General features: G+C 37.9%; 42 protein-coding genes and 1 riboswitch (1 of these 43 only partly in view). Of the genes, 38 read left to right on the forward strand and 4 right to left on the reverse strand.

Annotated features, from left to right (window positions below; genetic code table 11):
* Positions 1 to 78: 78 nt before the first annotated feature.
* The 21 genes from ACLI50_RS20745 (at position 79) to ACLI50_RS20845 (ending at position 26,336) form a co-directional block, all read left to right on the forward strand.
* On the forward strand, positions 79 to 1,074 hold the full coding sequence (locus ACLI50_RS20745; protein ID WP_110011530.1) for an outer membrane protein assembly factor BamD: 996 nt from the start codon (positions 79 to 81) through the stop codon (positions 1,072 to 1,074).
* Positions 1,075 to 1,116: 42 nt separating this feature from the next.
* A complete protein-coding gene (locus ACLI50_RS20750; protein WP_029298198.1) occupies positions 1,117 to 1,440 on the forward strand; it encodes a DNA-directed RNA polymerase subunit omega in 324 nt (107 codons plus the stop codon).
* A 123-nt stretch (positions 1,441 to 1,563) separates the two neighbouring features.
* The gene (gene coaBC, locus ACLI50_RS20755) at positions 1,564 to 2,769 is read left to right on the forward strand and encodes a bifunctional phosphopantothenoylcysteine decarboxylase/phosphopantothenate--cysteine ligase CoaBC (protein ID WP_411414554.1); all 1,206 of its coding nucleotides are present in this window, start codon (positions 1,564 to 1,566) and stop codon (positions 2,767 to 2,769) included.
* A 36-nt stretch (positions 2,770 to 2,805) separates the two neighbouring features.
* Positions 2,806 to 3,711 (forward strand): type IX secretion system protein PorD, encoded by a 906-nt coding sequence (porD, locus tag ACLI50_RS20760; protein WP_202840088.1) that lies wholly within the window; start codon positions 2,806 to 2,808, stop codon positions 3,709 to 3,711.
* 175 nt (positions 3,712 to 3,886) lie between these two features.
* A complete protein-coding gene (locus ACLI50_RS20765) occupies positions 3,887 to 5,536 on the forward strand; it encodes a DNA repair protein RecN (protein ID WP_411414555.1) in 1,650 nt (549 codons plus the stop codon).
* A gap of 823 nt (positions 5,537 to 6,359) precedes the next feature.
* Positions 6,360 to 8,006, forward strand: coding sequence for a T9SS type A sorting domain-containing protein (locus tag ACLI50_RS20770; protein WP_411414556.1), 1,647 nt, complete (start codon positions 6,360 to 6,362; stop codon positions 8,004 to 8,006).
* A 10-nt stretch (positions 8,007 to 8,016) separates the two neighbouring features.
* The gene (locus ACLI50_RS20775) at positions 8,017 to 10,794 is read left to right on the forward strand and encodes a hypothetical protein (RefSeq protein ID WP_411414557.1); all 2,778 of its coding nucleotides are present in this window, start codon (positions 8,017 to 8,019) and stop codon (positions 10,792 to 10,794) included.
* Positions 10,795 to 10,799: 5 nt separating this feature from the next.
* Positions 10,800 to 14,504 (forward strand): DUF6443 domain-containing protein, encoded by a 3,705-nt coding sequence (locus ACLI50_RS20780; RefSeq protein WP_411414558.1) that lies wholly within the window; start codon positions 10,800 to 10,802, stop codon positions 14,502 to 14,504.
* 11 nt (positions 14,505 to 14,515) lie between these two features.
* The gene (locus tag ACLI50_RS20785) at positions 14,516 to 15,148 is read left to right on the forward strand and encodes a hypothetical protein (RefSeq protein ID WP_411414559.1); all 633 of its coding nucleotides are present in this window, start codon (positions 14,516 to 14,518) and stop codon (positions 15,146 to 15,148) included.
* 61 nt (positions 15,149 to 15,209) lie between these two features.
* Positions 15,210 to 16,262 (forward strand): RHS repeat-associated core domain-containing protein, encoded by a 1,053-nt coding sequence (locus ACLI50_RS20790; RefSeq protein ID WP_411414560.1) that lies wholly within the window; start codon positions 15,210 to 15,212, stop codon positions 16,260 to 16,262.
* A gap of 12 nt (positions 16,263 to 16,274) precedes the next feature.
* On the forward strand, positions 16,275 to 16,811 hold the full coding sequence (locus ACLI50_RS20795) for an STM3941 family protein (RefSeq protein WP_411414561.1): 537 nt from the start codon (positions 16,275 to 16,277) through the stop codon (positions 16,809 to 16,811).
* A gap of 381 nt (positions 16,812 to 17,192) precedes the next feature.
* Positions 17,193 to 18,260, forward strand: coding sequence for an RHS repeat-associated core domain-containing protein (locus tag ACLI50_RS20800; protein WP_411414582.1), 1,068 nt, complete (start codon positions 17,193 to 17,195; stop codon positions 18,258 to 18,260).
* 540 nt (positions 18,261 to 18,800) lie between these two features.
* Positions 18,801 to 18,953 carry a hypothetical protein gene (locus ACLI50_RS20805; RefSeq protein ID WP_411414562.1) on the forward strand — a complete coding sequence of 51 codons (153 nt, stop codon included), beginning with the start codon at positions 18,801 to 18,803 and terminating at the stop codon, positions 18,951 to 18,953.
* Positions 18,953 to 19,621 carry a hypothetical protein gene (locus ACLI50_RS20810; protein ID WP_411414563.1) on the forward strand — a complete coding sequence of 223 codons (669 nt, stop codon included), beginning with the start codon at positions 18,953 to 18,955 and terminating at the stop codon, positions 19,619 to 19,621. Before ACLI50_RS20805 ends, ACLI50_RS20810 begins: the two co-directional genes overlap by 1 nt.
* Complete coding sequence (locus tag ACLI50_RS20815; protein ID WP_411414564.1) at positions 19,618 to 20,058, forward strand: hypothetical protein; 441 nt, start codon at positions 19,618 to 19,620, stop codon at positions 20,056 to 20,058. The genes ACLI50_RS20810 and ACLI50_RS20815 overlap by 4 nt, the downstream gene beginning before the upstream one ends.
* A 782-nt stretch (positions 20,059 to 20,840) precedes the next feature.
* Positions 20,841 to 22,307 carry a DUF5687 family protein gene (locus ACLI50_RS20820; RefSeq protein WP_411414565.1) on the forward strand — a complete coding sequence of 489 codons (1,467 nt, stop codon included), beginning with the start codon at positions 20,841 to 20,843 and terminating at the stop codon, positions 22,305 to 22,307.
* A 3-nt stretch (positions 22,308 to 22,310) separates the two neighbouring features.
* Complete coding sequence (locus ACLI50_RS20825) at positions 22,311 to 23,027, forward strand: ABC transporter ATP-binding protein (protein WP_202840078.1); 717 nt, start codon at positions 22,311 to 22,313, stop codon at positions 23,025 to 23,027.
* A gap of 18 nt (positions 23,028 to 23,045) precedes the next feature.
* Complete coding sequence (locus ACLI50_RS20830; RefSeq protein ID WP_110009954.1) at positions 23,046 to 23,984, forward strand: Dyp-type peroxidase; 939 nt, start codon at positions 23,046 to 23,048, stop codon at positions 23,982 to 23,984.
* A 122-nt stretch (positions 23,985 to 24,106) separates the two neighbouring features.
* Positions 24,107 to 24,667, forward strand: a complete 561-nt coding sequence (locus ACLI50_RS20835) for an RNA polymerase sigma factor (protein ID WP_411414566.1) — start codon at positions 24,107 to 24,109, stop codon at positions 24,665 to 24,667.
* Positions 24,654 to 25,265: a hypothetical protein gene (locus ACLI50_RS20840; RefSeq protein ID WP_411414567.1), complete on the forward strand. Its 612-nt coding sequence runs from the start codon at positions 24,654 to 24,656 to the stop codon at positions 25,263 to 25,265. Before ACLI50_RS20835 ends, ACLI50_RS20840 begins: the two co-directional genes overlap by 14 nt.
* A gap of 30 nt (positions 25,266 to 25,295) precedes the next feature.
* Positions 25,296 to 26,336 carry an outer membrane beta-barrel protein gene (locus tag ACLI50_RS20845; protein ID WP_411414568.1) on the forward strand — a complete coding sequence of 347 codons (1,041 nt, stop codon included), beginning with the start codon at positions 25,296 to 25,298 and terminating at the stop codon, positions 26,334 to 26,336.
* Between the two features lie 75 nt (positions 26,337 to 26,411).
* On the opposite strand, the gene fumC is transcribed toward ACLI50_RS20845, so the two are convergent.
* Entirely contained in the window at positions 26,412 to 27,806 is a 1,395-nt protein-coding gene (gene fumC, locus ACLI50_RS20850) for a class II fumarate hydratase (RefSeq protein WP_202840074.1), read from the reverse strand.
* Positions 27,807 to 28,031: 225 nt separating this feature from the next.
* Here fumC and ACLI50_RS20855 point away from each other — a divergent pair, with 225 nt between their 5' ends.
* On the forward strand, positions 28,032 to 29,639 hold the full coding sequence (locus tag ACLI50_RS20855) for a fumarate hydratase (RefSeq protein WP_202840072.1): 1,608 nt from the start codon (positions 28,032 to 28,034) through the stop codon (positions 29,637 to 29,639).
* Positions 29,640 to 29,732: 93 nt separating this feature from the next.
* Positions 29,733 to 30,017, forward strand: a complete 285-nt coding sequence (locus ACLI50_RS20860) for a hypothetical protein (protein WP_170872059.1) — start codon at positions 29,733 to 29,735, stop codon at positions 30,015 to 30,017.
* Between the two features lie 93 nt (positions 30,018 to 30,110).
* Here the strand turns inward: ACLI50_RS20860 and ACLI50_RS20865 are convergent, their stop codons facing one another.
* On the reverse strand, positions 30,111 to 30,983 hold the full coding sequence (locus ACLI50_RS20865) for a helix-turn-helix transcriptional regulator (RefSeq protein WP_411414569.1): 873 nt from the start codon (positions 30,981 to 30,983) through the stop codon (positions 30,111 to 30,113).
* Between the two features lie 154 nt (positions 30,984 to 31,137).
* On the opposite strand from ACLI50_RS20865, the gene ACLI50_RS20870 reads away from it, so the two are divergent.
* From ACLI50_RS20870 to ACLI50_RS20940, 15 genes are all read left to right on the forward strand, one after another.
* Positions 31,138 to 33,216, forward strand: coding sequence for a T9SS type A sorting domain-containing protein (locus ACLI50_RS20870; protein ID WP_411414570.1), 2,079 nt, complete (start codon positions 31,138 to 31,140; stop codon positions 33,214 to 33,216).
* Between the two features lie 193 nt (positions 33,217 to 33,409).
* Entirely contained in the window at positions 33,410 to 36,247 is a 2,838-nt protein-coding gene (locus tag ACLI50_RS20875; RefSeq protein ID WP_411414571.1) for an alpha-amylase family glycosyl hydrolase, read from the forward strand.
* Positions 36,248 to 36,506: 259 nt separating this feature from the next.
* Positions 36,507 to 36,611, forward strand: a riboswitch (SAM riboswitch).
* A 93-nt stretch (positions 36,612 to 36,704) separates the two neighbouring features.
* Positions 36,705 to 39,158, forward strand: a complete 2,454-nt coding sequence (locus tag ACLI50_RS20880) for a TonB-dependent receptor plug domain-containing protein (RefSeq protein WP_411414572.1) — start codon at positions 36,705 to 36,707, stop codon at positions 39,156 to 39,158.
* 7 nt (positions 39,159 to 39,165) lie between these two features.
* Positions 39,166 to 40,464 (forward strand): APC family permease, encoded by a 1,299-nt coding sequence (locus tag ACLI50_RS20885; RefSeq protein WP_202840063.1) that lies wholly within the window; start codon positions 39,166 to 39,168, stop codon positions 40,462 to 40,464.
* Between the two features lie 147 nt (positions 40,465 to 40,611).
* Entirely contained in the window at positions 40,612 to 41,697 is a 1,086-nt protein-coding gene (prfA, locus tag ACLI50_RS20890; protein WP_062676053.1) for a peptide chain release factor 1, read from the forward strand.
* A 72-nt stretch (positions 41,698 to 41,769) separates the two neighbouring features.
* Positions 41,770 to 42,447 carry a hypothetical protein gene (locus ACLI50_RS20895; protein ID WP_202840061.1) on the forward strand — a complete coding sequence of 226 codons (678 nt, stop codon included), beginning with the start codon at positions 41,770 to 41,772 and terminating at the stop codon, positions 42,445 to 42,447.
* Positions 42,448 to 42,533: 86 nt separating this feature from the next.
* A complete protein-coding gene (locus ACLI50_RS20900; protein ID WP_202840059.1) occupies positions 42,534 to 44,636 on the forward strand; it encodes a prolyl oligopeptidase family serine peptidase in 2,103 nt (700 codons plus the stop codon).
* Positions 44,637 to 44,773: 137 nt separating this feature from the next.
* Positions 44,774 to 47,809 (forward strand): reprolysin-like metallopeptidase, encoded by a 3,036-nt coding sequence (locus ACLI50_RS20905; protein WP_411414573.1) that lies wholly within the window; start codon positions 44,774 to 44,776, stop codon positions 47,807 to 47,809.
* A gap of 138 nt (positions 47,810 to 47,947) precedes the next feature.
* Positions 47,948 to 50,065 carry a methylmalonyl-CoA mutase gene (gene scpA, locus ACLI50_RS20910; RefSeq protein ID WP_202840055.1) on the forward strand — a complete coding sequence of 706 codons (2,118 nt, stop codon included), beginning with the start codon at positions 47,948 to 47,950 and terminating at the stop codon, positions 50,063 to 50,065.
* A gap of 57 nt (positions 50,066 to 50,122) precedes the next feature.
* Positions 50,123 to 50,623 (forward strand): P-loop NTPase family protein, encoded by a 501-nt coding sequence (locus ACLI50_RS20915; RefSeq protein ID WP_411414574.1) that lies wholly within the window; start codon positions 50,123 to 50,125, stop codon positions 50,621 to 50,623.
* A 445-nt stretch (positions 50,624 to 51,068) separates the two neighbouring features.
* Positions 51,069 to 51,806 carry a hypothetical protein gene (locus ACLI50_RS20920; RefSeq protein WP_202840052.1) on the forward strand — a complete coding sequence of 246 codons (738 nt, stop codon included), beginning with the start codon at positions 51,069 to 51,071 and terminating at the stop codon, positions 51,804 to 51,806.
* Between the two features lie 27 nt (positions 51,807 to 51,833).
* Entirely contained in the window at positions 51,834 to 53,225 is a 1,392-nt protein-coding gene (locus ACLI50_RS20925; protein ID WP_411414575.1) for an RtcB family protein, read from the forward strand.
* A gap of 68 nt (positions 53,226 to 53,293) precedes the next feature.
* On the forward strand, positions 53,294 to 53,992 hold the full coding sequence (gene prfH / locus ACLI50_RS20930; RefSeq protein WP_411414576.1) for a peptide chain release factor H: 699 nt from the start codon (positions 53,294 to 53,296) through the stop codon (positions 53,990 to 53,992).
* Positions 53,979 to 54,488: a tetratricopeptide repeat protein gene (locus tag ACLI50_RS20935; protein ID WP_411414577.1), complete on the forward strand. Its 510-nt coding sequence runs from the start codon at positions 53,979 to 53,981 to the stop codon at positions 54,486 to 54,488. The genes prfH and ACLI50_RS20935 overlap by 14 nt, the downstream gene beginning before the upstream one ends.
* A 223-nt stretch (positions 54,489 to 54,711) precedes the next feature.
* A complete protein-coding gene (locus ACLI50_RS20940) occupies positions 54,712 to 57,291 on the forward strand; it encodes a T9SS-dependent M36 family metallopeptidase (RefSeq protein WP_202840044.1) in 2,580 nt (859 codons plus the stop codon).
* A 48-nt stretch (positions 57,292 to 57,339) separates the two neighbouring features.
* Here the strand turns inward: ACLI50_RS20940 and ACLI50_RS20945 are convergent, their stop codons facing one another.
* Both ACLI50_RS20945 and ACLI50_RS20950 read right to left on the reverse strand, forming a co-directional pair.
* A complete protein-coding gene (locus ACLI50_RS20945; RefSeq protein ID WP_227942672.1) occupies positions 57,340 to 57,627 on the reverse strand; it encodes a c-type cytochrome in 288 nt (95 codons plus the stop codon).
* Positions 57,628 to 57,647: 20 nt separating this feature from the next.
* Positions 57,648 to 57,671: the final stretch of a c-type cytochrome gene (locus tag ACLI50_RS20950; protein WP_137904801.1), read on the reverse strand. 270 nt of this gene lie beyond the right edge of the window; the window shows 24 of its 294 coding nt (coding positions 271-294); the start codon falls outside the window, past its right edge; its stop codon occupies positions 57,648 to 57,650.

Raw genomic sequence — 57,671 nt, forward strand, 5'->3', positions numbered from 1 at the left:
AAATCTATTGGCAAAAAAGTTATATTTTTGCAAATTAGTAAATCGGCTGTATAATCCGAAAACTGTTGAATTTTATATATGAAAAAATATATTTTAGGTCTTTTTGCTGTAGCGGTGATTACATCTTGTGTAAGTCAGCAGGAGAGAGCAATGAGAAGTGCTGATAAAGAATTTATCTTAAAGGCAGCTAATGAAAATTTTGCCAAGAAAAAATGGAAAAATGCATTGGCTCTTTACGACAGACTTGCCAATCTTGTGGCGGGAACAGATGATTTTCCTAACGTAGGTTTCAATACAGCTTATGCCAACTATTATGACAAAAGTTATAAGCTGGCAGGACACCAGTTTAAGAATTTTGCAGTAAGTTTTCCAAAAGACCCGAGAGCAGAAGAAGCAGCATATATGTCTGCTTTATGCTACTATGAAGGTTCTATGGATTACAACCTGGATCAGTCGAGTACAGAATTGGCCATTAATGAACTTCAGGAATTCCTGAACAATTATCCCAACTCTGAAAGATCTAAGAATATCAGCCAATTAATTGATGAATTGTCTTACAAGCTGGAATTTAAAGCTTATGAAAATGCAAGACAATACTACAAAATGGGTGAGTATAAAGCAGCAAACGTAGCATTTGATAATGTTCTGGAAGATTTTCCAAGTACAAAGCTTCGTTCAAAAATTTATGATTATATCATGAAAGCACGTTATGAACTGGCGATGAAATCTGTTTATAATCTTAAAGATGAACGTATTGAGAGCGCGCTTACGTATACAAAGCTTGTAGAGAAAGAGCTTCCTAATACAGAATATTCTAAAACTGCAACAGATCTTAGAGAAAAACTGGAAAAAGAAAAACAAAACTTCGCAGTTGTTAAAAAACAAACTGAAGCCAGAATGGCGGCTTTAACGGCAAGACAGAAAAAAGAAGCTGAAAAACTGGCTGATAAGGATAAAGCTGACCAGCAGATCAAAGATCAGATCAGCAATGAAAAGAAAGCAATGCAGTTACAGAGGGACAGTGCAGCACTTAAAACACCTCCGCCGGCAGCGACTTTCAAAATTCAAAGATAATTCGTAAATTTGCCATCTTAAAATAAAAATAATTTTCTCAAAATGAGTGTAAAAGATACAAAAGCAGAAGTAAATACAATTACTTACGATAAAGATAAGATTGAAGATAAAGTAGGTTCAATCTATGAAGCTATTGTTATCATGGGAAAGAGAGCAGAGCAGATCAATGCGGAGATCCGTACGGAGCTTCACAACAAACTGGATGAATTTGCCGTTCACAATTCTACATTAGAAGAGGTTTTCGAAAACAGAGAACAAATTGAGATCTCTAAACATTACGAAAAGCTTCCAAAGCCAACTTCAATTGCTATTGAAGAATGGTTAAACGGAGATGTTTATTTCAGAAAAACAGAAGAAAGAAAGTAATCTTCTGTGTTTTAATAAATCAAGGTCATAAAGGAATTCACTTCTTTTATGACCTTTGTTGTTTTAAAACCTCATTGTGTGGGAAAAAATAAGTACTTTAGTGTTTCCAAAAATTAGAACTTAATGAGTGTTTCCGGTAAAAAAATACTTATCGCTGTCTCCGGAGGAATTGCGGCATATAAAATCCACTTTCTGATCAGGGATTTTGTGAAAAAAGGTGCCGAAGTACAGGTTATTATGACTCCTGATACAGAAAACTTTGTGACGAAACTAAGTCTGTCTACATTATCCAAAAAACCGGTGTATTCGGATTTTTACAGTGATAACGGAACATGGAACAGCCATGTGGATATGGCTCTGTGGGCAGATGTTATGATTGTTGCCCCATGTACGGCCAATACGCTGTCTAAAATGGTTCACGGGATGTGTGATAATCTCGTTATTGCAACCTATATGTCTGCAAAATGTCCGGTATTCATTGCGCCTGCAATGGACCTTGATATGTATGCACACCCTTCTACAACAAAGAATCTGGAGCTGGCAGAAAGCTTTGGTCATACTATTATTCCTGCGGAAAACGGAGAGCTGGCCAGTGGACTCATCGGGCAGGGAAGAATGGCAGAGCCGGCAACAATTTTTAATGCTGTTGAGCATTATTTTAATTCAGATATCCAATCCCGAAGCCTTGAAGGAAAAACGGTTTTAATTACTGCAGGACCTACCTATGAAGCGATAGATCCTGTAAGATTCATCGGAAACCATTCATCCGGTAAAATGGGATTTTCTCTGGCAGAAGAAGCTTCAAAAAGAGGAGCAAAAGTTATTCTGATTTCCGGTCCAAGTTCTCAGACTATAAACAATCCGAATGTTGAAGTTCATAAAGTGACTTCAGCAAAAGAGATGCTGGCCAAAGTATTTGAATTTTATGATAGAATAGACATCGGAATTGCCAGTGCTGCAGTAGCAGACTATGCTCCCAAAGAGGTGGCTAAGGAGAAAATCAAGAAAAACGATGAAAACCTGACGATAGAGCTGGTTAAGAATCCCGATATTCTTAAAACAATGGGTGAAAAGAAAACCCATCAGTTTTTGGTAGGATTTGCCTTGGAAACGCAAAATGAAGAAGAAAATGCCAAAGGAAAATTGGAAAAGAAAAACCTGGATATGATTGTTCTGAACTCTCTGCGTGATGAAGGAGCCGGTTTTAAAAATGATACCAATAAAATCAAAATATTTACCAGAACAGAGAAGAAAGAATTCAATCTGAAATCCAAGGATGATGTAGCGAAAGATATTCTCAATTTTGTTGAGACTCAACTTTTAAAATAATTTTAATAAATTTCCGTTCTCAATTTTTAATAGACAATGAAAAAAATTATAAGTTTATTTTTTCTGTTATTTCTATACACCCAAAGTTTTTCTCAGGAGCTGCTGGCAACGGTGCAGGTAAACGCCAATCAGCTGGGAGGAAGTAACCAGCAGGCCTATAAAGCGTTGGAGAAAAGTCTCAGGGATTTTATCAATAACACCAGCTGGACCGGTAAAAGACTTCAGAATTTTGAAAAAATAAAATGTGCTTTTTCTATTGTTATTTCGGAAAGAGATGTTAACAAATTCAAAGGAACGATTGTGATTCAGGCAGTAAGACCTGTGTACAATACAACCTACGAATCTCCTTTAATTAATCTTCAGGATCAGAGATTTGGCTTTGAATATATTGAGAATGAAAGTCTTATTTTTAATGAAAGACAGTTCTCCGGCAAGAATCTTACGGATGTGGTCAGTTTCTATATTTATGTTGTTTTGGGTCTGGATGCAGATAGCTTCCAGTCTATGGGAGGATCACAATGGTATGCGAAAGCGCAGCAGATTGCACAGAATTCCCAAAACAGGAACTATGAAGGCTGGAACACTATCAATGAGCCGAGAAGCCGTTCTATTTTGATCAACGAAATTATGAACCCTAATTGGAATCAGTTACGTTCCACCATTTATACCTATCACAGAGCAGGTCTGGATAACCTTTTCAACCAGGATCAGACTGCCGGGAAAAAAGTCATTTTCGATGCACTGATGCAATTAAAAATGTATGAGAATAATTTCCAGCAGGCATTCTTCTTTAATCTTTTCATGGATACCAAAAGCGATGAAATTTTCAATATTTTCAATTCCGGGAATAATGGAGGGCTGATTCTAAATGATCTTAAGCAAACAATGATCATCCTCTCACCGAAGAATATAGATAATAAGTGGAATAAATGGAAGGTCTAAAAATTGGTGGATACATTGAAGATGGGCGGTTGATTATTCAAGAGTCAAAAAAACATTTTGTTCCTTCACTAACAACCACTGCCTGCTAATTATGCTTTAATTTAATCGGAGAAGAATGGAAAAAAAACTTATTTTTACAGTTCAAACTCAAATTGGATTATAACCCGGATTATCAATGCTTTCGAGAATTTACATTAAAAACTTTGCCCTGATTGATACCCTTGAAGTATCATTGAAGAATGGTTTACAGGTCATTACCGGAGAAACCGGGGCGGGTAAATCGATCATCTTAGGTGCTCTCAGGCTTATTTTAGGTGAAAGAGCAGATGTAAAATCAATCGCCAAAGCTGAAGAAAAAAGTGTGGTGGAAACCGAGTTTTCCCTCAATAACAAGTTTAAAAAATTCTTTATAGAGAACGACCTGGACTATGAGCTGCAGACTATTATCCGAAGAGAAATACTTCCTTCAGGGAAATCGCGGGCATTTATCAATGATGTGCCGGTAACGCTGGATATTCTTAGAGAGCTTTCCTCACAACTGATCGATATCCATTCCCAATTTGAAACATCCAATCTTTTTACTTCAGAATACCAGTTTAAAATTATCGACGGACTTTCTGAAAATAAAAAAATCATTGAAGAGTATCAACAGGAATTTTCTGAGTTTCAAACGCTGAAATTGTTGTTGAAAAAATTAAAGACCCAACTTTCAGAATCTAATAAAGAAAGCGATTATAAAGAATTTTTGCTCAACGAACTGGAAGAGCTTAAGCTTGATGATGTTGATTTTGAAGATGTTCAGAACCAGCTTTCCATTCAGGAAAATGCGGGAATGATCTCTGAAAATGTAGGCCAGATCTTATCCAGATTTCATCAGGAGGAAATAGGAATTCTGTCATTCTTTAACGAAGCGACCAACAAACTGTCAAAAATTTCCGAAGTTTCTACGAGTTTCGCAGAGCTTGATGAAAGACTGGAAACCACTTTTGTAGAGCTTAAAGACATCATTTCCGAACTGGAACATGAAGCGGAAAGGGTGGAAATTAATCCTGAAAACCTGGTCTACCTTACCGAGCTTAATAATAAAATCAACGCTTTATTCCTTAAGCATAATGTTTCAGATCTTAATGAACTGATTGAGATCAGAAATCAGCTGGCCGGGGAACAGAAAGGAGCTTCAGAATTAGAAGAACAGATTGAAGAAACTGAGGAAAATATTTCTCAGAAAGAAAAAACACTTCAGAGCCTTGCTGCAAAACTTTCAAAGAACAGACACAAGAATGTTCCTGTTTTCATCAAAAAAGCAGAAGGACTTCTTAAAAAGCTAGGTCTCGAAAAGGCAAAAGTGGATATAGAATTATACGATGCAGATGAATTCAACCCGTTTGGGAAAGAAAATATCCAGCTGTTGTTTCAGGCCAACTCCGGTTTCCCTTTAAAACCGATCCAAACGGCCATTTCCGGAGGAGAAAGATCAAGAGTAATGCTTGCCGTAAAGAAGATTATTGCAGAAAGTGATGAACTGCCAACCTTGATTCTTGACGAAATAGACACCGGAGTTTCAGGAAAAGTAGCTGAAGAGATCGGAAATCTGATGCGCGAAATGTCTGAAGACATGCAATTGATTGTTATTTCCCATCTTGCACAGGTCGCAGCCAAAGGAAATGATAATTACAAAGTGGTGAAACAGGATATTTCCGGCAGAACACAATCTACTATTATTCCTTTGAGCAGTGAAGAAAAACTGAACGAGATTGCCCAGTTGCTTTCCGGAAGCAAAATTACGGAAGCAGCGCTGGCACAGGCTAAAGAATTAATAGGCTAATTCAGCCAGTTATAAACCCGATTTCTCATCAAACTATTAGTATTAGCGATGTCATCCTGAGGCTGTCGAAGGATTTACTATTTCCCTAACTCTTCAATTCTTTTTCAGAGCTTCTATTGCTGCATCTTTTTGCTGGATTTCATTTTTTCAGCATCTCAATGTAACGCATAATTAGCAGGTCGCTACTTCGGTGTTATAATTTTAAAACAAATACGTCCTGTTAACTGTTAGCTTCCAGTGGAGATTAATCTGGTCCCATCGGGATCTGCTGTTAATAGAAAAATGAAATCCCCGTAGCCCATAAAGCTCCGTAGGAGCGACCTGTTAATTCATGCCGAAAATATTGCAATTTTCAATGTATTGATACTTTTATCACACAGTCATGTTTCAATACTATATTTTTTTTACAGTGGCGAAAATGTATTTGTAATACGACATGTTCTGTCGCTTTGAGAGAATATTTTTGTATTAAGTTAAAGCAATATTTACATAATTGTGTTAAAAAATGTTAAATTTGTCGGGTTTATATTAACGGGTCCATTATGGCTAAAAAACAATAACTATGAAATTTTTATTCGATTACATCCATTCGGTGTATATTCTTCAATTATTTCTAAATATTTAAAAATCACATTCGTATGTACAAATTCAGATAAATTTTTATGCATGTGAAATACACTATTTTTTGCATCAAAGAATATTATATTTGAAATATTCTTTATTCTATAAAGGGTCTGATTCTCAGAAACGATAAGGATTAAAAAGAACCGGATCTAACCATGATCTATCATAATAACAATGTTAACTTAAAATAAACACAGGAATGAAAAAAATCTCTCTCAGTGCATTCATTCTATGCACAGCATTGGGCGCATCTGCGCAGGAAGTGGTATGGCAGAAAGACATACAATCCTCTACCCAGGATTTTCTGAGCCAGGTCACGACAACCATTGATCAGCAGTATCTGATCACAGGAAGCTCTATTCAAAGCAATAAGCAACAGGCTTTAGGCAGTAAGCAAAATAACGGTTACGATTTTCATTTAGTAAAACTGAACCAGCAGGGACAAGAAGTCTGGGAGAAATATTTCTCAGGACAAAACCATGATTATCTGTCTGCTACAGTGACTACACAGGATGGCGGATTTCTTTTGGCTGGAACTTCTTATTCAGGAAAAGGATTGGATAAAAAAGAGGATTCCAAAGGAGGTTCAGATTTTTGGCTGATCAGAATCAATGAATTTGGTGATGAACTATGGCAAAAAACTCTTGGAAGTTCTTCTGATGAAGAAGCCAGAGCGGTAATTCAAACTACAGACTTAGGATTTTTTGTTGCAGGGAATGTCCAAAACTCATCCAAAGGCTATGGATCCAAAGATGTTTTAATCACAAAACTGGATAAAGACGGAAAAGAACTTTCCCAATTGATCTTAGGTGGAAAAGGTTTAGACGAAGTAGAGAAGATGATTCCAACTAGAGACGGAGGAGCTTTATTAGGAATTTATTCGAGAAGTTCATCTGTTAAAACGAATAATCAGCAATCAAAGATCAACACTAATACTTCGACTGATGAACCTGCAACCTATAACCTGTTATCTGCAACCTCAAAGCAGAGCGACAATTTCGGTGAAGGCGACTACTGGATTGTCAAGTTGGACAAAAATGGAAAAATTGAATGGGAAAAGAACTTTGGAGGCAAAGGAGATGATCATATCAGAACGCTGGCATTAACTTCAAATGGTTTTATTATCGGCGGAGAATCCAGATCAGAAAGATCAGGGAATAAAACTGTTGGATTGGAAGAAGGAACAGACCTTTGGCTGATTGCCTTAAATGAAAGAGGTGATGAGCAGTGGCAGAAATCCTACAATTTCAAGAACCGTGATATCCTGATGGGAATGAGAGTTCTTCATTCAGCAGATGATAAATCTTCCAAAGGAATCTTATTGGGAGGTTACACTCAGGCAGAAGGAAGAGTAGAAACCGATGATGAGACCTTCTGGATGCTCTATCTTGACCAAGACGGAAATGAGCAGTGGAGAAAACACGTCAAAGGAGAATCCAGAAAAAAGGAAGAAAGACTTTCTGATTTAAAGCTTAACAGAGACGGTTCTATTATTCTGGCTGGAACCAGTGCAGAGGAGCTAGGTAAAGAAAACTGGAAGATTGTGAAACTGGGAGATAAACAGGTTGATCAGTTAATCGAGAAATACGACATCAAGATCTATCCAAACCCTGTTTCAGATTATGCTTATGTGGAAATCGGTTTTGATCCTTCGACAGGCTCAGGACAGGGTTTTAAGGATGCAGAAATTCTCTTATATGATATGAGTGGAAGACAGCTTCAGAGTATTAAAACAAGGAATAAAGTGACTAAGATCAACACCCAGGCTTTGGTTCAGGGGGCTTATCTGGTGACGATAAAAACGGATAACAATAAAACGGCAAATGCCAAATTAATTAAGAAATAAACACAAGATCATGAAAAAAACTATGATTTCACTTGCAATTCTTGTTGCCGGTATAGGGCAGCTGTATGCCCAGCAGGAAATTAATTTCGGAGATTTTTCCAGACCTGTGCCCTCCGTTTCCTCTCTTGCTACCTATGCTAATACTCCGATTTCCAACGCAACCGGTCTTCCTGATATTTCATTTCCTTTGTTAGGATTACCAACTTATAACAGCGGGATGAGCTTAAACGCAGGCTTATCTTACAACCCTATGAATGTTTCCGAAAGCGAACCAGCCAGCCAGGTAGGTGCCGGATGGTCTTTATTTGCCGGAGCTGTGATTTCAAGAAGTATAGAGTATGACATTGACGAAATGTATGATGATGCAAGCCGTCCTTATTATTACAAGAATGGTTTTGATGATATTTATTATTATAACCTTCCGGGAATTTCCGGCAAATTCAAGTTTAAAAGAAACCTTGATACCAATACTTTTGAACTCGTTAATCTTTCTTCCAATAAAATTAAAATTGAGTATACCCGTTCAAGTAATACTGCAACGCTTATTCTTGAATCATTTACAATAACCGATGTCAAAGGAATCAAATATTATTTTAATGATTACAGCAGAAGTAACCGCCAGCAGCAACTGGAATCCACGGGAGGTAAACTTTACAAATCAGCATTCTTCTTGACACAGATTAAAGATGCCAATAATATAGAGCTTGCTCAATTTTCTTATCAGAAAGATACAAAGTATAAAAATAACAATACTACGGTACTCTACGAAACCTGTAAGCTAAAAACAATTTCTTCTCCCGGGTTTGGAAAAATAGAATTTGCATACGTATACGATTCATCTAAAGAAAATACGATGAATGATCCGTATCAGATCCAGAAAGTTACTTTAAAGGATAATTACAACCACCTTATTTCGGGATATTCTTTTGAGTATACAGGTTCAAAGAGAACTCTCATAAAGCTTAAAAAACTGGATAAAAATGAGGCCGTTTCTGAAACAACTGAATTTGAATATGGTGATTATTCTGCTGCTACTCCTTCTTATGGGATGACACCGGCTGCTTTATGTGATCAATGGTGGTATACCGCACCACCACCACCGGTTCGGAGTATCTTAAAAAAAGTAATCACTCCAGCCAAAGGAGTCATAGAATATACCTTTGAATCCAATCAATTTTACAAGAATCGCAATGAGCCGAATTATGTTAATTCTATTTTGAGCGGCGATCGCTTTATAGATCCGGTGGTACAGTATATTAATACCTTCCGGGAATTACAGTACAATACCAAACAGGCTGCTAATTATACGTTTACCATTTCAGGAACACAGCCTAAAAAAGTATACCTTGTCTTTGGAGTGGATGAATTGTTTCCTGCCCCGCCATATTGGGATCCCAACACTCCTACTACTGTCGGGTATGTGATTAAGAACAATGATGGATTTATTTACGGAAATGTCTGTGGATCTTCCCAGTATCAGGTAGCGGAATATGATCTGTCTCCCGGAAATTATACCTTTATGGTAACAGGATCCGGAGGAAGAGGTATGGCACAATTCTTCGGAATAGAACATATTGCACAGCCTTTTCCCAATACCGTTACAGGAGGTGGTATAAGGGTAGCCAGTATTAAATATTACAATAGTATTACTGATATAACGCCTGTAAAAACCACAAAATACGAATACAATACTTTTGGAGATGCCCAAACCTCATCGGGCGTTTTATTCTCTCCGGAATCGGATATTAATGCAGACAGTTATCCAGTATATAAAAACGTTAAAATAACCGAAGCTGATAACAATAACGGGCATGTGAAATACTATTATAAAAATCCTGATGATTATCCTAAAAATGGAAGTTACTGGCCTTATTATTCTTTAACAAGCGGTGGATTATTAGATAAAAAAGAAGTGTATAATGCACAGAATAAACTTCTGGTTTCTGAGCAGAATAGCTATACTTTTGAAGAAATTCCCGGAGCCCAGGATTATCTGCTTTGGAGCAATAACACGTTAACTTCCAAACCGGCATGGCTCAAAAAATCTTCTGTTACTTCCACCAGTTATTTTGATAACAATCAAAGTATTGAAGAACAGTCTGAAACCAATTTTAACGTGTTCAATTTTGATGTGGCTTCTACTAAAAAAGTAGTGGATGGAAACACCATAGAACAATTCTATACTTATCCTGAGACAGGATATGCCAATCTTGCCGCGGCCCATATCCTTAATATTCCTGTTATTATAGAGGAAAAGACAGATGGTAAGCTTGTTTCCCGCACAGAAACCAGGTTTACCAACCCGGCTTCCACGCGCCCTACTGCCGTGATGACTTCCAATATCGGGAATACTGCACAAAAAACAGCCACCATAGATTTGTATGATGAAAAGGGAAATGCCATTCAGTTTACTTCTCCTGCGGGAATATCAACAACCGTGATCTATGGTTATGACAAAACACAGCCTATTGCTAAAATAGAAGGTGCAACATATGCCCAGGTTTCCCCTTATGCTCAGGCTATTATAGATGCTTCCAATGCGGATGCTCAAAACCCGGCCAATGAACCGGCACTCCTTACAGCATTGGATAATTTCAGGAAAACAACTGCATTGAAAGACTTTCAGATGACCACCTATACTTATGATCCACTCATTGGAATGACAACAACAACCCCGCCCAATGGGATCAGGGCAATTTATAAGTATGATGACCAGAACAGGCTACAAAAAATTGTAGATATGAATGGAGTAACCCTGAAAGAATATCAATACCACTATAAAAACTAAACACAATGAAAAAAATACTCCTACTCCTCAATTTGCTGGTGGTTGGTTTTTCCTATGCACAGACCAACTTTACTCAGACAGAAAACTATATCTACGAGAAAAACTGTTTAACGGAAGACTGTTCCAAAAAAACAGAATCCGTACAATACTTTGACGGGCTTGGAAGGGCCAGGCAGAATATAGCGGTAAAAGCAACACCCTCCGGAAAAGACATTGCAGTTCCCGTAGAATATGATGCCTATGGAAGACAGGTGAAAAGCTACCTTCCCGTACCGCAGTCAGGGACACAAAATGGGGCTTTATATGCCAACCCGCTTTCCAATGCTGCTTCCCTTTACGGAAGTGAAAAAATCTATGCTGAAAAAGTATTGGAACCTTCTCCGCTGGGAAGACTACAGCAGCAAAAAAACATCGGTAATGAGTGGAATACCAAACCGGTACAATTTGGATATGATACCAACAAGGTCAGTGAGGTCTATCTACATCTGATCTCCACGACCTGGGAGGATGGAGTAACTAAAAATGTTCTGAGTTTATCACCAACAGAAACTTACGCTCCCGGCCAGCTCTATAAAAGTACTGTAAAAAATGAAGATGAGATTGAAACAGTAGAGTTTAAAAATAAAAAAGGCCAAACAATATTGGTCAGGAAAATGCTAAGTGCTTCTGAGCAGGTAGATACCTACTATGTCTATAATATATTTGGACAATTGGTTTTTGTACTTCCACCTAGCACCCTCCACAAACCTATTACAGACGACCTTCTGAATGATCTTTGTTATCAGTACCGCTATGACACCTGGGGACGCCTGGTGGAAAAAAAGATTCCGGGAAAAGGCTGGGAGTACATGGTCTATGACAACCAGAACAGACTGGTAGCTTCGCAGGATGCCAATCTTAAAGAAAAAGGACAGTGGATGTACACCAAATATGATCAGTTTGGTAGAGCTGCTTTTACCGGAATAGCTACCGGTGGAGACAGAAAAACAGAACAGGGACTTGTTGACGGAATTACCAATAACAATGTGAAAATGACCAGTACGGTTGTCTTCAACAGGCAGGGAATGGATGTCTTTTATGATCCTGCCACTTCATATCCCCATGCTTCCAAATGGGTCACTTTGTTATCCGTGAATTATTATGACACCTATCCTTCGTACAGTTTCAATCCGGCTTTTCCTTCTTCCATTATGGGAAAGGTGCCGCTATCTGATAATTCAGCAGCCAATGCAGTAAGTACGAAAGGACTTCCGGTGATGAGTCTTGTAAAGAATATTGAAGATGATAACTGGACCAAAAACTATATTTATTATGACCAGAAAGGAAGAACGGTAGGTTCATACAGCATCAATCATCTTGGAGGCTATACAAAAACAGAATCATTGCTTGATTTTGCAGGCGTTACCAAACAGAGCAAAGCGTATCACAAAAGGCTGGCAGCAGATCCCGAAAAAGTAATTACACAGACTTTCACCTATGACCACCAAAACAGGCTATTGGTACATAAACACCAGGTGGATACGAATCCTGAAGAAATTCTTGTACAGAATGAGTACAATGAACTTTCACAGGTAAAAAACAGGAAACTGGGAGGAACCAATCCGGCACAGCCATTACAGAATATTGAGTATACGTACAATATCAGGGGCTGGCTTACCAAAATCAATGACCCTTCTAATCTGAACGGGAAGCTGTTCGGGTATGCGATGAAATATACCAATCCGGTAAATCCCAATGTGGCTCCGGGGAAATTCTCAGGAATGATTACAGAAGTAGACTGGAAAAACGCTTCCGAGGACGTGCTGAAAAGATATAATTATGCGTATGACGCATTGGGCAGGCTAAAGGATGCGGTTTATTCTGAACCCAATGCCACTGTCCCTTTTAATAATAATTATAATGAATATGTGACCTATGACCTGAACGGAAATATTAAAACCCTGAAGAGAAATGCTTTCCCTGCAAGCGGAGGCACCACATCTGCTCAGGTGGATGACCTGATCTACAATTATACCGGAAACCGTTTAACGAAAGTGACAGAAAATGCTCTGAACGATACCGGATATGAAGGCGGAAACAATATCATTTCCTATGACCTGAACGGAAATATGAAAGATATGCTGGATAAAGGAATTCAGTCTGTTCAGTACAATTTCCTGAACCTTTCCAATGCGTATAGTGTTCAGCAGTCAAACGGATTTGAGCAGATAATGAATAGCACGATGAGCTATCTTTATCGTGCGGACGGAACAAAGCTGCGTAAAACCTATTCCAGTGCTCCGCCAAGAGGAACTGTTACCACCCGTATCACAGATTATCTGGATGGCTTCCAGTACAGCTACACCGAAGGAGGCGGTATCTGTCTTGAATGCAGAACGGAAAGCGCCTATGAACAGCAGGCTTATAAAAATGCATCGTTTATATTGCCGGGAACGCTTACTCCCCAGTGGAAGCTGGATTTTGTCTCCACAGCTGCGGGGTATTACAGTTTCACAGAAAACCGCTATATTTACCAGTACAGAGACCACCTTGGAAATGCCAGGGTAACCTTTGCCAAAAGCAGCGCAGGCGTTCCTGAAATTATCGATACCAACAATTATTATCCTTTTGGGCTGAACCATATCTCAGCATCGTTCAGTACTTCAGGTTTCGGAAGTTTTTACAGCTATAAATACAATGGGAAAGAACTTCAGGAAACAGGATTGTTTGATTACGGCTGGAGACAGTATATGCCGGATTTGGGAAGATGGAACGGGATAGACCAGCTGGCGGAAAGCTACCTTTCTACCAGTCCCTATGCTTATGTTGCAAACAACCCGGTTTCGCAATTTGATGTAGACGGAAGATGGTTTAATGCGGACGGTTCTATTGATACTTCAGGAAGAACTCCCGGATTTACCAGTGGCAGACAGATGTATAGCCAGTTTCTGGGATATAGACCCGGAGATGGCGGCGGCGGAGATGTCGCTGCATTACTGGCGAGAGCAGGAAGCCTGGGAGGAACATGGAGTAATACAGGCTTTGGCTTTATGGATGGTGATGGTACTCTTTTGGGGTATGATGGAAGTTATAAAAGCTTAAATGCTAATTTTAATGAAGGCGGAATTGGTGATCCAATCAATTATCTTGAAGAGGTTTTTGTTACAGGAAAAAAAGGTGGAGGTTTTGGAGAAGACTCTTACAATGGACTGCTGATGTACAGCAAATTTACAGGGGTTCTGGGTAGATTTACGTATAATCAGAATAGCTCTATATTAGCTGATGCTGTAGAAAATACCAAAGTAGGCCAATCAGTATCTGCGGCTGAAAATTTCATGTTTCTGGAGCTGCCAGCGTCACTTGCCGGAGGGGAACTCTTAGCTGCGGGTTGGCGAGCAGCCGGAGCTGGAAGATATTTAGGAAGAGCATATAATTATGTTACTAAAGGAGGTCCAACTTTTGCTGAATATAGGGCTGCTTATTGGGCTAAAAATGCAAAACCTGTTTTACAAGCTTTGGAAAATCCCGAAACAGGACAAGTTTGGAAACAATCAATGGAACTTCATCATAGATTTATTCCTCAGAGAGCTAAGTGGGCTCCTAATTGGCTTCTAAACAATCGTATTAACCTACAGCCTGTTAGTAGTTTAGAACATGCTTTAGCAGACCCCTATAGAGCTCGATTTGCACCAAAATGGGTAAAAGAAATGTATAATTTAACTTGGAAATAATTATGTTTAGAATGTTTAAAAAACAAAAAATACAACAGTTTACAGATAAAGAAATAACTTTCTTTAAGGAGATTATTAAGCGTTTACCTACCCGTTACCATTATATTCTAAATCAGTTGAATAAAGATTTTTTAATAAGTTTTAAACCAAATGATTTAAATTTTAAAGATTGGTATAGTGTTCAATTAAATGCAAAATTAGAAAAAGAATTTAGTAAACCGAATTTAGGGTACTTTCAATTACAGAACATTTTTATATACAATAAAAAAAGCAAAGTAAAAGAAAAAATTAATATTTCGTTTCTTGAGGGAATGTTTATTGGTTTTTTTATTCAAGATATAAATTTTGATAATTACATTTTAAACCAATATGATACCTCCGCTTTAAAAGAAAAACATTTTAAAAATGAAAAAGATATGGAAGATCTTTTAAGAATAATTAAAGATGTTAATAAGGATAAGTTAGCTGGGCTAGACATAGAGGACACATTTAAAATAGAGGTTCCTGAAGGAATTTTTTACACTATTAAAAGTTTAGGAGAGGGAAATTATTTAGCTGTTGATAACCAAGGTATAGTTTATGAACTATTGCATGATCCGTACAGCGTAAAGAAAAAAGCGACTAGTATAAATGATTTACTATAGATAGCTCAGCAAATCTTGATAAAGGGTAATTTTCCAAACGTGTTGATAATAAATTAGAGTGTTGAAAATCAATACTCTAATTTTAAAATACAACGGCAAAGAGCTTCAGGAAACAGGATTATTTGATTACGGCTGGAGACAGTATCTGCCTGATCTTGGAAGATGGAACGGAATAGACCAGCTTGCCGAAAGCTATCTCTCTACCAGTCCCTATGCATATGTAGCCAATAATCCAATTTCTAATACAGACCCTGATGGAAGATGGATTAATGAAGATGGTACTATTGATACTTCAGGAAGAACGCCCGGGTTTACCAGCGGAAGGCAGATGTACAGCCAGTTTCTGGGGCAATATCCCGGACAAGGAGGCGGTGGAGGTGATGGATATAATTTTACTGGAAAGGATGCAGTCACCATGTTCAGCTATTTCAGAGATGGAGTAACAATGTCAGGGCTTAGCTTTGACAATAATGGAGCTATAGGTTGGATAGGAAAACCTACTTTAACGGCTTATAGTGGAACAGATATATATGGAGAAATTGATCTTGGCAAAGGATATAGCGCTAAATTTAAGGACATTCCATTAGATGCCTATAAAAACTGGGCAGATTGGGGAGCAAGTACTGCTGGAGGAGGATTTAAATATCTTGCTGATCGAAGAACAGCCCTTTATAATAGCGGATATTGGATTGATAATCTTGGACAAATGAGAAGTACAGCATATGCTGGAAGAGCCAGAGGATCTTTAATAGGACTAAGAGGCGATTATGTAAGACATACTGAAATGCTTGGAAAATATGCCAAAAGAGCAGGTTATGTAGGGTATGGAATCAGTGCCGCACAAATAGGATATGGGATGTATAAAGATGATTGGAAGTTTGGAGTTAGGGCTCAGATAGCAACAGCGAATGTGGCTGGAGGAATGGCTGGAGCAGCCGCAGGAGCTTGGGCGTTAGGTAAAGTTGGTGGATTCATAGGAACCCTTGTTGGGCCTGAGGGAACAATTATTGGTGCTGCAGTTGGTGGTATTGTAGGTGGCATTGTAGGAGGAGTTTGGGGTGGTGATATTGCAGAAGGTTGGGCAAGTAATGTGTTGAATAAAGCTGATTATTAAATATAATAAATAATGAATACAATTGAAATAAAAAGCAGTAAAACAAAATTAATATTATTAGTATCAGGCTCACTGATATTTATGATATTAGGAATCTTTTTAGCCGTTAGTCCTCACAAATTTGCTTCTTTTATATTTAGAAGTGTAACATTCATACGTATGGTAGGAATTGTAGCAATATTGTTCTTTGGATTATGCTTGATAATTTTAATAAAAAGCTTGCTCACAAAGAAATTTAATCTAATAATAAACGAAAAAGGAATTATTGATAATTCTAGCTATGTGAGTGTAGGTGCAATTTTTTGGAGTGATATTAACTCAATAAAAAAAATTGATGTTATGTCAACAAAATTTTTACTTATTAATGTAAAAGACCCCAATAAATACTTAAATAAAGAAAGTGGTATAAAGAGAAAAATATTAGAGAGAACATATAAAACATATGGTACGCCTATTTCGATTTCTTCCAATACACTATCTTATAATTTTGATGAGCTCGAAAAAGCAATTTCCAAATATTATAATGAATATAAGAGTGCTCCGAAGTAAAAATAAAATAGTAGAAATACATGGAAAAAACTTGGAACTATATTCACTACTTTATTTATTTATTTATTTATTCGAAGTTAAAGCTTCCCAAATAATAACTTATCCTATTACACTAATTTTTGATTTGATTTATAAAGTGGTAATGTTCCAAACGTGTTGGTAATAAATTAGAGTATTGATTTTCAATGCTCTAATTTTAAAAATAAGAATGAAAATCTCAATTTAAATGATATTTCGGACAGCCAGAACAGAAGAAAAGAGAAAATAGGCTGTTTAAAATATTGAAGATCATATCAGGTGTTTCAGATGTGTTGGTGAAAAGACTACCTTGGAAATACCAGAGTAAGTTTTGCCAAAAGCAGCGCAGGCGTTCCTGAAATTATCGATACCAACAATTATTATCCCTTTGGACTGAACCATATCTCAGCATCGTTCAGTACTTCAGGTTTCGGAAGCTTTTACAGTTATAAATACAACGGCAAAGAGCTTCAGGAAACAGGATTGTTTGATTATGGCTGGAGACAATATATGCCGGATTTGGGAAGATGGAACGGAATAGACCAGCTTGCCGAAAGCTATCTCTCTACCAGTCCCTATGCATATGTAGCCAATAATCCAATTTCTAATACAGACCCTGATGGAAGATGGATTAATGAAGACGGAACTATCGATACTTCAGGAAGAACGCCCGGGTTTACCAGCGGTAGACAGATGTACCAGCAGTTTCTGGGACGAAATTCTTGGGATGGTGGTGGAAACGGAAACTATACGCCATTTGGACAGACACAAGCGTATGCAGATCTGATGGATGCATTTTATAATGGAGGAACAGCAGGTGTTAGCAATAAGGATGGAGTCTTAAGATGGTGGACAGATTATGAAGATCCTGATCCTACTGTAACAGGAATAGGTGCTTTTGGTATGCTTAAATTAAAGGCATCCTATGAGTATGACTCTAATATGCATAAAATTTCCCAAGACATAAGAAAGTACTCTGCATATGGCTTTACGTTAAGCAAAATGCTTCAGGCAGGATATGAACATGCATCTTTATATGGAAAACCTCCTGCGTATACAACAACATCTTTATACTATGAGCAAAAGATATTTGGGAAAAAAATTCTCTCTGTAAAACTGCCATTTAGACAAATGAATGCAGATAAAGCTTTGAAATATGCAAAGTTTGCAAAAGGTGCGGCTATAGGCTTAGGCGCTGTAAGTGCCGGATTAGGAATATATGATATGGTTCAGAATGGGGTAACAACATCTAATACACTTGATACAACAATGTCAGTATTAGCTGCCACTCCAACGGGAGTGACACAAGGAATAGCAACGGCTTATTTTACGTTAAACTTTATAAGTACACTTACAACAGGAAAAGATATAGGGCAGCATCTTGACGCTAATGGATATAACTTAGGAGAATATTTAAATAATTTAAAATGATATTAATTGATTACATATATTATCAGCTTACCAATCTTTATCGTTATTTTAATAAAGATGGTATTGAAAAAGTGTATGGTGTAATAATGACCTGTGCTTTACCTTGTTGGAATTTGATTTTCTTAATTATAATATTGGATACCTATTTCAATACTAACCTGGGGCCATCTAATAAATATTTATTAATAGTTTATTGTTCACCTATATTTATTTTGATAGGATTGAGGTATTGGAAATATACTTCCTATGAAGAGATTAGAGAGAAGATTAAGGATTTTAGCAACCCCAAAAGAATAATTGCAGATATTTTATTAATTATTTATATTATTATTTCATTTCCTTTGTTCATTGGATTGGGTTTTTACATAGGTATAACAAGACATTAAATGATTCGGTAATGTTTCAGACATATTGGTGATAAATTAGAGTGTTGATTTTCAATACTCTAATTTTAAAAATATGAATAGGAATTTCCCAGTCATTTTGTGTATGTGGCCAATAATCCAATTTCTAATACAGATCCTGACGGAAGATGGATTAATGAAGACGGAACTATCGATACTTCAGGAAGAACGCCCGGGTTTACCAGCGGTAGACAGATGTACCAGCAGTTTCTGGGACGAAATTCTTGGGATGGTGGTGGAAACGGAAACTATACGCCATTTGGACAGACACAAGCGTATGCAGATCTGATGGATGCATTTTATAATGGAGGAACCGGAGAATTGGTTAATCAGAATGGTACTTTGAAATGGTGGACAGATTATGAGGATTCTGACCCAAATGTCACTGGAGTGGGACAATTTAACATGCTGAAATTAAGGCGTGAAAATTTTCCTTCAAATAAAGAAATAACTCCTTGGCAATTAGGTGTAGAGTGGCTTTCAGGAACAGGTCCAAGACATCGAGATTTTACTAATGGAGACTTAATGACAGAAATGTTAAGACAACATAGTCATGTGCAAGCCACTAGGGATATTATCCTATCTAAAATGGCTTTAAGTCAAAGTAGTTTAGAGGGGTCAAATTCTTATAAGCTAGGTGGTATAAAAGGAGTTGGGCTTTATCTTAAAGATTATTCAACGTTATTAACAGGCGGGTTAACAGGGAATTTAGCAGTAACATATTTAGGATCTTATAACTTAGAATACACGGCAGCAGCATATAATAAGAGTGTAGTTGTTTCATTTCATGTTGAAAATTCTTCTACAATGCAATCTGCGTCCCGCCCTCCTGTGCTTGGCTATCTTCCAATTTGGCAACAGACAGCGGGGAAACTTATTAATGAAAAATTTAAAACAGGTTGGGGGTCTAAAACTACTCAATCATTTCACTGGACAGAAGTATTATATCTAAAATGAAAACAAAATTGAAATATTTATTAATTACACTATTAACAATTATGTTATATAGTTGTGGTGAAACTAAGCCAAAACAATCAGATTTTATAGGTACTTGGAAGTCATCTGATAATGCATATATCAAATTAAATAAAAATGGAACTTGTATTTTGAAAGGGGTCGATTATTATAAAATCAGTAGTTTTCCAAAAAATAAAAATAGAGAATTAAATGCTGAAGGAACTTGGCAGTTTACAGAAAATGTAGAAAGTGGTATTCTTGATAATATAGACAGTGGAATTACTATGAAATATAATCTACCCGAGGGAACAAAAGGGGAAATTTTATTTTATATCTCAGGGCAAGGTTTCAATGGAAATAACCCACCTTGGAATATTTTTATATGGGAAGGTGATCCTGATGAAATGCTAAAATACGAGTTTGTAAAAAATAATTAAATATATAAGCAAAAAACTGCAAGCTAGTGTTAGCGTTCTCGCTCGTGTTATAAAATAAGCCACTGTGAAACAGGGTAATGTTCTAAATGCGTTGGTAATAAATTAGAGTATTGGTCTCAATACTCTAATTTTAACAATATTAATAAAATCTCAATTTAAAATGATATTGTAGATAGCTGGCATAGAGGAAAAGAGAAAATAGGCTGTCTAAAATATTGAAGATCAGATCAGGTGTTTCAGATGTGTTGTTGTTTAATCCGAAAGTTTCTACAGCTATAAATACAACGGGAAGGAACTTCAGGAAACACGATTGTTTGATTATGGCTGGCGACAGTATATGCCTCGCTCCCGCACGATTGTATCGTGTGGCTTTATATTAATAATTCAGTAAACTATTCTTTGTAGAGGATAGTATTCTTTAGAATGGGTATAAAGAGTTTTTTAACCACACGAAAGGATTCGTGCGGGAGCGGGGTTTCTGACAAAGGGATTTGGTAATGTTTCAGACATGTTGGCACGCAATATCCATGGACATTACAAAAGCAAATCTCAATTAAAATATTCAGAGAAAGAGTAACTATAACGGTTGCTCTTTCTATTTTTATAAAATAAACAGCTCTTTATGAATGTAAAAATCTATTCATGTTCCAAATGTGTTGGTGAAAATTTTTTGTCAGAAGGAAAACTAATCCTGTTGGGCTTATGTACGCCATAAACAAAAACAAAACAAATAAATCTGTAACATTTTTTACATTATATTGACTAATGTAAAAAACTAATATATGTTTCTAAAGTTCCTTAGGCTTGAAATAAAAAGCTTTTTTCGTGGTACATCTTTAGGGATCAATCTAACCATGAAAATTCTCCGTTTCATAGGAATTCTCTACTTTATCGGATGTCTTGTGGGCGGAGCATTTATTGCCTTTTTCTACATTCAGGAGGAAATGCATCAGAATCCTTTACAAGTGGTTTCAAAATTCATGATTGTTGCCTGGATTATTGATCTTGTTCTCAAATATCTCTGGCAGGAAATCCCCACACAGAACATTAAGCCATTTCTAACGATGAATATCCGGAAGAATACCTTGGTCAATTTTATGCTGGCCAAAACTTTTCTTTCAGCATTCAGCTGGCTGAGTTCTCTGTTCTTTATTACCTTTTCACTGATTGCCATATTCAATGGATATAGTATTTTGGGAATCATGGTGTGGCTGATTGGAGTGATTTCACTATTGTACCTGAATAATTTTATCAACATTTTTTTCAACGGTAAAGAGACCCTGGCGGTGATTATCGGAATATGCTTTCTGGGCATAGGAGCGTTGGAATATTACAATATTATTCCGGTTTTATCATATTCCGAATCGGTTTTCTTTAGTTTCTATGAAAAGCCATACGTTGTACTGATCCCTGTTGCTTTGTTCGTAATGCTGTGGTGGATATGTTTCCGCTACCTGCGTCAGGAGTTTTATCTTGATCAGGGGCTTGAAGCGAAGAAAACAGTCGGGAAAACAGAAAATATTGCCTTCCTGAATAAATACGGCGTTATCGGGACATTTATCAATAATGATATTAAAATGTTGAGACGCAATAAAGTACCCAAAGGAATTTTGCTGGGCAGCTTTATGTTTCTGTTCTACGGATTGCTGATGTTTACTTCTTCAATGTACAAAACACCGGCAATGATGATGTTTATGGGACTTTTTGTAACAGGAGGTTTCCAGTTTCTTTTTGGACAGAGAGTTCCCGCTTTTGACAGTTCATACTATCCATTGATGATGACCCTGAATGTTCCATACAAAGAATATCTGAAAGCAAAATGGTGGCTGATGAATATTGTAACTGGAGTTTCTGTGATTATAGCGGTTTGTTATGCCTATTTTGGCTGGGAAGTTTATGTTACATTTTTTGCCGCAGGTTTATATAATATCGGTGTGAATTCTCAATTTACTTTGTGGTCCGGAGCTTTCAATAAAACTCAGATTGACCTGAATTCAAAAGAGAAACGATTGGGACAGAAAGGAAGCTTCAATATGATCGCCATGTTTCTGCTGATTCCTAAAATGTTACTTCCGATGGGTGTATTTGCCTTAACAAAATATTTGTGGGGCATTACCGGAGGAGTAATCAGTATTGCAATTATCGGAATTATCGGATTTTTCCTGAGAGAGAAGATCTTTGATATTATTGTAAAACTTTACAAAAAAGAAAAATACAGCACACTGGATGCATTTAAAAATATAAGTTAAACCATGATCAACATACACAATTTATCCAAAACATACGGAACAGCAACCGTTCTCAATATTGAACACCTTGAAATTCCTAACGGAGAAACATTTGGGCTGGTGGGAAACAACGGAGCAGGAAAAACAACGCTTTTCAGCCTCATGCTGGATCTGATTCAGGCTACGACTGGATTTGTAAGCATTGACGGAATTAAGGTTAACGAATCTGAAGCCTGGAAAAATAAAGTTTCAGCCTTCGTAGATGATACTTTTCTCATCGGCTATCTTACGCCTGAAGAATATTTTTACTTTATCGGAGAGCTTAGAGGCCAGAACAAAGCTTCTGTAGACGAATTCCTTAAGCCTTTCCACGATTTTTTCAATGGAGAAATCCTGAAATCAGGAAAATATATCCGTGACCTGTCAAAAGGAAATCAGAAAAAAGTAGGAATTGTAGGAGCTATTATTGGAAATCCTGAGATTATTATTCTTGATGAACCTTTTGCCAACCTCGATCCGTCTACCCAGATCAAGCTTAAAAACCTGATCAAGGAGTTATCAAAACAGGATGGTGTTACTTTTCTTATTTCCAGCCATGATCTTTCCCATACTACAGAAGTCTGCAACAGAATCGTGGTTGTGAACAAAGGGGTGTTGGTAAAAGATATTCAGACCAATCCGGAAACTTTGAAAGATCTGGAACAATATTTTGCAGATCAGGTTTCAGTTTCGGATATTTAATACCACAAAAAAAGAGGTATGAATACGATAGAATCACAGAACGTAACAGATTATCCCAACAGCAATACTATTTTCATGGTCTGGAAACTTAATGACAGCCCTGAGCTGAAAGAAGTTTTTCAGGAACTATGTGCTTTGGTTTTAAATCTTAATAATTCAGTGTTTAACCGTTTCCCGGACAGCAGGGCAAGCTGTGTCATGGGAATTGGTGCAGAAGCATGGAAAAAACTGGAACTTCCAACGCCGCCGCCAAAAGAATTAGTCAATTTTGAAGAAATAAAAGGAACGAAACATACGGCTGTTTCTACTCCCGGAGACCTTCATTTTCATCTGAGAGCAGATAATAAAAGCCTGATTTTTGATATGGCTGTCGAGATCTCCCGGTTATTAAGCTCAGTGGCCGAAAGTATTCTGGAGGTTCATGGATTCAAATACTGGGATGCACGCTCCATTCTTGGTTTTGTAGACGGAACGGAAAATCCGCATGGCGATGACCGTGATTATTTTGGAAAGATAGGAGATGAAGACCTTCAGTATAAAGGAGGAAGCTATCTTTTTGTTCAGAAATACCTTCACAATATGGATGCCTGGAAAGGCTTATCCACGGAAGAGCAGGAAAAAGTGATCGGAAGATCAAAAGAGAATGATATTGAAATGTCTGATGCTGTAAAACCTTCAAATTCACATATTGCTTTAGCCAATATCGAGGGCGAAAACGGTGAAGAACTGAAAATAGTCAGAGATAATATGCCTTTCGGCAATCCCTCTACCAATGAGTTCGGAACTTATTTTATTGCCTATTCAAGTACATTTACCACAACAAAAAAGATGTTGACCAATATGTTTATCGGTGATCCTCCCGGAAATTATGACAGAATTTTAGATTTCAGCACAGCAGTTACAGGAACGCTTTTCTTTGTTCCTACCAGAAATATGCTTGATGAATTCTCAGGATAAAATGCAAGCTGCCTCATTCCAGGGCGGCTTTTTCTTTAATTAAATAATACAAATAAAAATTTTTTTCAAAAATTGTAACCTTTTTTTGTTTTGATTGTCTTTAGTATAGAAACAGCATAAACATGAAACTCTTGTTCGGAAATAAAAAAAATGATTTGTTGAGCCTCCTGAAGAAACAGGATCCGGCTGCGCAGAAGATTTTCTATGAGCAGAATGTCAGGAAATTCCTGAGTGTCAGCAAAAGCTATGTGAGCGATTTGTATCAGGCGGAAGATTGTCTTATCAAAGCATTCTGTAAAATTTTTAAACATATAGAAAGCTTCCGAGGAGAATCGAATCTGGATAGCTGGGCAAGAAAAATTGTTGTGAATGAATGCCTGAACTTTATCAAAAGTCATAAAACCATTTTCTATCTGGACGAGATTAACCCATCTTTTCATGAAGATATCCACGAGCCGGAGATTGATTGTGATTTTAATGCACAGGATCTGTTAGATCAGCTGCCTGATGCTTACAGAATGGTTTTTAACCTGTATGTACTGGAAGGATATTCTCATCAGGAAATTGCAGATACTTTACAGATTTCAGTGGCAGTGAGCAAAACACAGTTGTTCAGAGCAAAAGAAAAGTTAAGAAATATTTACTTTCAACAACAAAAAAAAGTGAAAAATGAAAACGTCTAAAGATACTATTGAATACCAGATCAAAAAACAGATGGAGGAAAGAGAGATTGCTCCTTCCCGTGATCTCTGGTCTGAAATTGAGTTTCATAATAACAATAATCGCGGTTCCAAATCAAAAATGAACTGGTTTTTAGTGGCAGCATGTTTAATGTTGACCTTCGGTTTAGGTACTGTTCTGTTTTTTCTCAATCAGCCTTCAGAGATTGAACCTGTCATGGTGAAGACTGCAGAAAAAACTTCTTCTGATAAAATGAGAACTGATTCTATTCACGATAATATTTCTCTGACAGCTCAGAACAATGAAAAGAAAGAAGAGAATCAAACATCACCCTCCGATAAAGCAGAAGGGATTTCTGCGGTGGCAATTGCACAGACTCCGCTGATTCCCAAAGAAAACCTTCCTTTGAAAAAACAGGAAATTCCACAGCTTACTCATCCTCAGCTTATGGCAAAAGCCGATTCTTTAAAAACTCCGGTTAAAAAGAAGAAATATGTAGACCCATCCACACTTCTTTTTTCAGTAGAACATAAAGATGTCATCGAAAAAACAAAAGATGGAAGTAACGTGGCGACTACTATCGATCTGAATGCCAGATAACGTATCCGTAAAAATTTAAAAATTAATAATATGATCAAGAAATTAATCGTAATGGGATTGATGTGCTCTTTTTCCGCATCATTCTATGCACAGAAGACCTTCAATATTAACCTTTCTTCTAAAAAAGATACAGAGGTGAGCCCAATTGTAAAAGAGAAAGTAGAAGAATATGCAGCAAAAATCAATACCATTATCCAGGAAGAGAAAAAGCTGATGGAAGAAGAACTGTTGGTTCTGCAGGCAAAAAATCTTGATAAGGCAGATTTTGACAGAGAAAAAGCTAAGATTGCAGACCGCTATTCTGAAAAAATGGATAAAAGGATTGAAGAACTGGGATTTGATCTGGATGATGTGATTCAGAAGCAGGTAAGATATTCTCTTCTGAATACTGATGTGACTTCCAAAGAAGAGCTTAAAGAAAAATTGCTGAAAAAATTCCGCCCTACAAGAAGCTTTACCGGATATTTCTCATACGGAATCATGACTTTGACAAACAGTTCTCCGGATAATGAACTGGATAAGAATATCGGATATGCCAATAACCTGGAATTCGGTCTGAAACTGAACTATCAGCTTAGCAGAACAAGTCCGTGGGCTATTACTTCAGGACTGGGATTTTCATGGAGAACGGTGAGGACAGATAATAATATGTTCTTTACCAAAAGTGCAGATCAGGGAGTAGTTCTGTCTCAATATGGCGGCAGCCTTGATAAAAGTAAACTGAGAACAGGATATATTATTGTTCCTCTTGGGATGCAGTATAATTTTTCCAAACTTAAGAATGGTGGAATGGATGTTCAGTACAGAAGTTATTACACAGGATTTAAAATTGGAGCCAATGTATATGGTGGCGTAAAAATGTCTACCAACAATATTGTAAAAGGAAACGATGGCGAAATGAGAGACCGTGGAAATTATCAGGTGAATCCTTTCGTCTACGGAGCACAGCTTACTGTTTCTTATAACAGTTTCAGCTTATTTGTTAAAAAAGATTTCAGCAACTTCTTTAAAGACGGTTATTTCAAAAATGATAAAGCACTGATATTCGGCTTAACCATTGGATTAGATTAAATATTACTTTGATAGCAAATGAAAAACTCCGGGAATGGCTCCCGGAGTTTTTACATAGTATCAGTTATAAAATCATTATTTTAAGCTTCCAACCATATCTTCAGGTTTTACCCATTCGTCAAACTGTTCAGCAGTCAACAAGCCAAGATTAATGGCTTCTTCTTTTAATGTTGTCCCGTTTTTATGGGCTGTTTTAGCAATTTTAGCGGCATTTTCATATCCGATATGAGTATTTAAAGCCGTTACAAGCATTAAAGATTTGTCTACAAGCTCTTTAATTCTCTCATGATTCGGCTCAATACCTACCGCACAGTGATCATTGAAAGAAATACATGCATCGGCAATCAATTGGGCAGATTGCAGGAAATTGTACGCCATTACCGGTTTGAAAACATTCAGTTCATAATTCCCCTGAGTTCCGGCAAATGAAATGGTGGTATCATTTCCTAAAACCTGAGCACAAACCATCGTCATCGCTTCATTCTGAGTAGGATTTACTTTCCCCGGCATAATAGAAGATCCCGGTTCATTTTCAGGAATATGAATTTCCCCAATTCCCGAGCGTGGCCCTGATGCCATCAGTCTAACATCCTGAGCAATTTTGTATAAAGAAACAGCCAGCTGCTTTAAAGCTCCGTGAGATTCTACAATCGCATCATGTGCAGCAAGGGCTTCAAATTTATTTTCAGCAGTAACAAAAGGATGTTTTGTAAATTGAGCAATATATTCCGCTACTTTTACATCATAGCCTTTAGGCGTATTCAATCCTGTTCCTACAGCAGTTCCTCCTAAGGCAAGCTCAGAAAGATGAGGTAGGGTATTTTTTAAAGCTCTCAATCCGAATTCCAGCTGGGCTGCATAACCTGAAAATTCCTGCCCAAGAGTAAGCGGAGTGGCATCCATGAGATGGGTTCTCCCGATCTTGACAACATCTTTAAAGGCTTTTGATTTTTCAGACAACGTATTTTTTAGTTTCTCAACAGCGGGAATGGTTACTTCCACCACTTTGGTATACGCAGCAATGTGCATGGCAGTGGGATAGGTATCGTTGGATGACTGAGATTTATTCACATCATCATTCGGGTGGATTTCAGATTTTTCTCCCAATGTGCCGCCGTTATTGACATGTGCTCTGTTGGAAATCACTTCATTCACATTCATGTTCGACTGTGTTCCGGAACCCGTCTGCCAGATCACCAGAGGAAACTGGTCATTCAATTTTCCCTCCAGAATTTCATCACATACTTTCGCGATCATATCTCTTTTTTCCACCGGAAGTACTCCCAGATCAGTATTGGCATAAGCGGCAGCCTTCTTCAGATAAGCAAAAGCTTCAATGATTTCATGCGGCATTGAACCCTCAGGTCCTATTTTGAAATTATTTCTGGAACGTTCCGTCTGTGCACCCCAAAGTTTATCTGCAGGTACCTGCACTTCTCCCATGGTGTCTTTTTCTATTCTGTAATTCATAGTGTTGAAATTTGTATGATCTTTTATTTTTTACGCCAAAAAAATTGTTGGTAGTATCATGTTTAATGAAATAAATAATATTTTGGCTTTGTTTATTTAGCTTCTATAAAGGTACTTATAAACTCAGAAACCTCCAATTTATAATCATTATAAATATCAATATAAATGACTGATTTTACTCATATTTTTTTAAAGGAGGCGTATTTTTGTACAAACAAAAATTGAATGGATTTTAGATATCAGGATCCGTATCCTATTCAGAAAGATGATACGGTGTACAAAAAACTTACATCAGATTATGTAAAGGTTGAAAAGCTGGGTGACAGAGAAATTTTAACAGTAGATCCGAAGGGACTGGAGTTATTGGCAGAAGAAGCCATGGCAGATGTTTCTTTCATGCTTCGCTCTTCGCACCTGGAAAGCCTTAGAAGAATTATTGATGATCCTGAAGCTACAGATAATGACAGATTCGTTGCTTACAACCTTTTACAGAATGCTGCAGTAGCTGCAGAAGGAGCTCTTCCTTCATGTCAGGATACAGGTACAGCGATTGTAATGGGAAAGAAAGGAGAAAATGTATATACAGGAGTAGATGATGGCGAATACCTGAGCAAAGGAATTTACAATACCTATCAGAAAAGAAACTTAAGATATTCTCAGGTCGTTCCTTTAACGATGTTTGATGAGAAGAATTCCGGATCCAACCTTCCTGCACAGATTGATATCTATGCTAAAAAAGGAGATTATTACGAATTTTTATTCTTAACGAAAGGAGGAGGTTCCGCCAATAAAACATTCTTATATCAGAAAACGAAATCTTTACTGAACGAAAAATCTCTTGAAGAATTCATCAAAGAAAAAATTTCAGACCTTGGTACCGCTGCATGTCCGCCATACCACTTAGCATTGGTAATCGGAGGAACTTCAGCTGAAGCCAATCTTGCAGCCGTTAAAAAAGCCTCAGCAAAATATTATGATCATCTTCCGACAGAAGGAAATGAAGCCGGACAGGCATTCAGAGACCTTGAATGGGAAGCTAAAGTTCAGAAAATCTGCCAGGAAAGTGCCATCGGAGCTCAGTTTGGAGGAAAATACCTTACTCACGATGTAAGAGTGATCAGACTTCCGAGACACGCGGCATCTTGTCCGGTAGGAATGGGAGTTTCCTGTTCTGCAGACAGAAATATCAAAGGGAAAATTACCAAAGAAGGAATTTTCCTGGAGCAGCTGGAACAGGATCCGAAAAGATTCTTACCTGATACTCCTCCACATCTGGAAGAAGCTGTTGAGATTAATCTGAACAAACCAATGCCGGAAATTCTTGCAGAGCTTTCCAAATATCCGATCAAAACAAGATTAAAACTGAACGGAACATTAATCGTTGCAAGAGATATTGCTCACGCAAAAATCAAAGAAATTATCGACAGCGGTAAACCAATGCCGGACTATTTCAAAAATCACCCGATCTATTACGCTGGACCTGCAAAAACTCCGGAAGGAATGGCTTCAGGAAGTTTCGGGCCTACTACTGCCGGAAGAATGGACGTTTATGTAGACGAATTCCAAAGCCATGGTGGAAGTATGATCATGCTGGCAAAAGGAAACAGAAGTAAGGATGTTACCAATGCATGTCATAAATACGGAGGTTTCTATCTTGGATCTATCGGAGGGCCGGCTGCCATTCTTGCGAAAGACAATATTGTATCTGTAGATGTGGTAGACTTCCCGGAATTAGGAATGGAAGCAGTAAGAAAAATTGAAGTAAAAGACTTCCCTGCCTTCATCATTTCCGATGATAAGGGCAATGATTTCTTTGCAAATCTTGCTCACTAATTAGTTTAAAATTAAAATAAATAACAAAATAGAACGCTGATCTTTTGTGTAAAAAGGAAAAAAGTTCTATTTTTGCCTAAAATCTTTAAGAGAATGATAACGATATTATCAGCATTTTGGCCGTTCTACCAGTTCCTTTGGACTATATTCTTCATTACTATGTTCCTAGTAGGATTCTGGTGTATTTTTATGTTCTTCGGATTAGTAATCCCAATGTGGCTAACTGAAGGTTTGAAAGAGTATTTCGGAAAAGTAAAGCCTTTCGATCCTGAAGATATCAGAAGAAAGCTTATTTCTGAGCAGGAAGGTGTAGAAGTTATCTATAGCGAGCCTAAAGGAAACGGACCTTTCCTTCACGATCACGGACATCATCATTAATTGATTGTCATTGCTTTTTCACCTGAATTCTGAAAAAGTAATATCAAAGCAAAACAACATATATAAAACCGCTTAAGCAATTAAGCGGTTTTTCTATTTATTATTCCTCAGACTTTCCGGAGATACCCCAAATTTCTTTTTAAAAGCCCGCGTAAAGTTCTGGAGATATTCATAACCGCACTCAATAGCAATTTCTTTGATCATAATTTCTTTATTGGTAATCATTTTCTTTGCTTTCAGCATCCTGAGTTCTGATATATAATGAGCAATCGTTGTATGATACTGCGTTTTGAATTCCTTTCTGACAGTATTCTGGTTCAGTCCAAAATATTTTCCAATTTCCTCTGCTTTTATATTTCTATGGTAATTTTCATCAATGAATTTCCTGATCATTTCAGACGTTTTTGGAGTGTCTTCGAAAATGTTTTTCTCATTAAATTGCTCAAAGATCAGGATAAGAAGTTTGATAATCTTTGCTTCTATAAATAACTTCTGCATGATTCCTTTCTTATTATAATCCAGAATCTCTTTTACAATCATATGCATCTCAACCGTCATGTCCGGCGGCGTTTCTTTATGAAGGAAAATGAAATTATTATGAATCATGTTTTCCAGAATTTCAGCATTTTCACGATTAAGCTTTGGATTGATGAGGTTAAAAATATATTGATAATTGATCTGAATCTGGAGGTACCTCAGAATTTCCTGGTTTTCTGTCCAGAGTTCAGCAACACTTTCTTTAGGAGAATAATGGAGGATGTATTGATTTTTTTTGAATAAAAACTGGGTTCCGCAATCATGACCTTCTAAATTAATACCATCACTCAACATGAAAATCAAATTAAAACTTGACTTTCCCTCCAGCATATGAGACTTGAAGGATTGATCAGGACGCAGGTCTTCCTGCATGATGATTTTGATGTCCTCGGATATGAACAAATGTCCACTTTTTAATTGACTCCTCATACAACACATTTTTACAGCCATGGTACAACTTCTTACGATAAAAGTCCTCCGCAGGATAACCAAAAGTTCGAAAATGATAACTCGGGGTTGATGATGTGAAGTACTTTTGCGCAAAATTAAATTAAATTTAGAATAATTAAAAATAATATTTCATATGTTTAAAGATTTACATTTTGCAATACGGAAAATCAGAACAGGATTAGCATTGCTAACCGTTGCTGGAAGCTATATGTATGCCCAGCAATGGGAAAATGTAGGAGGCATTCAGAATGTATCTGCAGGAGGAAGCAGTTTTAATAATCTTGTTATTGATAACTCAGGAAACTATTATCTGTCCTATTATGATGTTTCAGTAGCTAAAGGCTCTGTTCAGAAATTTAACGGAAACTCATGGTCTTACTTAGGAGGAACGCCCGGAGTTACTACAGGAACAGCCACTTACAACTCATTGTCTATAAGTCCGAACGGAAACAGTATTTATTATACCAATCAGCTTGGTTATCCAGGCTCCGGGATGGAAGTACGCTTATTTACAGGGTCTTTATGGTCTCAGCTTCCGAATGTTACAGACAGTTCCGTTAATTATCAGGCTTCTGCCGTTTCCTCTGATAATATCATTTTCACGTATGGTTCTTATGGTTCAGGAACGGTTAAAAGATATTCCGGAGGAGCATGGGAGCAGATAGGAAATGCAGGTTTTTCGGGCGGTGCTGACTTCGCTGAAATGGTCATCGGAACCAATAATATGATCTATACCTGTAATGTTTCCGGAGGGATAAAAGTATATCAGAACAGTACAGATGCAAGTTCAGCACAAAACTGGAGTCTGGTAGGCGGAACAGCTGCAGATGCTTCTTCATCAGGAGAGCAGTATAATGCTGATATTGCTTTAGATGGAGCAAACACAATCTATGTTGCTTATGTTTCCAACTCCGGAGGAGGAAGGAAGTTGAATGTCAGAAAGTTTGACGGAAACTCCTGGGTGCAGGTTGGAAATGCCAATTTTTCTGAGGGAAGAGTACAGCATGTTGCCTTAGCCGTAACAGAATCAGGAAAGCCATATGTGGTAGCCAGCCGTTTTGAAAATGATAATTTCCTGAGAAATACCGTTTATCAATTAGACGATTCACAAAACTGGGTTCCTTTTGGAGGAGATTTTGTTTCAGCTGGAGAGGCAAAATACAATGATTTAGCAATAGATAAGGCACAAAATTATCTTGTTTTGGCTTATTCCGACAATACAGCAAAGGTGAAAAGAATTTCTCTGAACCTGAATCCACAAACATGCAGCAACACAGACCCTGGAGCTAATGCAGGAGACATAGGCTGTGTAAGTTTTATGTATCGTGGACAACAGGTTGCTTATACTACGGTAAGAGGAGCAGATGGAAAAATATGGCTTCAGCAGAATCTGGGGAGCTCACAGGTGGCTTCATCATCAGCTGATGCGAATTCTTATGGGGACCTTTTCCAATGGGGAAGATGGGATGATGGTCACCAGCTTAGAAATTCTCAGATCGTACCGGCTCCATCACCTAATACTCCGGAAGGAACAAATACCACTGCGGGAAGTTATATTGCAGGATCTCCAGGATGGTGGGCAGGTTTTGCAGGTTCAGATACGTGGGTAGGAGTATCTGTTGCGGATGTGAATGCATCCGCCGGAATAGATCCATGTAAAGCAATAGGAGCAGGATGGAAATTGCCTTCTCAGGCAGAGTGGACTACTTTAATTGGAGCTGAAAGTATTTCTAACCCAACAACGGCTTATAACAGTCATCTTAAATTACCGGCAGGAGGCTACAGAAGCTCCAGTGACGGGAACTTTACTTTTGTAGGGCAAAGAGGATATTTCTGGAGTTCTGATACATCAAGTCTGGGAGGGAAATATCTGTATATCGGATCAACGATTGCCAATCCATCTGCCGGAGCTATGAGAGGGCAGGGGTCATCAGTAAGATGCATCAAGCCTACCTCTTCTTTGGGTACTTCAGAAATCAAACTGAATCAATCTGTCATTGGAATGTATCCTAACCCAACTAAAGGAATTCTTATGATTAAAGCTGATTCAGGAATTGAAAAAGTAAACATTGCCAATGCTGTAGGGCAAAGAATGAATGTACAGTTCTCGGATCGTCAGATCAATTTGACTGAACTTCCTTCAGGATTATACATCGTAGAGTTAAAGTTAAAGAACGGACAATCAGTTTCTAAAAAGATTATAAAGGAGTAAGCGGATCTCAATACCAAAGATTTCGCCAAAAGAAATTAGTTCATTACAATTACTTTTATTGGAAGGCTCATGAAAATTTCATGAGTCTTTTTTTATTATTATTTCTCCCAAAAAATAGAAATATTTGATGAATACTGAACAGGAATAGTGGTCATGAAGAAAAATTTATACTATATTCGATAAAAAATAATAAATGAAAAAGTTTTATTCTGTTGTTTTTCTGTTGATTACCATGGCTGTATTCGGACAGATCAATTATACAATTTCTCCTGATCCGTTCAACGAAACAGATGTGATCACGCTTACTGTTCCCGGGGATCAGATTGATGAGTCTGCGTGGGGCGTTTCCAACAACGCCATTTATATCTGGACATGGTCGTTTGACACCAATTATCAGAATAGCCAGGATTGCCCTACCAATGGCAGCTGGAACAATTCCAATGATCTGAATAAGCTGAATTATAATGCAGCAACAGACAGTTATTCACTCACTTTTACACCAACTTCTTTTTATGGAAGAACAGGAATCGGAAGATTTGGGTTTTTATTAAAGGATAAGACAGGATCTCATCAGACCTCTCCAGACATTTTTGTGAATGTGGGTACTTTAAGCTTAAATCTTACCAATCCGCTGGCCAATAGCCTCACTTCAGTTCCTGCAGGAAATTCCATCACCATTACGGCGACGGCAAGTACCAATGCTACATTTCAGCTAAAAGCCAACGGAACTGTTGTCAATTCAACAACAACGCCTTCACAGTCTTATTCTTACAGTTATACGGTTACCCAGGATGCAAATATGGAACTTGTGGCGACACAGGGAACCACTTCCAAAACGGCAGCATTCATTGTACAGGTTCCGAGAAATGTTGTTTCCCAGGCAATACCCAACTGGATCAGACAGGGAATCAATTATCATCCGACCGATCCAACCAAGGTGGGACTGGCTTTATATGCTCCGGGAAAAAATTTTGTACACGTCATAGGAAGTTTCAATAACTGGACGGTAAATGATACCTATTTAATGAAAAAAGACACCACAAATCCCGATCTGTACTGGATTGAGCTCAATGGAATTACACCTCAGCAACTCCATACCTTCCAATACAGAACCAATGATTTGAGAAAAGTAGCAGATCCCTATTCGCCACAAATTCTTTCCTCTTATGATGATCCGTGGATTTCCGCTTCTACCTATCCAAACTTACCTGCATTTCCTGCCGGACAGGGTTTTGAAGTGTCAACATTTAAAACAGGCCAGGCCGCTTATAACTGGCAGGTTACCAATTTTCAAAGACCTGCGAAACAGGATCTTATAGTCTATGAATTATTATTGAGAGATTTCACACAGGAAAAGAACTGGCAGTCACTGATCAATAAAATTTCCTATTTAAAGAATTTGAAAATCAATGCTATAGAACTGCTTCCCATCATGGAATTTGACGGAAATCTTTCCTGGGGATATAATACTTCTTTCCATTATGCATTGGACAAAGCCTATGGAACTCCGGAAAAATTCAAAGAATTTGTAGATGTATGCCACCAGAACGGAATTGCAGTCATTCTGGATGTCGCATTTAATCACGCAACAGGACGTTCACCTCTGGTAAGACTCTGGAATATTGATCCGGATGGTGATGGCTATGGAAATGTTGCAGCCAACAACCCTTACTTTAATCAGGTTCCGAAACATTCATACAATGTATTTAACGATTTTAACCATACCAGCCTTTCAACGCAATATTATGTTGAAAGATGTCTTGAGCAATGGCTGACTGAATATCACATAGACGGATTCCGTTGGGATTTAACCAAAGGATTTACGCAAAGCTGTTCTGAAAATGATGAGGCCTGTACCAATGCCTACCAGCAGGACAGAGTGGATATCATGAAAAATTATGCTGATAAACAATGGGCCATTGATCCCAATTCTTATATGATCTTCGAACACCTTGGAACTGATGCAGAAGAACAGCAATGGGCGAATTACAGAATAGCAGAAGGAAAAGGCGTTATGCTTTGGAATAAACAGACAGATCCTTACAATCAGAATACGATGGGATATAAGGAAAACAGCAATTACGACCGAATGAACCACAGTCTTCACGGATTTACCAATATGAGTGCCGTAGGCTATGGAGAAAGCCACGATGAAGAAAGACTGATGTTTAAAAACCTTGCATACGGTGCAGCGAACGGAAGCTATGATGTAAAAAACCTGAATACCGCTCTTGAAAGAATGAAAACATTCGGGGCCACGTTCTTTACTATCCCTGGTCCGAAAATGATCTGGCAGTTTGGAGAATTAGGATATGAATTCAGCATCAACAGATGTGCAAACGGTACGATAGACAGCGGATGCAGAACCGATGAGAAACCTGTTGCATTTACGCTCGGATATGATACTGATCTGAATAGAAAGGCGGTCTACGATACATGGGCTAAAATCATCAACATCAGAAACAGTCATCAGGTCTTTAAATCGAAAACCTATAGTATAGAATCCAACAATCTTACGAACGACCCCAATGGTCTGATCACAAGAATTTATGTATATGATGCCTCTATTACAACAGGAATAAAGAATGTTGTCGTATTGGCCAATTACACGACTTCCGCACAGAATGTAGTGCCTTATTTCCCTTACACAGGTCAATGGCAGAATCTGATGGACAACAGTATTTCAAATGTAGCTTCCACAACAGCTCCAATCACTTTACAATCGGGAGAATTTAGAATCTTTGGTAATTACGCGGGTGCTTTGTCAACAGCAGATGTCAATGCCGCCAACAAATTATCTCTTCAGATTGCAGATAATCCTGTCCGAAATGGAATCGCTAAACTGGTTTTCAATAAAGCAAAAAATGGGGAAATTTCAATTTTTGATATGACCGGTAAAAAACTGGATACTTTCAAACTCGATAAAGAGAGCGGAACTTATAATTTGAAGGTTGATTATCCGGCAGGCACGTATCTTGTGCGGTTGAAATCAGATACAGGAATAGCCATTCAAAAGATGATTATTAAATAAAACAAAAGATTTAGTTGTCTAGACTTATAAAAAATATTTAATATCTTAAAAACCATTAAGAAGGTTTAAGAAATAAAGTATAGTTAAGGTTAATCATTCTGATTTTTAAGTTTCTCTTAATCCTTTTAAACTCTTATTAAATCTTAATGGTTCAAAAATAAAAAGTTTAAACAAGTTCCATACAAAATAAAAGGCAAATTTGCAGATCAGCAGATTTGCTTTTTTTGTAAGTTCAGAAAAATAGTCTACTTTTGCCGTAGATTTATCAAGAAAGGTGGAGGGATTTGGCCCGGTGAAACCTTAGCAACCTGCACAATTCCAGCGTGTAAAGGTGCTAATTCCAACCCTTTGGGAGAGATAATTGAAGTCAATACTCTATATGAATTCCATTTCTTGAAGTCTTGTGTATCTGCGGAAAGATCCGTCAGATTGGTAGTATTAATTGGCAAGAACAAAAATGAAAAAATTAAGCACAGCTGTACTATTGCTTGGAGCAATTCTGGTAGCTGCTCAGGAAAGTGAGGAAAAAGGAAAACAGATCGAAGATATTATCATCGTCGGAAACCGTAATGTCAAAAGAACAAAGCTGGAGACACCGGTTCCTGTAGATGTAATTAATATTGACAAAATCCAGAGAAGTTCTCCCCAAATGACTGCTCAGGATCTCCTTAATTATGTGATTCCGTCGTTTAATGCAGTGAGGCAGTCTGCTTCTGATGGCACAGAGCATATTGATCCCGTAACATTAAGAGGAATGGGCCCTGATCAGGTTCTCGTATTGCTTAACGGAAAAAGAAGACATACAACCTCATTGGTCAATTATCAGAATACTGTAGGAAATGGTTCCGTAGGAACAGATTTGAGTACCATTCCCGTAATTGCTATTGATAGAATAGAAGTGTTAAGAGACGGAGCTGCTGCACAATATGGTTCTGATGCTATTGCCGGAGTGATCAACATAATTCTTAAGAAAAATGCCGGAGCTTCAGCAAGCCTTACTTACGGATTAAGTGGAAGAAATGATGGAGATACGTATCAGGCAGGAGTCAACTACGGAGCTTCATTAGGAAAGAAAGACGGTTATATCAATCTTTCCCTGCAATTAAGCCACAGAGGAAAAACCACAAGAACTCAAAATCACGATCTGGATATTTTCGGAGATAATTTTGCGTATGAATTTGCAGGTGACGCTGAAGCGGTAAAAGCAGCCAGAGCTGCGGATGATGCCGAAATTGAAAAAAGAGGGTTGACCCGTGATGATTTCAATTTTCAGATCGGAGATGCCCAGATCAGACAGGGACAGTTGTTTTTCAATTCAGAATATCCCTTTAATGATCATTTTAAACTCTATTCTTTCGGAGGATTCAGTATTAAAGAAGGAGAAGGGTTTGGTTTCAGAAGACTGCCAAGCGAAAAGTCTAATGTGGTTTCATCCATTTATCCGAACGGTTTTCAGGCGGTTCTTGGGTCTCAGGTATATGATGTTTCCTATGCTGTAGGTGCAAAATATAATGTTAACAACTGGCTATTTGACCTTAGTAATACATTCGGGAGCAATACCTTCAATTATAAGGTAAGCAACACCAATAATGCTTCTCTGGGAGCAAAATCACCCACAAGTTTTTATGCAGGCGCCCATAGTTTCCTTCAGAATACCATTAATCTTGATGTTTCTAAAAATATAAACCGTTTCAATATTGCGTTCGGTGGTGAGTTCAGGTTTGAACAATACCAGATTAAAGCGGGTGACGAAGCATCCTATACCCAATATGACATCGATGGAAATGTAGCTACTGAAGGATCAACAGTACTTGGTGCGGGAGGATCTCAATCCTTTATTGGATTTTCTCCCAACAATGCCTTGAAGAAAGACAGGCATTCCACCGCAGTATATGCAGATGTTTCCTATGATTTGGATAAAAAACTGAATATTGATGCTGCTGCCAGGTTTGAAAATTATTCAGATTTCGGAAACACCTTGAATGGAAAACTCGCGGTACGATATGAGTTTGTAAAAAACTATGCGGTAAGAGCCGCTGTTGGGACAGGATTCAGGGCTCCTTCACTTCAGCAGCAGTATTTTAATAATTCCTATGCAGATATTTCTACTTCCGGTTCAAAGATTGTTACCAAAGGAATATTCAGCAACGATAGTGAAGCTGCCAGAATTCTTGGATTTGATAAACTCAAGCAGGAAACTTCTGTCAATGCAAGTGCCGGATTGACGTTAAAACCATTAAAAGGACTGTTCATTACAATAGATGGCTATTTTATTAAAGTAAAAGACAGAATAGTTATTACAGGTAATATTACAGATCCAAGATTATCAAATCCTGCTGTAGTTGGGCATGGAAATGAAGTAGAAAGCGGAAGATTCTTCGCCAATGCTATTGATACAGAAACGAAAGGAGTAGATGTAGTGGTTTCCTATGACTGGATTCTTGGGAATGGAAAATTAAATATGAATCTTGCCGGAAACTATACGGAAACAAAAATCACAGATTTTCATTTTCCTGAAAACTTAGGAACGCCTCAGGATCAGTTTTTTGGTCCCGATCAGATCAATATCATTGAAACACTGTCTCCAAAAACAAAAGCTTCATTAGGATTAAATTATGGAATAGGAAAATTCAGTTTTCTCGTAAGAAATACCTATTTTGGTAAGGTAATAAGAGATGGTTATCCGTTTGGAGACGTGCAGGAATTCTCACCAAAAGTAGTGACAGACATCAGCGTTGGGTATGATATCACCAAAAGTATCAATTTTACAGTAGGGGCCAACAATATATTTGATGTCTTTCCGGACCGCCAGATTTATAAAAATTCATATTATGGAGTATTCAAATATGCGCCTGTGCAGATGGGAACGCTGGGGAATTATTTCTTCGGAAGGCTTAATTTTAATTTTTAATCATTAAATGAGTACTGCCTCACATCAGATTGGCTGGAAAACAGCCGCAGCCATCGTCGTTTCCAATATGATCGGAACAGGGATTTTTACCACCCTGGGATTTCAGCTTTCCGATATTACCAACACCTACAGTATTTTCCTGCTATGGAGCATCGGAGGGGTTCTCGCTTTGTTTGGGGCATTTTGCTACGCAGAATTGGGTTCCCATTTTAAAGGAAACGGAGGCGATTTTATTTATCTTAAAGAAACCTATCATCCGATTTTCGGATATCTCATAAGCTGGATTTCGCTCATCATAGGATTTTCCTCTCCCGTAGCGCTGGCTGCTTTGGCTATGTCAAAATACCTTTCTGTATTTGATTATAGCTTTGGAAACGGATTTGCCATAGCCGCGATATTCCTGGTGGCAATTGCATTATCATTCAGCCTGAAAACATCCAGCAGGTTTCACAACTTTTTTACATTCATTAAGATCGCTTTTATTATTGTACTGGTTATTCTTGGAGTAGGAATTTCAAATTCACCCCAGATCGGCAACAGCCTTAATTTCAGTGACAGCTGGCAGAATGAGATCATGCTTCCTGCCTTTGCAACCTCTCTGGTATTTGTGACCTATTCCTACACAGGCTGGAATTCAGCTTCCTATATTGCGGGAGAAATAAAGGATGTGCAGAAAAACCTTCCTAAATCATTGATTATAGGAACTGTTTTTGTGACGGTAAGCTATATTCTGGTGAATTATATTATGCTGAAACACGCTCCAGTGAATCAGCTGGCAGGAAAAGAAGATGTGATGGGCGAAGCAGCAGTCAATATGTTGGGTCCGGCTTTTGGAAAAATTGTTAATATTTTTATAGCCCTGCAGCTGATTGCAACCATAAGTGGATACTTGTGGGTTGGCTCAAGACTGACACAGGCTTTTGCAAAACATACCCAAATCTGGAAACCATTATCATCTGGAAATACAAAAGGAATTCCGGTAAGAGCTATTTTTGCCCATGCTGTGATTGCTGCTATTATTATTTTAACGGGAAGCTTTAAAGAAATTTTTGTCTATACAGCTTTTATACTACAGCTTTTTGCAAGTCTTGCGATTTCGACGGTTTTCTTCCTGAAGAAAAAAGACAGGAAGATCTTTAAGTCGAATGCTTTCCATATTTTTCCGGCTGTTTTTCTGCTGTTCAGTATCTATATTCTCTATTTTACATTCATTCATAACCCTAAGGAAAGCTTGATAGGATTGGGAATTATCGCTGTAGGAATTATTTTATATCTGATAGACAGAAGACTTTCTAAAGGATCTTAGAGCCTGATTTCAATATAATAAACATTTTTACAATTCAGCTTTTTTACCTTTTTGACTCTTTATCCCTAATGCTCAAAAATTTATGATGATTTGGAATTTTAATTTTGAATTAATAATCCTTATCTTTGCACCCACAAAATTTCTACAATGTCTAAATCATTAATTCCAAAATTAGAAGCTATAAAACAAAGATATAATGAGGTTGCAGACCTTATTATACAGCCTGATGTCATTTCAGACCAAAAAAGATATTCTTCTTTGAACAAAGAATATAGTGATTTGGGAAAAATTGTAAGAGTTTATGATCAGTACAAAGGCGCTTTGGATAGTATCGCAGAATCTGAAGAAATCATTGCAGATGGTTCAGACAGAGATCTGGTAGATCTGGCTAAAGAAGAAAAACTGGAAGCCCAGGCTAAACTTCCCGGATTGGAAGAAGAGCTGAAAGTATTGCTGATTCCTAAAGATCCTGCAGATGACAAAAACGTTATCGTGGAACTACGTGCCGGAACCGGAGGTGATGAAGCCGCTATTTTTGTGGAAGATATCTACAGAATGTATACCATGTATTTCAAAACAAAAGGATGGAGACATGAAGTGACAGATTCTAATGAAGCAGCGAAAGGATACAAGGAATTGATCATGAAAGTGGAAGGAGAAGGTGTTTACGGAATCATGAAGTTTGAATCCGGAGTTCATCGTGTACAGCGTGTACCTGAGACAGAATCTCAGGGAAGAGTACACACTTCTGCCATTACGGTTGCAGTTCTTCCGGAAGCTGAAGAAGTAGATTTTGAACTGAATCCTGCAGATATTGAAATGCAGACTTCCCGTTCAGGTGGTGCCGGAGGTCAGAACGTAAACAAGGTTGAAACGAAAGTTCAGCTTACCCACAAGCCTTCAGGACTTGTTGTGGTTTGTCAGCAGGCTCGTTCTCAGCTTGCTAACCGTGAGCTGGCGATGGAAATGCTGAGAACAAAACTATACGATATCGAATTACAGAAAGTACAGGGAGATATCGCTGCACAACGTAAATCCATGGTTTCTACCGGTGACCGTTCTGCAAAAATTAAAACGTACAATTATCCACAGGGTAGAGTTACAGATCACAGAATCAACAAGTCTATGTACAATCTTGATGCTTACATGAATGGCGATATTTCTGAAATGATTGATGCCGTAATCATGGCAGAAAATGCAGAAAAGATGAAAGGGGAAGAAGAAAATTACTAAAAAATCGAAATAATTAAAATACAGCCTCTGATTTTTCAGAGGCTTTTTTACATACTAAATACAATTTAAACTATGAAAAATTACAAAATTATTTTCCTGCTATTGCTTTCCGTGATGGGACAACAGCTGATGGCTCAGACAGAAGTGAAGAAACCCAAAGAAGCCTTTGAACTCTTTTTCGGAACTTTTGTGAATAATGATGAAACTGCTTTGAACAAACTTAACGATTATCTAAGACCTACTGTAGAAGGCCAGAATGCGTATCAGGTAGATTTTAAGGAAACTTCAAAAGAAATGATAAATGGCAGCGTTGAGAATTTTCTGGCTGCTTTCCCTAAAGCCACGGCTGCAGCATGCAAAAAAGAGGCGGAAGAGTATTTTATTGCGATGTTTGGGAATTTTAAAACAGGAAAACTGACTGTTAAAAATGTAAAAGTGGTACCGAATGAATATGTTAAGGACGAAAAAATTGCAGAAATAAGTTATTCCGTAAGCTTTCTGGTTCCCTCGAAATTAACTTCCGGACCAAAAGGCGATCTGAGTAAAATAAAAGCAGAAGAACTGAAAAAATATCTGGTTCAGGCAGCTCAGGATTTCAAAAATGCTGATAAAACAGTAACAGCTGATCAGAGTTTTAATCTTTACGAAATGAAAGTAGGAGACAAAATATATTACTGGAACGGAAGCCCGGATGAGATTGTTTCCAACCTTACCGATTTTTATTTTGAAAGCTTCGGAGCCAATGAATAACCGATTATAAAGTATAGAAAGTCCCAATACAACGGGGCTTTTTTTATTTCACATACTTTACGTATTTTTGAGACAAACCGATCAGTATGAATTTTAAGCCTATATTGTTAACAGCTGGAGTATTATTTTCAGCATCTTTTTATTCTCAGAAAATGAATTACCCTAAAGCGTTAAAAGGAAACCAGACAGATACCTATTTTGGAACTGCCGTTTCTGATCCCTTCAGAGATCTGGAAAATGATTCTGAACCTACAAAAAAATGGGTGGATGAAGAAGTTGCTTACAGCCAGAATTACCTTTCTAAGATTCCGTTCAGGGATAAAATTAAAAATCAGTTGAAGGAAATCTGGAACTATGAAAAAATTTCTGCACCTTTCAAAGAAGGAGATTATACCTATTATTATAAAAATGACGGTCTGCAGGCTCAGTCTGTTTTGTATAGAACAAACAACAAGACCAATGCTACAGAAGTCTTTTTAGATCCTAATAAATTTTCAGAAAAGGGAACAACTTCTCTTTCCAACCTGTCGTTCAATAAAAAAGGTAACCTTGCTGCCTACTCTATTTCTGAAGGAGGAAGCGATTGGAACAAGATCATCATCATTGATGCAGTAACCAAAAAACAAATTGATGAAACTTTACTGGATGTGAAATTCAGTGGAATTTCATGGCAGGGAGACGAAGGCTTCTATTATTCAAGCTACGACAAACCGAAAGAAGGAACAGTTCTTTCAGGGATGACTGATAAACATAAAGTATACTTCCACAAGCTGGGAACAAAGCAGTCTGAAGATAAACTGATTTTCGGAGGAGAGAAAACGCCAAGAAGATATCTTAGTGCAGGAGTTTCTGAAGACCAGAGATATCTTATCATTTCTGCAGCTAATGCTACAAATGGTAATGAATTGTACATAAAAGACCTTCAAAAAGGCGGAGATTTTGTGCAGATTATGAACGGATTTGATATCAATGCCAGCATTGTAGACACACAGGGTGATGATCTTTTCATTTTCACAGATAAAGATGCACCGAATATGCGTCTTGTAAAAACAACCATCAGTAACCCGGCTCCGGCAACATGGAAAGATGTCATTCCACAAACAGAAAATGTTTTGGGAATTTCTTCAGGTGGTGGATATTTCTTCGCAACCTATATGATTGATGCTATTGATCAGGTAAAACAGTTTGATAAAACCGGAAAACTGATCAGAGAAATTGCACTTCCCGGCAAAGGAAATATCTCAGGGTTCGGAGGAAAAGAAAAAGAGAAAGATGTTTACTTCTCTTTCAGCAATTATATTACACCGGGAACTACTTATAAATTCAATGTAGACTCAGGAAAATCTGAAATCTATCAAAAACCTAAAGTGAAGTTTAATCCGGATGACTATGTTTCAGAACAGGTATTCTATACTTCAAAAGACGGTACAAAAGTACCTATGATGATCAATTACAAGAAAGGAACTAAACTTAACGGTAAAAACCCTACTATTCTGTATTCTTACGGAGGTTTCAACATCAGCCTGCAGCCATCATTCTCTGTAGTTAATGCCATCTGGATGGAGAATGGCGGTATTTACGCTGTTCCAAATATCCGTGGAGGAGGTGAGTATGGTAAAAAGTGGCACGATGCCGGGACTAAACAGCAGAAGAAAAATGTTTTTGAAGATTTTATCGCTGCCGGAGAATATCTTCAAAGTAAAGGGTATACTTCAAAAGAATACATGGCGCTGTCAGGAAGATCAAACGGAGGATTACTGGTAGGAGCGACAATGACGATGAGGCCTGATCTTGCCCGAGTAGCCTTTCCCGGAGTTGGAGTTCTGGATATGCTGAGGTATAATAAATTTACAGCCGGAGCAGGATGGTCTTATGATTACGGTACTGCAGAAGACAGTAAAGAAATGTTTGAATACCTTAAATCTTATTCTCCGGTACACAATGTAAAAGCAGGAACTTGTTATCCTTCCACAATGATTATCACAAGTGATCACGATGACAGGGTTGTTCCGGCACACTCTTTCAAATTTGGTGCAGAGCTTCAGGAAAAACAGGCATGTAAAAACCCTATTCTCTTAAGAATTGAAAAGAATGCAGGACACGGCGCCGGAAGATCTACAGATCAGGTGATCAGTGAAAATGCAGATCTTATATCATTTGCATTGTTTGAAATGGGAATAAAGAAATAATTTTAAAAAAGTAAAATATTTAAACAAACGGTCGATTTTATTTAAAATTGACTGTTTTTTTTATGTTGTTATGTTTATAATTCTTATTTTTAAGGCGGATATTTAAAGTTTATTAATTCTAAACTAATTAGGTAATTATGAAAAAAAGAATTTTACTGGTTTGTGCATTGGCTGCTGGGCTATCCAGCCTTAATGCGCAGAGGTGGGAACCTGCCTCACAAAGAACATCAGAGATCAGAAAAGAAGTCGAAGTTCAGTATGCTTACAGATTTGATTTACAGTATCTTAGAAATATTCTGAAAGATGCTGTAGAAACAGGTAAAGGAGCTCAGGCTGTGATCGTATCTCTGCCTACAGCAGAAGGAAAAATTGAAAAATTTGCTGTTTATAGTGATCCTGTTATGGAGAAATCCATGGCAGACAGATATCAGCTGGGATCTTATGTAGGAGTAGGGGTTGATGATCCTGGCAAATATGTAAGATTCAGTACTGCACCTACCGAAATGCAGTCGATGATTATCAAAGACGGGAAGTTTCAGTTTATAGAGCCTATTACTGCTGATAAGCAGGTGTATGGTGTTTTCTATAAAACAAAAAGAACAGAGGCAGATCATGGTTTTGAATGTACTACCGAAGAGAAAAATTTCAAAGATATTAAATCATTAGAAGCCTTCGGAAAAAAAAATCTTTCTAATGTAGGAATTACAAGCAGACCGGCAAGTACAAAATTCAGAACTTACAGATTGGCTCTCTCTACTACGGGAGAATATACAAAGAAATTTGATCCGACTGGAGGAGTAACCAATACCGTTACTCAGATGAATGCTACTATAACCCGTGTAAATGGCGTTTTTCAAAAAGATTTTGCAATTAAACTGATTATTCAGGATCTTCCTAACATTATATATACAGACCCTGCAACAGACCCTTATACTGGAAACTTAAACTTACAGCTTCAGCAAACCTTAACAGCTCAAGTAGGGAATGCGAATTATGATATGGGGCATGTATTCAATGCTGCCGGTGGTAACGGAAATGCCGGATCTATCGGATCTACATGTGTAGATCCTGCTACAGCTACTTCATTAGCAAAAGGATCTGCGTTTACACAGAATACCAATCCAACAGGAGATCTTTTTGATATTGATTATGTTGCGCATGAAATGGGACACCAGCTTGGAGGAAACCATACCTTTTCACATGCTACGGAAGGCTCTGGTGTAAATGTTGAGCCGGGTGGAGGAACAACAATTATGGGATATGCCGGAATTACTCAGGACAATGTACAGGCTAATTCGGATGCTTATTTCCATTATTCTTCAATTAATCAGATTCTAAATAGCTTAGACGCCAAGACTACTTGTGGAACATCTGAAAATATTACAAATAATACAGCACCTACTATTGCAGCCCTTACAGCATACACTATTCCAAAGGGTACTCCTTATTACCTGGATGCATCTGCTACCGATGCTGAAGGTGATGCAATAAAATATACCTGGGAGCAATATGACAGTGTCAATAATCTTGCTTCTATTTCCGGAGACAGTGGTTGGGGATACAATGCACAAGGCTCGATTGCAAGATCTTTCTTCGGAACAGCAAGCGGAAGAAGATATTTCCCGAGTTTACCACTTGTAATGGCTGGAAAACTTACTAATAAAGCTACCTGGGAAACAGTTTCCTACATACCGAGAATACTTCACTATGCGGTAACTGCTAGAGATGAAAATGCTTTGAGACCAATGCTTGTATCTTCAGAAACAACCCTTACTGTAGGAAATGACGGACCATTTAAATTTAATGGAATTACTTCTTCGACAACCCTATACAATAATGCATCAAATACAATTACCTGGGATGTTGCCAATACCAATGCCGCACCATATAATGCAAGTAATGTAAAGATTGAGTATACTACAGACCTTGTTAATGGATCTGCATGGACAGAATTAGTGGCTTCCACTCCAAATACAGGAACCTATACAGTACAGATGCCTGCAAATCTGACAGGAGCAATCAAATTAAAAATTTCAGCTATAGGAAACGTATTCTATGCAGTATCTCCACAAGTAACTGTAGGCACAGCCCCTACATCTACTACAGCAGCTCCTACAGGAGTATCTGCTTTAGCATCTGAAATCTTAAAAACTACAGCAAGATTGTCTTGGAATAACGTGCCTGGAGCTACTTATTCTATTAACTATAGAAAAGTAGGAGAAACAAACTGGCAGAATACAACAAGCTCTGTAAACTCTGTTTTATTAAGTAGTTTAGAGGATGAAACTAATTATGAAGCTCAGGTTGCGGCTGTTGTGAATAGTGTTCCGGGAACATTCTCAGCAAACTATGCATTTAAAACAAAAGGTTTAACTACAGGAGCAGATTATTGTCTGATGAGTACAGGGGGAAATAACCTGAATGCCCCATATTATAGCGGTCTTATTCAGCTTAACCTATCTAATCTTGCCTATTTCTCCGGTAATTTAGCCACTGCAGCAAAAACTTATCTTGATTTCAGTGATGATCCAACGAAAATAATTAATTTAACTAAAGGAACCCAGTATACAGCTTCATTTAGAAACTTAGGGCATGATTTGGGTACATACAGTGACTTCCTTGAAATCTGGATCGATTATAATAGAAATGGAATTTTTGAATCTACAGAAAAAGTAGGATCTCATTCAGCTGTCCCTGTATACAATGCAGCAAACCAGCTTAGCTTCCATGATGGAACAATTACATTTACTGTGCCCGCAACTGCATATGCAGGCGATAAATCATTGAGAATGAGAGTTGCAAGTACATTCTTTAATGCAGCCACAGGACCATGTGGTGTTTCATCAGTTCCGGTACAGGGAGGAGGAGTTATTTCTACTGGAGGCTTCAGAGACTTTACTGTAAAAATTGCAGAAACCCTTGCTGTAAATGAAACAAAAGATGTAAAATCAACTGAGATTTCAATCTATCCGAACCCTGCAGATACTTTCGTAGAAGTGAAAAATCTGAAAGGAAAAGCAGATTATAAAATCTATACTGCTGACGGAAGATTAGCTCAGGAAGGTCAGATTGACGGACAAAGAATTAATGTTGCTTCATTAATCAAAGGGATGTATGTGATCACGATAAAAGATGACAAAAATACTTACAATACGAAGCTTATCAAAAAATAAGCACACTATTTATAAATAAGAATGGCCGGACAAATGTCTGGCCTTTTTCTTTTGCTAAAATCAAGAAAAACAGAATGTTAACAGAAGTTTCATGTTTCGTTCAAAAAAATTAACTTTACGGGGACAAAAATAATTGGAATGCGAAAGACAATTTCTGTGAAAAACCCGGATTTTAGTGTATCACCTCAGGAAAGAGAGATTTACAATTTTGAAAAAGACGGCCTTGAACTCAAATCATCCTATGAAAAAAAAGATGTAAAAGATGAATCATTAACGCAGACTTCACCAGGAATTGCTCCCTATCTGAGAGGGCCGTATTCCACCATGTATGTTCAGAAGCCATGGACGATTCGTCAGTATGCCGGGTTTTCCACAGCTGAAGAATCCAATGCTTTTTACAGAAGAAACCTTGCAGCCGGCCAGAAAGGGCTTTCCGTAGCATTTGACCTGGCCACACACAGGGGATATGATTCTGACCATTCAAGGGTGGTGGGAGACGTAGGAAAAGCAGGTGTTGCCATCGACTCTGTGGAAGATATGAAGATTCTTTTCAATGAGATTCCACTGGATCAGATTTCAGTATCCATGACCATGAACGGAGCGGTACTTCCAATTTTGTCTTTCTACATTGTAGCGGCAGAGGAGCAGGGAGTAAAACAGGAACTGCTTTCAGGAACCATTCAGAATGATATTTTGAAAGAATTCATGGTGAGAAATACGTACATCTATCCGCCGGCACCTTCTATGAAGATCATCGCAGATATTTTTGAATATACCTCGCAAAACATTCCGAAATTCAACTCAATTTCCATCTCCGGATACCATATGCAGGAAGCTGGTGCTACACCCGTACTTGAAATGGCGTACACACTGGCAGACGGTCTTGAATACGTAAGAACAGGAATCAAAGCAGGAATGAATGTAGACGATTTTGCCCCAAGATTATCTTTCTTCTGGGCAATCGGAATGAATCATTTCATGGAAATTGCTAAAATGCGTGCCGCAAGGTATATCTGGGCAACCCTCTTAAAACAGTTTAATCCTCAGAACCCGAAATCTCTGGCATTAAGAACCCACTCTCAGACTTCCGGCTGGTCTCTGACAGAGCAGGAACCGTTTAATAATATTACAAGAACAGCTATCGAAGCGTTGTCTTCTGCTTTAGGAGGAACACAGTCTCTCCACACCAATGCACTGGATGAAGCCATTGCACTTCCCACCGACTATTCAGCAAAAATTGCAAGAAATACACAGATCATTCTTCAGCAGGAAAGTGGAATATGTGATGTGGTAGATCCGATGGGAGGTAGTAACCTGGTGGAAAGCCTTACTCAGCAGATGATTGAAGAAGCGATGAGGTACATTGATGAGGTAGAACAGGAAGGAGGAATGACCAAAGCTATTGAAGCCGGAATTCCAAAAATGAGAATTGAAGAAGCTGCTGCTAAAAAACAGGCTAAGATTGATAGCGGAGAAGAATTCATTATCGGAGTGAATTCATTCAAATCCTCATTGAAACAGGAGCAGATAGAAATCTTAGATATTGATAATACAGAAGTTCGCAGAAAGCAGATCGAAAGACTGAATACCATCAAAGCAGAACGAAATACAGAAGCAGTGGAACAAATCCTTAATGACATCCGTGAAAGCGCAAAAACAGGAAAAGGAAACCTTCTGGCATTATGTATTGAAGCCGCAAGAAGAAGAGTTACCCTTGGCGAAATGAGTGATGCCATGGAAGAATCTTTCGGAAGATATAAAGCAAATATTAAAACAATCTCTGGTGTATACGCAATGAATGCCGGTAAAAATGAATACTTTGAAAAAGCCCTTACCCTGACTCAGAAATTTGAAGAAGAAGAAGGACGACGCCCAAGGCTAATGGTAGCCAAAATGGGACAGGATGGCCACGACAGAGGTGCAAAAGTAGTAGCAACAGCATTTGCCGATATGGGATTTGATGTGGATGTGGCTCCCTTATTCCAGACCCCGGAAGAAGTTGCTAAACAGGCTGTGGAGAATGATATTCACATTTTAGGAGTTTCCTCATTGGCAGCAGGACACAAAACACTGGTTCCGCAGGTGGTGGAAGAGTTATCCAAGCTGGGAGCAGATGATATTACCATCGTTGTAGGTGGAGTAATTCCACAACAGGATTATGAATTCTTGTATGCCAACGGTGCCGATTTTATTTTCGGGCCCGGAACCAACCTGCCGAAATGTGCCGTAGAAATTCTGGAAAAATTCCTAAATTAATTATTTGTAGAGAATAACTTGCATGGCTTTTGTATAGTTTAATGAAAAAATTTCATTATGGCTTATACAGTAGTTTCAGTATTTCCGGTGACTGTAGATACAGAGGGAATTAAAAAAGGATTAAAAGAAAAAGGCTTTGACGAAGCAAACATCATTATTTCAAAGTCCAGAGTAGAAAGTGGTATGTCTGCTGATCAGTATCAGGAAGATAAACAGACACAGGATTTTTTTGACTATGTTTTTGCTCACGATGCAGAAATGTTGGACGCTTACCGTAAACACAGTGTAGGCAGAAGCAATGTTATTGTTTATACCGATAATCTTGAACAGGCAAAAGCAGCCAAAGAAGTATTAAATGAATATGGAGCTCTTGAAGTCTACCGAAAACCTTCAGAAAAAAGAGATAGCATTCCGGAGGGTATGACTGAGGATGAATATAATGGTATCATTGCCAAAGCAAGACATAATCTTTACTTTCTCGGATCAGAAAGAGTCTATCATTCCAATCAGGTGAAAGGAATGGATGACGAAATGGATAGTCTGGGTTCAAAAGATTAATTTCACAATAAATTAAAGACTGGTTAAAGAAATAACCAGTCTTTTTATTAAAAAATATTTTGATTCTCAGAAAAATGTCTATATTTGCACCTGAAAATCAAGTTTAACCAATAAAAAACGACGAAGCAATGTTCAGAACTAAACAGAATTCTACAGTTGGATTGCCACTTATGGTGGTAAGGCTTCGCGGTTTGGTACATTCTTAGAATAACAGTACAATGAAATATCAAAACCCGAAGTCGTAGAGATTTCGGGTTTTTTATTGCGCAATATTTCAAACTTCAAGTTTCCCCGAAATCTTTTTTAGTGTCATTAAAGGCAAAATAAGATGAGAAATATTCCTCAGAACTATTTCGTCTATTATTAATCCATTCAACTAGTATTTTAGTTGATTAAAAGCTGTGTGAGATAAAAATTAAGATCTCACACAAGGCTTCTGTTAACAATGGAAAATGATAATCTTCTGTTCTCCCGCCTGAGAAGTGTGAGAAGCAGAAAAAGAGCAATTAGAAAAGATGTAGAAAAGCAGATAAGAAAAAAATATCGACGTAGTGAAGAACTTTGGGAAATCAGACGAAATACCCCATGGATTCTTTTGGATAAACCTTATCAAAGAGGATTTGTAAGATTCTTTGTGGTAAGAGAAGATGTCATGAGATCCAAAGACGGAGAATTCTTTGAAGGAATACTGAAGAAAATTAATACCTACATGTATTCGGAAAGCCGCCGGTTTTTAAAAAAGAAAAGAAAATTCGGGCGGAGAATATATGTAGAGAGAGTACAGAAACTCCAGCATATTTCTTCATATTCCTGGAATGACCCGAAGCTGGGACTTACAGCAAGAGAAAGACAGTATTTTTTGAAACAGGAAGAGTACTGCCCGGCCCGGAAGTCTTATGTTCCTTACTACGAATTTATTGAACCATGGAGGTTTACACTGCGTACAAGACCTAATATGATCACCCATTATAAACCTGTAAACTTTGAATTGGAAAAAGAGTGTGCAGAACTGGACGATTATTTAGGGCAGCATAAAATTGTAGGAATTATCAACAAAACAATGTATGGTAAGTCATCTTCATGGAAAAGCAAAAGAGAAGATATTCCACTTATTAAAAGCAGGAAATTTGCTACCTGCAAAATGTCTGCAACAGAGATTGCGGAAAGCTTACAGGACTTATAAGTCCTACTGTTATTTAAAACAAAAACAATGGGAAATTTAAAACTAAAAGGAAAAGATATATTAAAACTGGGCTATCCAAATAATCAAAGCATAAACGTAGCATTGGAAGTCATGAAAAGAAATTTTGCAACGAAGAATATTCACCACGTAAAATCTCTTTTAAAGGAAATCCTGCTGAACCCGGAAGAATTTGAAAAAGATCTCACCTTCGGACAGATTGCAGAAACCCTGCTTTCATCCAAAAAAACTGAAAAGCGGATGCTGAATTCACAGCGGGCTTCATTTCAGATTTTTGGTACTAACATTTCAGAGGAGGCAAAAAATCAGCTATACACTGCCTTGAAGCTGCCAATTTCAACTCAGGGAGCATTAATGCCTGATGCCCACAGCGGTTACGGCCTTCCTATCGGTGGAGTTCTGGCGGTGGAAAATGCAGTAATCCCTTACGGAGTAGGAATGGATATTGGCTGCAGAATGAGCCTCAGTATTCTGGATACGCCCGTTTCATATCTTGAAGGGGCAAGAGATAAATATGAAAAAGCGCTTGCTGAACATACAAAATTCGGAATGTATGAGACCCATAAATCTCATATAGACCATGAGATTTTTGAAAGAGATACATTCGATATGATCCCGATCTTAAGAAGATTAAAGGGAAAAGCCATCAAACAGATGGGATCCTCAGGCGGGGGAAATCATTTTGTAGAATTCGGGGAAGTGGAAATTACCGAAGAAGATGAACAGATTGGCCTGCCTAAAGGAAAATATCTGGGAATACTTTCTCACAGCGGCTCAAGAGGTCTTGGAGCTGAGATAGCCCAGTATTACTCAAGGATGGCAACAGAACAATGTCCATTACCAAAAGAAGCGCAAAACTTCGCCTGGCTGGACCTCAGTACACACCTGGGATTGGAATACTGGACGGCAATGAACCTTGCCGGAGATTATGCTTCAGCCTGCCATGATGATATTCACAGAAGGCTGGTGAAAGCGGTTGGTGGAAGAGTAAAAGCCAGAATTGAAAACCATCACAACTTCGCGTGGAAAGAAATCCATAACGGAAAAGAAGTGATTGTTCACCGGAAAGGAGCCACTCCTGCCAATGAGAATGAATTGGGAATGATTCCCGGATCCATGACGGCGAAAGGATTTATCGTTCGTGGAAAAGGAAACCCGGAATCGCTGAACTCTGCCTCTCATGGAGCCGGAAGAGCGCACTCAAGAGGGGAATGCAGAAGCCTTTTCACGCAGCATGATATCAAAAAAGAACTGAAGATGAAAAATGTCACACTGATGGGCGGAAATGCAGAGGAAGCACCAATGGCCTACAAGGACATCAATGAAGTGATGAATGCACAGAGTGAGCTGGTAGACATCCTGGGAACATTCCAGCCACGAATTGTGAGAATGGACAGGTAATTAATCTAATACTTTACAACCTTACAGGTTTCAAAAACCGGTAAGGTTTAGTAAAATGTAACAAAAAAATGGAAAAATTAATACAGATCACTTCAGGAAGAGGTCCTTTGGAATGCCAGTGGGTGGTAGCCAAGGTCCTGAAGACCTTTCTTGAAGAGGCAAAACAAAATACAATAGAGTATGAGATCATTCATCGTGAAAGCGGTGATGAAAATCTGACCTTAAAATCAGTAACTGTACTTTTAAAAGGAAAAGACGTAAACCTGTTTCTGAAAAGCTGGCTGGGAAGCATTTGCTGGATTGGAAAAAGTACTTTCAGGAAACTGCATAAAAGAAGCAACTGGTTTATCGGAATTTTTGAATTGGAAAATGTTAAAATGATTAATTTCAATGAAAAAGATATAAGATTTCAGACCGCGAGGAGCCAGGGAAGCGGAGGGCAAAATGTAAATAAAGTGAATACTGCTGTGCGTGCCACCCATATTCCCACTAAAGAAACTGCTTTTGTGCAGGATTCCCGCTCACAACTTGAAAATAAAAAGTTATCGGTTATCAGATTAAAAGAAAAGGTAATGGCGGTTTATATTCAACAGTTGGAAAGAAAGCTGAAAGAAACCTGGGTTCTTCAAATGCAGGTAGAACGTGGAAATCCGGTTCGTACATTTTCAGGAACAGATTTTAAAAAGAATTATGAAGACAGGACATTCAAAAAACAAAGGAATACCTTGAAAAATGAACTTAAAAACTACAACAATGACCTTAACTAAAAGCAAATATTATTTTGAAGCGTTAGACTACTTTCCATTCAATCTTTCTGAATGCATGGATGTACTGAACTACGCGTTATCTTATGAACCTGAAGATGCAGACAGCCTTTGTCTGATGGGAAGAGTATATTCTGAAGAATTAAAGGATTATGAAACAGCAAAGAAGTACTTTAATGAAGCCATGCAAAGTAATATCGGGAATATCAATACTCCCAAATATTATATTGAATGTCTTTTGAATAATGAAGATTATGAAGAAGCAGAAAAACTGATTGACTTTGCTCTTAAATTAAAAGGTATTGACAAATCGGAAATTCTGAACTGCCAGTCTTTTCTTCATGAAAGAAACTTTGAGTACAAACAGGCTTTAGGTGTCCTGAAAGAAGCTAAAAAATTTGCTTACAGCAGAGCAGCACTTGAAATACTTGAAGATAGAGAAAAGATGATTGAAGGTAAAATGCCCCGCTACAAGGATCAAAAAGAAGGAGGAGACTAAATAAATCTCCTCTCTTTGATAAAAATAGCTGATTATGCATGCATTAATTCAAAAATGAGCGCCTTCAAAAGTTAAAATTATAAAACAAAAACTTTAAAAAAATAAATAATATGATTAAAAAAAATCAAAAATATCGAGATATCGATGTTTTTCTTGATTTTATTTTTTTTATAAGTTGTTAGCAGGTAGTGTTTTATATATTTATCTACCTAAAAAAACAAATATGAATAAAAATTTTTTTCTAGTACCGTTTTCGGTGGCAGCATTTTTTGCTTCCGAAAATGTTTGTGGCCAAAATTCTTCGGAACTTATTCAGGAGTATTATCACAATAACGGGCAGATAGCACAAAAGAGTAAAAGTGATGCATCAGGAATTATTATTCTGAACGAAGATCTTTCCAAAAGTCTTGGAGCCAGAATTGTAGATGTGCAGCAAACCTATAATGGGCTTAGAGTCTATAACGCTATGGGAAAAGTAGTTATCAGGGAAAATAAAATTATTTCTGAGAAAAATGAATTTAAGAGGAATATTGTTGTTGATAGCTATAAAAATATCACTGCAAAATTTTCAGATGATCTTATCAAAAGTAAGCTGGGGCTGAAAGATATTTCTGAAATAAATTACTCTGATGATGTCTACTTCGAGAATAATAAGGTATACAAACTTGCAAAAGAATTATTTGTTTCTGACAAGAATTCTTCCGATGTATGGCATGTAATAGCTGACGCAAATACAGGTGAAATACTCACTAAAGATAATATGACAGTGAGTTGTCGTTTTGAGGGTGCTGAGTATGAAGATAATAGTTCTGAAGAACCGGCAATGTCTCACCTGGCATATATGGCACCCGCTGAAAGAAAGGAATATATAAAAATACCCGGAAAGCAGGTTCCGGATAATGCATCTTATAACGTGTTTCCGTTACCGGTAGAGGCTCCTACATTTGGAGCCCGCTCTATAATCAGTAACCCATGGGATCTTACAGCATCTCCCGAAGGCTGGCATTCTGACGGAACCAACAGCTATACCATAACACGGGGAAATAATGTTTACGCATATTCTGATCAGAATGATACCAATACAGCGGGATACTCTCCGGACGGCGGAAGCTCACGTATTTTTGATTTTCCTTTTGCTGACGGAAGATATGATAATCCCTTCACCTATAAAGATGCTGCTATCACCAATTTATTTTATATGAATAATAAAATGCATGATCTGTTTTATAAATTCGGATTTACAGAATCTGCCAGAAACTTCCAGACCAATAATTTTGGAAATGGCGGTATGGGAGGAGATGCTGTTAATGCAGAAGCTTTTGACGGAAGCGGTCTTAACAATGCCAATTTTAGCCCTGGCTATGAAAAAATTGTCAACGGACAGCCACAGGTGAAGGCAGGTAGAATGCAGATGTATCTATATGACAGGCTGCAAACAGCAGATGACCCCGTAGTAAGGTATCAGTACAATTCTCCTGCTTCTGTTGCGAGCAGACCTAAAGTAATGACAGCCGGAGCATCGTTTGGCCCTTTGTATCAAGCTCCCGTAACAGGAGATCTTGCTATTCCGGTACCTGCTGATGCCTGTACTGCACCGGCCGCCGGAAGCCTGACCAATAAAATTGCAGTTATCACAGCTGCTAATTGTGAATATAGTCTTAAAGCCCTCAACGCACAGAACGCAGGAGCTCTGGGTGTCATTATGTATAAACCTTCTTCCGATATACCAAATTCATTGGCGGCAGGTACTTATGGAGGACAGGTCACCATTCCTACTATCAGTATAGGAAAAACAGAAGGTTTATACTTGACCGGGCAGTTGAACAACGGAAATACAATTAATGTAACTCTTAATTTTGATTATAGTGGTTTCAAGAATGCATGTTTTGATAATGGCACTATGGCCCATGAGTATGGACATGGAATATCCAACCGAATGACCGCGCAGGGATACAGTTGTCTCTCATCTACCAACAGCACAGAGCAGATGGGTGAAGGCTGGTCTGATTTCTTTGGGCTTATGGTGACTGCCAGACCCGGAGACACTTCAGCTGTTCCCAGAGGACATTCAACTTACACGAAAAACGAGCCTATAACAGGAAATGGCAACAGATTAGCGAAATATTCTCCTGATTTTAGTATTAATAATTATACTTACGGAAAAACAAATACAAATACAGAAGTCCATCAGATAGGGTTTATATGGGCAACAATGCTTTGGGACCTGGCCTGGAAGTATATCGAAAAATATGGATACAATAATGATCTACTGGCCAGCAATACTTCCGGAAATGCAAAGGTTCTTCAGATTGTCATTGATGGGCTTAAACTGCAGCCGTGCAGCCCCACTTTTATTGATGGAAGGGATGCTATTCTGCAGGCTGATGTAATAGGAAATGGAGGGAATGATAAATGCCTGATCTGGAATGTATTTGCAAGAAGAGGACTTGGGGTGAATGCATCCGCAGGCTCCAAAACGGTTGCTAATGATCAGGTAGAAGACTTTACGATACCCGCTGAATGCAGCACAGCTTTGGGGACTCAGGAAATTAAAAAAACAGGATCCAGGTTTATTGTATTCCCAAATCCTGCTTATGATGAATTTTTCGTAGGAAATATAGAGCAATCCCTTAAAGAAGTTAAAATTACGATGTTTGATATGTCTGGTAAATTAGTATTGACGGACTCCAGAGAATCAGGGTCGAAGAAAGCTGTCTCTGTAAAAGGGCTACAAAAAGGAGTTTATATGGTTCATATCAGCCAGGGGAATCAGTCTCAGGTTGAAAAACTTATCGTAAGATAGCAGCAGGTACCAATTGGGTGAATAAAAAATAAGCTTTCTAAGGAAAGCTTATTTTTTATTCACAGAAATCAGATAATCATACACCATTTGATGCTGGTCATCAGTAAGCTTAGCCTTTGGAGCCATTCTGCTTAAAGTGTTGATCCACCCTTTGTCGTCATGTTTTGTTGGTTCCGGCAATTTATGGCATTTTGCACAGGAATTTTCAAAAATGGTCTTTCCCTGCGCCAGCTGCTCAGATGAGGTATACTTTGGCCCGGTTACAGCCACACTTTTTGGTCCGCACGATACCAGAAATGCTGATGCCGCGATACCTGTTAAAATGAATTTTTTCATATCTATTTTTGTTTGATGAATTACTTCTTTACAGAAACAATATA

This window comes from Chryseobacterium cupriresistens (genome assembly GCF_046614675.1).
Taxonomy (GTDB): domain Bacteria; phylum Bacteroidota; class Bacteroidia; order Flavobacteriales; family Weeksellaceae; genus Chryseobacterium; species Chryseobacterium cupriresistens.

Excerpts from the sequence above, each read along its gene's own strand:
- ACLI50_RS20785 (WP_411414559.1), top strand. The coding sequence starts at position 14,516 with ATGTTTAAAAAACAAAAAATACAACAGTTTACAGATAAAGAAATAACT.
- ACLI50_RS20935 (WP_411414577.1), top strand. The coding sequence starts at position 53,979 with ATGACCTTAACTAAAAGCAAATATTATTTTGAAGCGTTAGACTACTTT.
- ACLI50_RS20825 (WP_202840078.1), top strand. The coding sequence starts at position 22,311 with ATGATCAACATACACAATTTATCCAAAACATACGGAACAGCAACCGTT.
- ACLI50_RS20915 (WP_411414574.1), top strand. The coding sequence starts at position 50,123 with ATGGCTTATACAGTAGTTTCAGTATTTCCGGTGACTGTAGATACAGAG.
- ACLI50_RS20925 (WP_411414575.1), top strand. The coding sequence starts at position 51,834 with ATGGGAAATTTAAAACTAAAAGGAAAAGATATATTAAAACTGGGCTAT.
- ACLI50_RS20805 (WP_411414562.1), top strand. The coding sequence starts at position 18,801 with ATGAAGACGGAACTATCGATACTTCAGGAAGAACGCCCGGGTTTACCA.
- ACLI50_RS20905 (WP_411414573.1), top strand. The coding sequence starts at position 44,774 with ATGAAAAAAAGAATTTTACTGGTTTGTGCATTGGCTGCTGGGCTATCC.
- ACLI50_RS20855 (WP_202840072.1), top strand. The coding sequence starts at position 28,032 with ATGGATTTTAGATATCAGGATCCGTATCCTATTCAGAAAGATGATACG.
- ACLI50_RS20865 (WP_411414569.1), bottom strand. The coding sequence starts at position 30,983 with ATGAGGAGTCAATTAAAAAGTGGACATTTGTTCATATCCGAGGACATC.
- ACLI50_RS20895 (WP_202840061.1), top strand. The coding sequence starts at position 41,770 with ATGAAAAATTACAAAATTATTTTCCTGCTATTGCTTTCCGTGATGGGA.
- fumC (WP_202840074.1), bottom strand. The coding sequence starts at position 27,806 with ATGAATTACAGAATAGAAAAAGACACCATGGGAGAAGTGCAGGTACCT.
- ACLI50_RS20775 (WP_411414557.1), top strand. The coding sequence starts at position 8,017 with ATGAAAAAAACTATGATTTCACTTGCAATTCTTGTTGCCGGTATAGGG.
- ACLI50_RS20920 (WP_202840052.1), top strand. The coding sequence starts at position 51,069 with ATGGAAAATGATAATCTTCTGTTCTCCCGCCTGAGAAGTGTGAGAAGC.
- coaBC (WP_411414554.1), top strand. The coding sequence starts at position 1,564 with ATGAGTGTTTCCGGTAAAAAAATACTTATCGCTGTCTCCGGAGGAATT.
- ACLI50_RS20830 (WP_110009954.1), top strand. The coding sequence starts at position 23,046 with ATGAATACGATAGAATCACAGAACGTAACAGATTATCCCAACAGCAAT.
- scpA (WP_202840055.1), top strand. The coding sequence starts at position 47,948 with ATGCGAAAGACAATTTCTGTGAAAAACCCGGATTTTAGTGTATCACCT.
- ACLI50_RS20750 (WP_029298198.1), top strand. The coding sequence starts at position 1,117 with ATGAGTGTAAAAGATACAAAAGCAGAAGTAAATACAATTACTTACGAT.
- ACLI50_RS20900 (WP_202840059.1), top strand. The coding sequence starts at position 42,534 with ATGAATTTTAAGCCTATATTGTTAACAGCTGGAGTATTATTTTCAGCA.
- porD (WP_202840088.1), top strand. The coding sequence starts at position 2,806 with ATGAAAAAAATTATAAGTTTATTTTTTCTGTTATTTCTATACACCCAA.
- ACLI50_RS20940 (WP_202840044.1), top strand. The coding sequence starts at position 54,712 with ATGAATAAAAATTTTTTTCTAGTACCGTTTTCGGTGGCAGCATTTTTT.
- ACLI50_RS20780 (WP_411414558.1), top strand. The coding sequence starts at position 10,800 with ATGAAAAAAATACTCCTACTCCTCAATTTGCTGGTGGTTGGTTTTTCC.
- ACLI50_RS20765 (WP_411414555.1), top strand. The coding sequence starts at position 3,887 with ATGCTTTCGAGAATTTACATTAAAAACTTTGCCCTGATTGATACCCTT.
- ACLI50_RS20860 (WP_170872059.1), top strand. The coding sequence starts at position 29,733 with ATGATAACGATATTATCAGCATTTTGGCCGTTCTACCAGTTCCTTTGG.
- prfH (WP_411414576.1), top strand. The coding sequence starts at position 53,294 with ATGGAAAAATTAATACAGATCACTTCAGGAAGAGGTCCTTTGGAATGC.
- ACLI50_RS20840 (WP_411414567.1), top strand. The coding sequence starts at position 24,654 with ATGAAAACGTCTAAAGATACTATTGAATACCAGATCAAAAAACAGATG.
- ACLI50_RS20815 (WP_411414564.1), top strand. The coding sequence starts at position 19,618 with ATGAAAACAAAATTGAAATATTTATTAATTACACTATTAACAATTATG.
- ACLI50_RS20845 (WP_411414568.1), top strand. The coding sequence starts at position 25,296 with ATGATCAAGAAATTAATCGTAATGGGATTGATGTGCTCTTTTTCCGCA.
- ACLI50_RS20885 (WP_202840063.1), top strand. The coding sequence starts at position 39,166 with ATGAGTACTGCCTCACATCAGATTGGCTGGAAAACAGCCGCAGCCATC.
- ACLI50_RS20745 (WP_110011530.1), top strand. The coding sequence starts at position 79 with ATGAAAAAATATATTTTAGGTCTTTTTGCTGTAGCGGTGATTACATCT.
- ACLI50_RS20820 (WP_411414565.1), top strand. The coding sequence starts at position 20,841 with ATGTTTCTAAAGTTCCTTAGGCTTGAAATAAAAAGCTTTTTTCGTGGT.
- ACLI50_RS20795 (WP_411414561.1), top strand. The coding sequence starts at position 16,275 with ATGAATACAATTGAAATAAAAAGCAGTAAAACAAAATTAATATTATTA.
- ACLI50_RS20945 (WP_227942672.1), bottom strand. The coding sequence starts at position 57,627 with ATGAAAAAATTCATTTTAACAGGTATCGCGGCATCAGCATTTCTGGTA.
- ACLI50_RS20870 (WP_411414570.1), top strand. The coding sequence starts at position 31,138 with ATGTTTAAAGATTTACATTTTGCAATACGGAAAATCAGAACAGGATTA.
- prfA (WP_062676053.1), top strand. The coding sequence starts at position 40,612 with ATGTCTAAATCATTAATTCCAAAATTAGAAGCTATAAAACAAAGATAT.
- ACLI50_RS20810 (WP_411414563.1), top strand. The coding sequence starts at position 18,953 with ATGGATGCATTTTATAATGGAGGAACCGGAGAATTGGTTAATCAGAAT.
- ACLI50_RS20835 (WP_411414566.1), top strand. The coding sequence starts at position 24,107 with ATGAAACTCTTGTTCGGAAATAAAAAAAATGATTTGTTGAGCCTCCTG.
- ACLI50_RS20880 (WP_411414572.1), top strand. The coding sequence starts at position 36,705 with ATGAAAAAATTAAGCACAGCTGTACTATTGCTTGGAGCAATTCTGGTA.
- ACLI50_RS20770 (WP_411414556.1), top strand. The coding sequence starts at position 6,360 with ATGAAAAAAATCTCTCTCAGTGCATTCATTCTATGCACAGCATTGGGC.
- ACLI50_RS20875 (WP_411414571.1), top strand. The coding sequence starts at position 33,410 with ATGAAAAAGTTTTATTCTGTTGTTTTTCTGTTGATTACCATGGCTGTA.